The organism is Kitasatospora sp. NPDC089509 (genome assembly GCF_044749365.1).
Taxonomy (GTDB): Bacteria; Actinomycetota; Actinomycetes; order Streptomycetales; family Streptomycetaceae; genus Kitasatospora.
Window position 1 is genome coordinate 1 of sequence record NZ_JBIVHS010000020.1, and the last position, 55,571, is coordinate 55,571.

Genomic DNA, 55,571 nt, shown 5'->3' on the forward strand with positions numbered 1-55,571 from the left:
TCCGGGGGTGGGTGCTCCGGGGGCTGGGTGATTTTCGGACTGCCGACCCTGTCTGCGTATGCCTGGCCGCCGTTGGCAGTCTGAAAATCACCCGTCACGCCCCTCTCCGCACCCACCCCCTCCACCGCCCCCTCCCGCAGCGCGTCCCTCTCGCCGGGGAGGGAGGGGGAAGGTGGGTGGGGAGAGGTGGGTGGGGGTGCTGGGGGTGGGTGGGTGCGGGGTGAGGGGTGGGGTGTTGCGGGCGCGGGGGCTTTCGCCCCCGCGCCTGCTTGGGGGTCAGGCGGTGTGGGCGGCTTGGAGCCAGTTGGTGAACTCGCAGGCGAAGTGCCACTGGTGGCCGGTGGGGAGGAGGTCGGGGGCGGCTTCGGGGAACTGGACGGTGAGGCGGATGTGGAGGCCGTTCGGGGTGTCGGCGAACTCGTGCATGACGCGGAGGACCTCGGTGCCGTCGGCGAGGGTGCCGGTGCCGCCGATGCGGGTCGGGAAGGTGGTGGCGTCGGGGGTGGTGATGGGGACGTCGTCGTGGAAGTGGAGGAAGAAGCGGGTGGGGGTGGTGCCGATGGTCTCGATGATCTCGACCCGGTCGCCGGTGGAGTCGGCGAGGTAGTGCTCGGGGTTGGCGGCGAGGAGGGCGGGGCGGTCGCCGGCCTGGAGGCGGCCCTGCCACCAGGTGAGGAAGCGGGTGGCGTCGATGCCGGTGGCGGTGAGTTCGGTGACGGCGGTGCGCCAGCGGCCGGCGGAGGCGTGGGCCCAGGCGGTGAGGGCGGTGTCGGCGGCGGTGGTGTCGGGGGTGAGGAGTTCGCGCATCCGGTCGTCGCCGAGGCGCTGCTTGAGGAGGTGGAGGGCGGCGCGGGCGCGGTCGAGTTCCCAGGTGAGGACGGCTTCGCGGGACTGGGGGGTGCCGTCGAGGGTGGTGTGGACGGTGAGGGCGGTGGTGGTCACGGTGACGCTCCTCGGAGGTTATGCGGAGAAGTTTTCTCCGGTTCCTTGACGCTAGCATAGGGGGAGAGAGTTTCTCCGGTTAGGGAGTGATGGATGAGGGCCGACGCGGAGCGGAGCCGGCGCAGGATCCTGGATGCCGCGTGCGAGGTGTTCCTGGAGCGGGGGCCGGACGCGCCGCTGGACGCGGTGGTCCGGCGGGCGGGGGTCGGGCCGGCGACGTTGTACCGGCGCTTCCCCGACCGGGAGGCGCTGGTCCGGGCCCTGGTGACCGATCTGCTGGCCCGGCTCACGGAGGCCGCCGAGGAGGCGCGGGCGGCGGAACCGGATCCGTACGAGGCGCTGCGCCGGTTCGTGCACGCCGCCGCCGATCTGCGGATGGGCGCGGCGATCGTGGTGCTGCTGGAACGCCTGGTGGTGGACGAGGAGTTGGCGGCCGTTCGGCGGGGGACGGTCGTCGCGGTGGAAGGGCTGCTGGGGGCGGCCCGGGAGGCCGGGCGGGTGCGGGCGGACGTGGGGATGGGGGACCTGGTGCTGCTGTGCGTGCGGGTCTCGCGGCCGTTGCCGGGGGCGTTGGCGGCGCTGGACGCGGACGGGGGGCTGGTGCACCGGCACCTGGACGTGGTGTTGGCCGGGCTGGCGGGGACGGACGGTCCATTGGGGGTGCCGCTGGGGTTCGACGAGGTGATCGCGGCCGCCGGGCGGCCGGGCGAACCGGGGGTGGGAGAGTGACCGGCATGGACGATCAGGTGGTGCGGGAGTGGCGGGCGGCCGAATCGGCGTCGGACGTGGTGCTGCTGGACGGCTTCCATCCGCTGAAGCACGCGTTGCGGTTCGGGGGTGAGGTGCGGCGGGTGCTGACGGCGGACCGGGCCGCACTGTCGGCGCTGGCGCGGGAGTTGGCGCCGGACGTGGCGGTGGCGTTGGACGCGCTGGCGGTCGAGCTGCCGGAGGCACGGCTGCGCTCCCTGGCGCCCCGGCTGCACCCGACCGGGGTGATCGCGCTGGCGGTGCGGCCGTCGGTGGCGGCCAACCGGGCGGTGCTGGCCGAGCGGCCGCGCCGGGCGCCGGTGGTGGTGCTGGAGAACCCGCGCAACCTGGGGAACGTCGGGGCGGTGATCCGGCTGGCGGCCGGGTTCGGGGCGACCGGGGTGGTGACCACGGGAGAGCTGGACCCCTGGCACCCGACGGTGCTGCGCGGGAGCGCGGGGCTGCACTTCGCGACCGCGGTGGAGCGGGTGGCGCTGCCGGAGCTGCCCGCGGGGCCGCTGTACGTGCTGGATCCGGAGGGGACGGACATCCGGGACCTGCCGTTCCCGGACGACGCGCTGCTGGCCTTCGGCACCGAGCGGCACGGGGTGTCGGCGGAGCTCAAGGAGCGGGCCGACCGGCTGGTCGCGGTGCCGATGCAGCCGGGGGTGTCCAGCTTCAACCTGGCGACCAGCGTGGCGATGGGGCTGTTCCACTGGATGTCGGGGCGGCGCTGAGGCGCGGCACCGGGGTGGTGCCGCGCCTCGGGGCGGGTCAGGAGAAGAGCCGGCGCCAGGTGTCCGGGCCCGGGTAGCCGTCGGCCTCGGCGCCGCGCCAGCCCTGGGCGAGCTGGAAGGCCTGGACGGCCCTGCGGTCGCTCTCCGTCCAGCGCGGGCCGGGGCCGACGCCGTACGAGCCGCCGAAGCCCTTGCGGACCAGCTGTTCGCCGAGTTGGCGGACGTAGTCGTTGTTCTGGCCGGGGGCGAAGTACTGGGTGCCGGGGAAGGCGGTGGTGGGCGGCGGGGGAGGCAGCGGGGTTCCGCCGCCGCCGTCGATGTTGCGGCCCTTGCCGTTGACCAGGAAGTCCCAGGTGTCCTTGCCCGGATAGCCGTCGGCCTCGGCGCCGCGCCAGCCCTGGGCGAGCTGGAAGGCCTGGGTGGCCTTGCGGTCGGCTTCGCCCCAGCGCGGGCCGGGGCCCTCGGTGTAGAAGCGGGCGCCGCCGCGCTGGACCAGCAGCTGGCCGAGCCTGGTGACGTACGCGTTGTTCTGGCCGGGGCCGAAGTACTGGGCGCCGGGGAAGGCGTTCGCGGAGGGCCCGCCGCCGTCGTTGCTGGGGCCGGACAGGCCGGTGTAGCGGTAGGGGACGTAGCCGCCGGAGTTGTTCCAGTACGCGTACGGGGTGGAGCGCTTCTTGGTGCCGGGGGAGGTCTGCTCGTAGGCGACGTACTTGGTGCGGGAGGAGTCCGTCCAGCCGCCGAAGATGGTCACGTGCGAACCGGCCTGGGGGTTGGTCGGGTTGTTGTAGATCAGCACGTCGCCGGGCTGGAGGTCGTCCCGGCCGATCCGGTCGGCGAAGTTGGGCAGGGTCCAGGTGGTCTGGCTGCTGCCCAGGCCCCAGGCCATCGAGACGAAGCCGGAACAGTCCTGGCGGTAGCCGTCCGACCAGTAGCGGCCCATGCTGTACGGCACTCCCTGGTCGACCCAGCCCTGGGCGCGCTGGATGATCTGGGCCCGGGTGACGGGCTGGGCGGCGAGGCGCGGGGCGGCGAAGGAGCGGGCGCCCGGGGCCTGGCCGAAGAGGCCGCTGACCTCGCCCTGCGGGGTCTGCGGGGGCTGGGCGGTGCTGCTGCCGCCCGGGGTGGGGGTGGGCGCGGGCGCGGCGGTGGCGGAGCCGGCGGCGGCCGTGCCGCCGCCTATCGCGGTGCCCACGGCGGCCATCAGCACGGCGGCCCGGCGGCGGACGGAGCGGGCCGCGGCGTGTCCGCCCTCGTGGACCGGGGCGGCGTGCAGCCGGGCGCGGCGGCGGGCGTTGCAGCCCCCGCATATGCAGTCCTCCTCCGGTTCGACCTCGTCGAACTCCATCAGCGGGGACAGGGGGTCGGTAAGGGTCATGCTCCGCCTCTTTCCTGCGGTTTTTCCTGGTCGGCGCCTGACGGCGGGACAGGAGTTGCCTTCCCGGACGCTCCGCGTGTTATCGGGACCAAAGTCCCAAAGCGGGCGGGGTGCGGCGCGGCGGATTGAGCCGGACGGGTGAGGACCCGCTCCCAGGGCCGCCGGACGTGGCGGCGGATCGGCCGAGCGGGTAGGGCGGGTGCGGACGCTGAGGGCCGGTCAGCGTGGATTGGCGGGCGAGTACTCGGGATCGGTCCAGGTCAGCGGGGTGGCGTCGGCGAGCTGACGGACGCCGGTGACGGTCAGTTCGACCATCCGCTCGGCGCCGGGGGCGGACTGCCGGGCCTGCTCGGACCAGTCGGTGCGGGCCTCGCCGGTGACCAGCAGCGCCCCGCCGGTCTCCCAGTCGGGCAGCAGCAGTCCGGCCCTCGGGTCCAGCTCCAGGTTCCCGAGCGTCATGAACATCGCGTTGCCCCGGTACTCGGGCCAGCGCAGCCGGTCCGGCGCGACCGCCTCCAGGAAGCCGGGGAAGCCGCCGCGGTGCGAGGCGTCCACCCGGCCGTCCGGGCCGACGGTGGCGATGAAGAAGGTGTCGGCGGTGGCCGCGGTCAGTTGCTGGGCCAGGGTGAGCACCGGTCCGGCGCCGACGGAGCGGGGCTCGGCGGCGCCCGGGCGGTCCAGCGGGGTGCGGCGCTGGATGTACTTCGGGCAGTTGGACACCACCTCCTCGGCGTGCACCGTCAGCCCGCCCCGGCCGTCCGGGGTCGAGCGGCCGTTGAGCCGCATCCGGCGGCGGCCGGCCGGGTCCAGGGCGATGGTGCCGACCGGGGCGGGGCGGGCCAGGGCCTCGGCCAGCGGGTCCGCCGCGGCGGGGTGGGCGGCGACCGTCATGGTCCGCTCGTCCGCCCGGAGGAAGCCGGCCGGGCCGGACAGCTGGGTGGCCCAGAGCCGCCCGTCCCGGTCGGCGGCGCCGATCACCAGCATCCGCCGCTCGGTCAGGAAGCGGGCGGCGACCGCCGGGACGGTGTCGCGGATCGACCGGCCGGCGTGGTCGGCCCGGTCGGTCGCGCCGGCGTGGGCCTGGGCGGTCCGTTCGCCGGGGTGGTAGGGCGTGCCGGTGCTGGTCATGGGGTGCGTCCTAGAAGAAGCCGCAGGTGGGGGCATCGGCGTGGGGGGCCGTGGCGGTCCCGTCCAGGCCGGTGCGGGTGTAGACCTCCAGCCGGATGCCGTCCGGGTCGCTGAAGAAGACGCCGCCGGAGGCGGAGCCCTCGTGGTGCGGGACGACGCCGTCGTGGGCGAACTCGGCGCCCAGGTCGCGCAGCCGGTGCTCGGTGGCGCGGACCTCGTCGAGGTCCTCCACCTCGAAGGAGAGGTGGTGCAGGCCGGGCGTGGCGGTGGCGAAGGTGCCCCGGCTCTGCTGCCAGAGGGTGACCACCAGACGGCCGTCGCGGCCGAGCAGGGCGTAGCGGCGCTCGGGGTCGGTGCCCTGGTGGGTGACCTGGAGGCCGAACACGGCGCGGTAGAAGTCGATCGAGCGGTCGAGGTCGGTGACGTTCAGACCCACGTGGCCGGTCTGCAGGGTGCGGGGCGGGGTGCTGCTGGACATGGCTGGTCGCTCCCGGGGTCGGGTCGGCCAGGCTGCTGCCTAACCGGTACTGGCGAGATTATTGGTTAGGTGATGGAGCGTCAACCGGTATTGGTCTGTGAAGGGGTCAGGTCGCGGGCGTGCGAGAGCCCCGCCGGCACGGGGGCCGACGGGGCTCGGGTGGGGCTTGAGGGGGGCTCGGGTGGAGGCTAGGCCCACTCCCAGCGGATGCCGATGTGGCCCGGTTGCTGGTCCGGGGCCAGGACGTGGGCGCTCGCCGAGGCGCCGATCCACAGCTGCTCGCGGCGGTGGTCGACGTCGGCGCCCGGCTCGCGGTCGTAGCGCTCGCAGTGCACCGGGACGGCCGCCGGGTCGAAGTGCACCTGGAGCACGTACTCGCGCACCGTGGTGGCGAAGCGGCGGCTGTACTCCATGGTCGGGCCGCCCGGCGGGATCTCCACCTCGTACTCGAAGACCGTGCTGTCGCCGAGCCCGAGCGGGCGGTCCAGCATCAGCTCGCCGACGGTCAGCCCGGCCTCCGGGCGGCGGCGGACCCGGCCCAGCCGGCCGTGCCGCACCGAGGTGATCTCCGGGCAGCCGGTGGCCTCCTCGTCGGCCTTGTGAACGACCAGGCAGCGGCCGACGCCGCCGACCGTGGCGCGCACCACCTGGCGCATCCGGAGCAGGTTGCCGCGCCGCTCGGCGTCCACGTAGTAGGAGTCGTGGATGCTGAGCCGCTCCAGCTCGCCGGCCGGCGGGGCGTCCAGTTCGGCGAAGATCGCGGCGATCTCCTGCTCGCCCGGCCAGACGTCCTCCAGCCCGAGGTGGAGGGTGTTGGCGGCGGCGGCCCAGCGGCCGCGCGGGCGGGGCGGGCCGAGCAGCGAGGAGAGCGCGCTGTGCGGCAGGCCGAGCAGTTCCTCCAGCAGGTGGACGGCGCGCAGTGAGCTGGCCCGCTCGGGCTGGCTGCGGCCGCGGCGCCAGTAACTCAGCGTCGTGACACTGACTCTGACGCCCCGTTGGGCCAGGGCGGCCCGGATCCGGTCCAGGCTGAGGCCGCTGGCCTCGATCGCCAGGTGCAGGGCGTCCGCGAAGCCGCCGGCCGACGCGGGGCGTCCGGCGGACGGCGCGGGGGCCGGCGGGGTGCCCTGGGCGGGCGGGGGTGCCGGGACGGGTGGATCGGGGCGCTCCGTACGCGATCCGACCAGCCGCAGCCGCGCGGCGTCCTGAGGCTGCTGTGCGGCCATGCGGTGACCCTCCCCACCAGGTGAGTTCGGTGGCACCGGGCCGATGCCGGGGTGCGCCGCCAGCGGCTTCACCGAGCTTTGGGGAACCCTATGCACGGTCGAGAGGCTACGTCATCCGTCGCGGGTATGACAGTGGTCACGGCAGGTGGAGCGGATGGTTATCGATCTTGAAACAGTGCGGAAACACGACCGGAACCCGGCCCGGGGGAGGGCGGGGAAACGGGCGGAAACGGACACCGCCGGGGCGGGCCGTCTCGGCGCCGCCCCGGCGGGGGTCGGGTGGTGCTACCGGCCGGTGATCAGCCGACGTTCAGGGCGACGTCGTCGATCACGAAGCTGGTCTGGCCGTTGCCGTCCTCGGTGCCGGTGAAGGTGAGGTTCACGGTCTGGCCGGCGTAGCCGGACAGGTCCACGGTGCGCTGGACGTAGCCGTCGGCGGCGTCCGCGTTGGACCAGGTGCCCACGGTGGTGGAGCCGGCCTGGAGGGTCAGGGTGTCGGTCGGGGTGGGGTCGGTCTTGGCGGTGTCGACGTGCAGCCAGAAGGTCAGCACCGCGGACTTGCAGCCGGCCGGCACGGTGACCGTCTGGGACAGGGTGTCGGTGTGGGCGGAGCCGTAACCGTCCAGCCAGGCCTTCCAGTTGCCCGAGTGGGCCGGCTCGCCGGTGCCGTTGTCCAGCACGCTGCCGGAGGCCGTCCACGGGGCCGGGGTGCCGGTCTCGAAGCCGCCGTTGCCGATCAGCTGGGCGGCGGTGCAGCCGCCGGTGGGCGGCGGGGTGGTGCTGCCGCCGCCGAGCAGGGCGGTGGTCAGGGCGTCGGCGACCGGGCTGCCCCAGCCGGTGACCTGGTCGTAGCCCTGGCCGGCCGAGTAGTCCTGGTTGGCGCCGGTGGTCACGTCGTGGAAAGTGCTGCCGTACTGGCCGCTGTTGGCGACCGCGTACAGCTTGGGGTTGGCCTCGCCCAGGACGGGCTGGCCGGCGGTCTTGGCCTTCTGGTTGAACTGGGCGGCGTAGCCGGCCCACAGCGGGGCGGCCGCGCTGGTGCCGCCGTAGACGTTCCAGCCGCCGCCGGTGTAGATCGCGAAGCCGCTCTTCGGGTCGGCGTTGGAGGAGACGTCCGGGACGGTGCGCATGGTGCCGGCGACGCCGGTGCCGGTCTGCCAGCTCGGCTTGGCGAACACGGTGGAGACGCCGCCACCGGCGGTGCTCCAGGCGCTCTCCGAGGAGTAGCCGTTGGAGCCGGTGACCTGGAGGTTGGTGCCGCCGACGCCGGTCTGGTGCGGGCTGGAGGCCGGGAAGTCGACGGAGGTGACGCTCGCGCCGCTGGCGGAGCGGGTGCAGTCCTTCGAGCCGTCGTCGCCGGAGGCGGAGAAGACCGAGATGCCCTGGGCGGCGGCCTGCTTGAAGGCGTTGTCGACGGCGGTCATCGAGGAGGCGGTGGTGTCCGGCTCGCAGGTGCCCCAGGAGATCGAGATGACCGAGACCTTGTTGTCGGCCACGATCTTGTTGGCCATGTCGATCTCGCCCTGGTCGCTGTTGGGCGCCTCGTAGAGCAGCTGGCTGGCCTTGGGGGCCGCGCCGCGGACGATCTCGCTGTCCAGCTCGACCTCGCCCTCGCCCTGGCCGGGCGCGGAGTCGTAGTTCGCGCCGTCCACGGAGACGGTGGAGACGGCCGGGCCGGTCAGGCCGTACTGGCCGTCGTAGGTGGTCAGGTCCGAGGACTTGTAGCCGTCGAACTCCCAGAGGGCGACCGTGGTGCCGGTGCCGTCGGCGCCGGTCTTGTCCAGGTTGTAGGCGCCGCGGTACTGGGCCGGGGCCATGCCGCTCGGGGTCGAGGTGGCGGCGTTCGGGGTCACCGACTGCGGGGCGATCCGGCCCTTGCGCACCGCGTGGTCGTCCAGGCCGCTCACGCCCTGGACCACGGAGGCCAGTTCGGCCGGGATCGAGGCGGCGGCGTCGTTGGCGAAGAAGGTGCGCTGCTGCCCGGGGTCGAGGTAGGCGCTCTCGTGGGTGCCGAAGGCCTGCGAGATCTGCGCGGCGGTGCCGCGGGCGTTGACCACCTGGCGGTTGACGCTGGTGTCGCTGACGGTCAGGCCCTGGGCGGTCAGGTAGTCCCGGACCTGGTCGACGGCCTGCTGGGTGGGCGCGAACCGGGCGCTGAACTGCTCCGGCGTCAGGTACCGGCCGTACTCCGGTGCGCCGGGCGTGGTGACCGCGCCGAGGAAGTGGTCCAGCTCGTCGGAGTTGCGCAGCTTGAGGCTGACGGCGACCGATATCTGCTGCTCGGCCGGGACGTCGCCCTTCTTCTCGGAGTGGGCGACCGCGGGGTTCACGGTGTTCGGCAGGGCGACTCGCGGGGCGACGTGGGGGGTGGCTGCCTGCGCGGTCGAGACGCCGAGGGAGACGGCGGTGAGCGGCAGGACGGCTATCGCCGCGGCGAGGGCGAGGGAACGGGGACGCAACGGATCCTCCTCCGTCCGGCTGTGGGGAGCCGGCAAGGGGCAAGGCGCTCCGAGGGGTTCGAGAACGCTGGCTAGAACATGTCAGAGCGGATCGGCGCGGTGGATCATGGTCTAGCAATTCGTTGCTAAAAAACAGTCAACTGTGGAGGGCCGGAAAACCGGGGATTCCATACAGTGAATGGACGGAATTGCGCCGCCGGTCCATACCAATCGGCGCCGCCGCGACGGCCGTAGAATCGGAGCGGGCCGAGGGGAGTGCGATGACTGACGTGCAGCCGGATCCGAGGGACCGCCGACCGCTGATCGGCGAACCGCTGGCGATCGACCTGCTCAACACCCGCTGGGCCGGAACGCCCGTCAACGACGCGCTCACCGACGTGGAGCAGTACGGGATCTGGCTCTCCAGCAACGGACTGAGCGGGCGCTGCACGGCCGACGAGGCCGGGCTGACGGCCATCCGGCGGACCCGCGAGACGATCGAGCTGGCGGCCCGGGACGCCCGGGAGCAGGGCGAGTTGGGCCCGGACGCGCGGGCCGGACTGGACGGGCTGCTGGCGCACGGACGGATCCGGCGGACGGCCGGGCCGGGCGGGGCGGAGGACCGGGTCGAGGCGGACCGGCCGGAGTGGCTGGCGCCCTGGCTGGTGGCGGACGGCTTCCTCACGCTGCTCGGGCAGGGCCCGCACCGGGTGAAACAGTGCGCACACGAGGCGTGCATTCTGCATTTCTTCGACGCCTCGCAGAACGGGCGCCGGCGGTGGTGCCGGATGGCGGTCTGCGGGAACCGGGCGAAGGCGGCCCGGCACTACGTGAAGGCGCGGGGCTGAGCGGTGCGGTGCTGAGCGGCCCGGCCGACCGGGGGCCGGCGGGCGCGCGGGCGTCGGCCCGCGCGCCCGTGCGGTCGGTCAGTCCTCGGCGGGGGCGCCAAGCCAGCTGGTGAGGGCCTCGCGGAGCTCGCCCTCGCCGGGGTCGACGGCGGCCCAGGCGACGTAGCCGTCCGGGCGGATCAGCAGGACGGTGTCGGCCAGCTTGCCGTGCGGGTCGGCGGGGGCGGCGGTGACCAGGCGGTCCGCCCAGGGCCCGACGGCGGTCAGCTCGTCATTGCTGACCAGGACGAACGTCCCGGCGCGGAGCGCCTCGTAGAGCCGCTCGGGGCCGGTCGGCGCACCCTCGGCGGGCTTGCTGAGGGCGGTCAGCCGGAGGTCCGGGACGCGCTTGCCGACCTGCGGGTGGGCGCCCTTGGGGGCCGGGTAGGCGATCTCGATGCCGGAGACCGTCCGGGCGCCGCGCTCGGTGAGCAGGTCGAGGTGGCCGCCGATCGCGGTGAGCGCCCCGCGCAGGGCGCGGGTGGGGGCGGACTCGGCGAGGGCGAGCCGGATCAGCGCGCCGGAGGTGCGCAGCACCGCCTTGCCGACCGGGTGCCGCTCGGTCTGGTAGGTGTCCAGCAGCGCGTCGGTGGCCCGGCCGCGCAGGGCGGCGGCGAGCTTCCAGGAGAGGTTGGCCGCGTCCTGGAGGCCGGTGTTCATGCCCTGGCCGCCGGCCGGGGAGTGGCAGTGGGCGGCGTCGCCGGCCAGGAAGACCCGGCCGGAGCGGTAGTTGGGGGCCTGCCGCTCGTCGCTGTGGAAGGTGGAGCTCCACCGCACGTCGTGCAGCCCGAAGTCCTCGCCCTGGGTGGCCTGGACGATCGCGGAGAGCTGCTCGGGGGTGGGGGTGGAGCCGTCCGGGTGCTGCTCGTTGCGGTCCCAGGCGATGACCCGGTACCAGCCGTCGCCGAACGGGGCGATGAAGGAGAAGCCGGTCTTGTTGGCACCCACGGCGATCGCGTCGGCGGGCTCCCGCTCCAGCCGGACGTCGGCCAGGACCACGGAGTCCACCACGGACTCGCCGGGGAAGGGGATGCCGAGCAGCTCGCGGACGGCCGAGCGGACGCCGTCGGTGCCGACCGCGTAGCGGGCCCGGTGGCTGTGCCCGTCGCGGGTCTCCAGGGTGACGCCCTCGCCGTCCTGGCGCAGGCCGGTGACCTCGGCGCCGCGCAGGACGGTGACGCCGGCCCGCTCGGCGCGCTCCTGGAGCACCCGTTCGACGTTGTACTGCGGGGTGATCAGGACGAACGGGAAGCGGCTGGGCAGCGAGCTGAGGTCGATGCCGACCTTGTTCAGCATCCGCAGCCCGCTGAGCGGGCGGCCGGTGGCGATCAGTTCGTCGGCGAGGCCCCGGGCGTCCAGCAGTTCCAGGGTGCGGGCGTGCACGGCGAAGGCCCGGGTGAGGTTGGACTCGGCGGAGCGCTTCTCCAGGACGGTGACGCCGACCCCGGCGGCGGCGAGATCGCCGGCCAGCAGCAGTCCGGTCGGTCCGGCACCGACGATGATGACGTCGGTCTCGGTCGTCGGCTTCACAGCCATGTATCAGCTCCCGTTGTTCGGAGGGCGGTTGGACGCCGTTCCCGGCGCTCTCCCAGCCTCCATCATCGCGGGTGCCTGCGGAGCCGTGAACCGCCGGTCCCCCGGTGGCGGCTGCCGACCGGGGGACGCGGGTTCGTCCGGGGGTGCCGCGGCTCAGCCGTGGCGGCGGATCTCGACCGTGCGGAACCGGTTGGCGACGAAGGCGCCGTCGCAGTAGGCCGCGTTGGCGGCCGGGTTGGCGCCGGTGCCGTGCAGGTCGGAGAAGGCGGCGGTCTGGTTGGGGTAGACGCCGCCGGTGAGGTTGAGCGAGAGCGAGACGCCGGAGTCCAGCGCGGCCTCCACCAGCAGGGCCTCCACCTCGGGCGAGGTGGTGTAGCCGGAGGCCGTCATGGCGCCCTTCTCGCGGACCGTGGTGCGCAGCAACTCCACGGCCGCCGCGGTGGATTCGACGGCGACCGCGAAGGAGACCGGGCCGAAGCACTCGGTGCGGAAGACCGCGCGGTCGTCCGGCTTGTCGGCGTCCAGCTTGACCAGGGCCGGGGTGCGGAGGGTCGCGCCCGGGAAGTCCGGCGAGACCACCGCGCGCGGGGCGAGGGCGAGTTCGCCGTACTCGCCGCCGGCCGCGGCGGCCGAGCGCTGCAGCACGCCCGGGTTGACCACGGCGCCGAGGACGGCGGCGGCGCGGGCGTCGTCGGAGAGCAGGCCCTCGATGGCGGCGGCGAGGTCGGAGACCACCTGGTCGAAGGACTTGTCGCCCTGGTCGGTGCCGATGCCGCCGCGCGGGATCAGGACGTTCTGCGGGGTGGTGCACATCTGGCCGCTGTAGAGGGAGAGCGCGAAGGCCAGGTTGCCCAGCATGCCCTTGTAGTCGTCGGTGGAGTCGATCACGACCGCGTTCACGCCGGCCTTCTCGGTGTACACCTGGGCCTGCTTGGCGTGCTCCTCCAGCCAGTCGCCGAAGGCGGTGGAGCCGGTGTAGTCGATCATCTTGATCTCGGGCCGCACGGCGAGGGTCGCGGCGACCGTGCCGCCCTCGTGCTCGGCGGCCAGACAGACCAGGTTGGGGTCGAAGCCGGCCTCGGCGAGCACCTCGCGGGCGATGGCGACGGTCAGCGCCAGCGGCAGCACGGCCCGCGGGTGCGGCTTGACCAGCACCGGGTTGCCGGTGGCCAGCGAGGCGAACAGGCCGGGGTAGCCGTTCCAGGTGGGGAAGGTGTTGCAGCCGATCAGCAGCGCGAGGCCGCGCGGGACGACGGTGAACTGCTTGGTCATCACCAGCGGGTCGCGCTTGCCCTGCGGCTTGGTCCAGCCGGCCTGCTCGGGCAGCCGGGTCTGCTCGGCGTAGGCGTAGGCGACCGCCTCCAGGCCGCGGTCCTGGGCGTGCGGGCCGCCGGCCTGGAAGGCCATGCCGTAGGCCTGGCCGGTGGTGTGCATGACGGCCTGGGCGAACTCGTGCGAGCGGGCGTTGATCCGGTGCAGGATCTCCAGGCAGACGGCGGCGCGCGTCAGCGGAGAGGCGGCGGCCCACCCGGGCCGGGCGGCGGTCAGCGCGGCGATCAGCGCGTCCGGGCCGGCGTGCGGGTAGCCGATGCCCAGCTCGATGCCGTACGGGGAGGCCTCGCCGCCGACCTGGTCGCCGTCGGTGGGGTGGCCGTCGAGGGCGAAGGGCCGGCCGAGCAGGGCGTCGAAGGCGGCCTTGCCGTCCGCCGGGCCGCTCTCGCCGTAGGCCTTCGGGAACTCGGGGTAGGCGGACCAGTAGTCGCGCTTCGCGGCGGCGGCGAGCGCGGCGTCCAGGGTGGCCTGGTGGCGCTCGACCAGCTCGCCGACGAGGGGGTGGGTGACCGCTGCGGACATCTGTGCGCTCCTCAGGAGGGAGGACGGGACACGTCACAGGGTAACCGAACGATCGGTCGGCTCAAGAGGGTGCAGGGAACGGATTTCCGGCGGGAACGCGCCGGGGGCGCGTCCTGGTCGGACGCGCCCCCGGTGGTTCGTGCGGAGTGCGGTTACGGAACGCCGAGCTCGAAGATCACGTACCCGGCGTACCAGCCCGAGGCGATCGCGCCGCTGCCCAGCACGGTCGCCAGCACCGGCCAGCTGAGCTTGCGCATCCCCACCGCGAGCGCGATGAACAGCGGGAACGCCGGCAGCAGGTAGCGCGAGACGTTGCCGAAGATGCCCAGGCTGCCGAGCACCGAGACGATGGTGGCCAGCGTGTAGGCGGTCAGCACCAGCGGCGGGCGCAGCCGGATCAGCAGCACGATCAGCACCGGCAGGCTGAACACGATCAGGGTGGCCAGCAGGTCCGGCACCGGGAAGGCGAACGGGTAGTCGCTGCGGCCCAGCAGCACGCCGCGGATCGCCTGCCAGGTGCCCTGGCCCCCGTCGAAGTAGTGCAGCCAGGCGTCGTGCTGGATCCGGAAGTAGCCGCCCCACTCGCCGGTCCGCCAGCCCACCCAGGCCACGTAGCCGAGCAGGCCGACCGGGGCCAGCACCATCGCGGTCAGCGGGCGCAGCACCCCGCTCTCCCGCCGGAACAGCTCCACCAGCGCGGCCAGGCCGACGGCGCCTATCAGCGCCGCCGCGGTCGGCCGGTTGAGCCCGGCGACCAGGGTGATCGCCCCGGCCGTGACCCACTGCTTGGTCATCGTGAAGTAGCAGGCCCAGGCGGCCAGCGCGACGAACAGCGAGTCCGAGTAGACCGCCCACTCGGCGCCCGAGCCCGGGGCGATCGCCCAGATCCCGGCCGCGATCACGCCCGCCTTGGCGCTGCCGGACAGCTTCTCCACCACGGCGAAGATCCCGGCGGCGGCGAACAGCGAGGCCACCACCGAGACCAGCATCCCGGCGCCGTAGGTGCCGAGGCCGGTGAGGTCCGAGGTCAGCCGGATCAGGCCGGGGTAGAGCGGGAAGAAGGCGGCCGAGTTCTGCTCGATGGTGAAGCCGGGCTGGCCGCCGGGGATCGGGACCAGCGCCGGGTGGTAGCCGAACTGGGCGACCTGCTGGTACCACCAGCCGTCCCAGCTGGCCAGCACGTCCCAGGGGTTGGCGCCGCCGCCGAACCGGGCCGGCTTCTTGGCGTAGTCGCCGCCGAAGGAGAGCAGCTTCATGAAGACGGTGAAGCCGATCAGCTTGAGCACCGCGTAGCACCACACGGCCGGTCCGTAGCGGAGCACCAGGGCCTGGGCACGGTCCTGCCAGCGGCTGGGGACGTCCTCCGGCTCCTCGCTGTGCTGTTCGGGCACGTCGGAGGAGACTGCCGGTATTGCGTTCATCAGCTGTGGACCCCAGCCTGCTGGACGTGGACGATCGTCCGCCGAGTCTAGGGCCTGGGCTTTGCCACAGGCATGGACCCGACCGGACCCGATCGCGTACGGCGCGGGGCGGCCGGGGATACTCGGAGGATGGCCGATCACACCACGCGCACCGCCTACACCGTCGAGTCACTGCTCGCCGTGACCGTCGACGTGTTCAACGAGCGCGGATACGACGGCACCTCGATGGAGGACCTGTCCCGGGCGGCCGGGATCTCCAAGTCCTCGATCTACCACCACGTCCGCGGCAAGGAGGAGTTGCTGCGGCTGGCCGTCGGGCGGGCGCTGGACGGGCTGTTCGGGATCCTGGCCGAGCCGGCGGCGGTGGCCGGTCCGGCGGTGGAGCGGCTGGAGCACGTGGTGCGGCGGACCGCGGAGGTGCTGCTGGCGGAGCTGCCGTACGTGACGCTGCTGCTGCGGGTGCGCGGCAACACGGCCACCGAGCTGTGGGCGCTGGAGCGGCGGCGGGACTTCGACCACCAGGTGGCGGAGCTGGTGCGGGCGGCCGTCGCGGACGGCGCACTGCGCGGGGACGTGGAACCGCGGCTGGCGACCCGGCTGCTGTTCGGGATGATCAACTCGATCGTGGAGTGGTACCGGCCGGGAGTGAAGGGCGCGGACGGGGTCGCGGACGCGGTGGTGCACCTGGCCTTCGACGGGCTGCGGGCGCGCTGATCGGCTGACCCGGGGGCGCCGTCAGTCCGGGGGGACCTGGTCGGTCTCTTCGAACACCAGCATGGTTCGTGTGCCGAGTACCTGCGGGATGGACTGGATGCGGTTGAGCACGAGCTCCCGCAGGGCGTGGTTGTCGGCGGTGTGCACCAGCAGCAGGACGTCGAAGTCCCCGCCGACCAGGGCGATGTGGGCGACCCCGGGCAGCTCCAGCAGCTGCTCGCGCACGGTCCGCCAGGAGTTCTGCACGATCTTCAGGGTGATGTACGCGGACGCGCCCTGACCTGCCCGTTCGTGGTCCACCCGGGCCGTGAAACCGCGGATGACGCCGTCCTCGACCATCCTGGAGATCCGGGCGTAGGCGTTGGCCCGGGACACGTGCACCCGCTCGGCCACCGAGCGGATCGAGGCGCGACCGTCCTGCTGCAGCAGCCGCAGGATCGACCGGTCGACCCGGTCGAGTCTGGACATCTGTTCAGCCGACATGACCCCCCACCCTCGCCGATTGGACACACTGCCACCAGTCGACCGCCGCTCGGGCCGAATGTCCACCACCTTGTCACGCTTCTGGTCAAGATGAACAGACGACCGAACAATCGGTAGGGAGCCCCCGCCACCCCTGGAGGTGCCCCGAGATGACCGTTCTCGACCACAGACACCACACCGGAGTGCCCGGCTGGATGCCCGGGGCCACCGCCCCGCGCACCGATCCGGCCCCGCTCCTCCCGGACGCCTCCCCCGTCCGGGTGCTCGGCACCCCGGCGCTGGAGAAGTACGATCCGGCGCTGCTGCGCGAGCTCTACCGGCGACTCGTCGTCGGCCGCCGCTACAACCAGCAGGCGACCACCCTGACCAAGCAGGGCCGTCTCGCCGTCTACCCGGCCTCCACCGGGCAGGAGGCCTGCCAGGTCGCCGCCGCGCTGGTGCTCGGCGAGCAGGACTGGCTGTTCCCCAGCTACCGGGACACCCTCGCCGTGGTCTCCCGCGGCGTCGACCCGCTGGAGGCGCTCACCCTGCTGCGCGGCAACGCCCACACCGGGTACGACCCCCGCGCCAGCCGGACCGCCCCGCTCTGCACCCCGCTCGCCACCCAGGCCCCGCACGCCGTCGGACTGGCGCACGCCGCCCGGCTGCGCGGCGAGCCGGTGGTCGCGCTGGCCGTGCTCGGCGACGGCGGCACCAGCGAGGGCGACTTCCACGAGGCGCTGAACTTCGCCGCCGTGCTGCGGGCGCCGGTCGTCTTCCTGGTGCAGAACAACGGCTACGCGATCTCCGTCCCGCTCAGCGCCCAGTCCGCCGCGCCCAGCCTGGCCCACAAGGCGGTCGGCTACGGCATACCGGGCCGGCTGGTGGACGGCAACGACGCGCCCGCCGTGCACTCGGTGCTCGCCGAGGCCGTCGCGCGCGCCCGGGCCGGCGAGGGCCCGACCCTGGTCGAGGCGCTGACCTACCGGATCGAGGCCCACACCAACGCCGACGACGCCACCCGCTACCGCACCGAACCCGAGGTGGAGGCCTGGCGGGAGCACGACCCGATCCTGCTGATGGACCGCGCACTGCGCGGACTCGGCATCCTGGACGACGGGCTGGTGCAGGACGCGGCGGACGAGGCGGAGGCGCTGGCGGCCCGGATGCGGGCCGAGTTCCACGCCGACCCGGAGCTCGACCCGATGGCGCTGTTCGCCCACGTCTACGCCGAGCCGACCCCGCAACTGCGGGAGCAGGCAGCCCAGTTGTCCGCCGAGCTGGCCGCCGAGGCCGAGGTGCAGCACTGATGTCGACCGCTACCCCGGTACGTACTTCGAGCATGGCGCAGGCGCTCAACTCGGCGCTGCGGGACGCCCTGCGGGAGGACCCGACCGTCCACGTGCTCGGTGAGGACGTCGGCGCGCTCGGCGGCGTCTTCCGGATCACCGACGGTCTCACCGCCGAGTTCGGCCCCGACCGCTGCCTGGACACCCCGCTGGCCGAGGCCGGCATCCTCGGCACCGCGATCGGCATGGCGATGTACGGGCTGCGCCCGGTGGTCGAGATGCAGTTCGACGCCTTCGCCTACCCGGCGCTGGAACAGCTCTTCTCGCACGTCGCCAAGATGCGCAACCGCACGGCGGGCCGGCTGCCGCTGCCGATCACCGTGCGCATCCCGTACGGCGGCGGCATCGGCGGGGTCGAGCACCACAGCGACGCCTCCGAGGCGTACTACGCGAGCACCCCCGGCCTGCACGTGGTCACCCCCGGGACGGTCGCCGACGCCTACGGACTGCTGCGCGCCTCGATCGCCTCCGACGACCCGGTGGTCTTCCTGGAGCCCAAGCGGCTCTACTGGGGCAAGGCCGAGTTCGACCCGACCGCGCCGGTCGAGCCGATCGGTCGGGCCGCGCTGCGGCGGACCGGGACCTCCGCCGTCCTGATCACCTACGGGCCCTCGCTGCCGGTCTGCCTGGAGGCGGCCGAGGCGGCGAAGGCCGAGGGATGGGACCTCGCGGTGCTGGACCTGCGCACCCTGGTGCCCTTCGACGACGAGACGGTCACCCGGGTGGTGCGCTCGATCGGGCGGGCCGTGGTGGTGCACGAGGCGACCGGCTTCGGCGGCACCGGCGCGGAGATCGCCGCCCGGGTCACCGAGCGCTGCTTCCACCACCTGGCCGCGCCGGTGCTGCGGGTCACCGGGTTCGACATCCCGTACCCGCCGCCGATGCTGGAGCACCACCACCTGCCCGGGGTGGACCGGATCCTGGACGCGGTCGCCCGGCTGCAGTGGGAGGACTGAGGATGATGCCCGTCGTACGGGAGTTCCGGCTGCCCGACCTCGGTGAGGGACTCACCGGGGCGGAGGTGGTGCGCTGGCTGGTCGAGGTCGGCGAGGTGATCGCGGTCGACCAGCCGGTGGTGGAGGTGGAGACGGCGAAGGCCGTGGTGGAGGTGCCCTGTCCGTACGGCGGGGTGGTCACCGCGCGGTACGGGGCGGAGGGGGAGGAGATCGCGGTCGGCGCGCCGTTGGTGACGGTCGCGGTGGCCTCGGGGGGCGGTGCGGAGGCCGCCGGTGACGCGCCGGCCGGGCTGTCCGGGCTGTCCGCCGAGGTGGAGCGGCCGTTGGTCGGGTACGGGGTCGTCGAGTCCAAGGGCGGGCGGCGGCGCCGGGTCGGGGCGGCGGGCGTGGGGGCCGCACCGGTGGCTCCCGTGGTTGTTGCGGCTCCGGTGACCGCCGTTCCGATGGCTGCTGCCGTTCCGGTCGTGGTGCCGGTGATCTCGCCGCTGGTGCGGCGGCTGGCCCGGGAACAGGGGGTCGACCTGGCCGGGCTGGTCGGCAGCGGGCCGGACGGGCTGATCATGCGGGCGGACGTGGAGCGGGCGGTCGCGGCCAAGGTGGCCGCCCCGGCGGTCGCGGCCGCCGTGGTTGCCGCCGCCGCTCCGGCGGTCGAGGGCGTCCCGCTGCGCGGACTGCGCAAGGCGGTGGCCGAGAAGCTCAGCCGCAGCCACCGGGAGATTCCCGCCGCGACCTGCTGGGTGGACGTGGATGCCACCGAACTGATGCTGCTGCGGCGGCAGTTGAACGCGACTCCCGGTCCGAAGGTGAGTGTGCTGGCACTGCTCGCCCGGATCTGCACGGTCGCGCTGGCGCGCTTCCCCGAGCTCAACTCCAGTGTCACCGAGGACGGTTCGGGCATCGTCCGGCACCCGGCGGTGCACCTGGGCTTCGCCGCCCAGGGCCAACGCGGACTGGTCGTCCCGGTGGTCCGGGATGCGCAGGCCCGCAGCACCGAGCAACTCGGCGAGGAGCTGGGCCGGTTGACCGAGTCCGCGCGCAGCGGCTCGCTCACTCCGGCCGAACTGACCGGCGGCACCTTCACGTTGAACAACTACGGGGTGTTCGGCGTGGACGGCTCCACCCCGATCCTCAACCACCCCGAGGCGGCGATGCTCGGGGTCGGCCGGATCGTGGCCAAACCATGGGTGCGCGGCGGGGAGTTGGCGGTTCGCGAGGTGACGCAGCTGTCGTTCACCTTCGACCACCGGGTCTGCGACGGCGGGACGGCCGGCGGCTTCCTGCGGTTCGTGGCGGACTGCGTCGAGCAGCCGGGGATGCTGCTGCGGCAGCTCTGAGCGGGCCGGAACGCGGCCGCTGTGAGCAGGGCGGGGTCGCCCTGGGTGTGCTGCTCGGCACTCAGGGCGACACCGATCGAGTGAGAGTAGCGCGTTCCCGGGCCGGGCGTCCGGGCTTCGCGTGATTTGTCGGATGAGTATTCCGGGCGTGCCACGCTGCCTAGGCGTCAGCAGAGACAAGCCAGGTGGTGGCGCAGGCCGGCCGGAGGCGAAACGATTCTCTTGGGTACTCGAAACGTAGCGGTGAAGTCCCGCAGAACACTTCTGATCCGCACCGGGCACGGCTCGGCGGGGGCGGCCGCCGTCCCGGGGCTGCCGGAGGTGCCGGTGGCGGAGGCCCCGGTGGCGGGCGTGCCCGTTCTGGAGCCCGCTCCCGTTCTGGAGTCGGCTCCCGTTCTGGAACCGGTGCGGCCGGTGATCCCGGAGCCGCCCGCCCACCCGCCGGCCGTTCCCGCGCCCAGCCATCCGGAGACGCCCTCGACCACCGGCACCGCCCCGGCCTTCCGGCCCCTGTTCACCGACGCCCCCAGCCTCAACTGGTCCGGCCCCGGCGACAGTTGGACCGAAGCTTGGGCCGCCCAGCAGGCCCCGGCCGGTGGGCGGCTCCCGTCCCCTCCGCAGCCGCCGGCCGCACCGCCCGCCGTCGGCTCGGGCGGAGCCGTCGACGAACTCCCGCTCACCGCACGGGACATCGAGCTGATCCGGGTCAGCCTCGCGGTCGTCGAGCCGGTCGCGGACCGGGCCACCGCGCACTTCTACGCCCTGCTCTTCCTCCAGCACCCCGAGGTCCGCTCGCTCTTCCCGGCCGCCATGGACGTCCAGCGCGACCGGCTGTTCCGCGCCCTGCTGTCCGCCGCCCGCGGTGCCGAGGACCCGGCCGCGCTGCGCACCCGGCTGAGCGCGCTCGGCCGCGGCCACCGCCGCTACGGCACCCTGACCGGCCACTACGCCCCGGTGGGGGAGTGCCTGGTGCAGGCGCTGGCCCGCTACGCGGGCGGCCGGTGGGACGCCGACACCGAACTGGCCTGGCGCCGCGCCTACCGGCTGATCTCCACCCTGATGATCGAGGCCGCCGAGGAGGCCGCCCGCACCTCTCCGCCGTGGTGGCAGGGCGAGGTGGTGCGGCACGAGCGCCGTACCCGGGACGTCGCGGTGCTCACCGTCCGCCCGGACCAGGCCTACCCGTTCCGGGCCGGCCAGTACTGCAGCCTGGAGACCCCCTGGTGGCCGCGGGTCTGGCGGCACTACTCCTTCGCCTCCGCGCCCCGCCCGGACGGGCTGCTGACCTTCCACGTCAAGGCCGTCCAGGCGGGCTGGGTGAGCAACGCGCTGGTGCACCGGGCCGCCCCCGGGGACGTGCTGCGGCTGGGGGCGGCGGACGGGGCGATGACCGTCGACCACACCGCCGGTGCCGACCTGCTCTGCCTCGGCGGCGGCACCGGCATCGCGCCGATCCGCGCGCTGGTCGAGGAGGCGGCCGAGTACGGCGCCGTCGGCGGCCGCAGCGTCGAGGTGTTCTACGGGGCCCGCGGCGCGGCCGAGTTGTACGAGCTGGACGCGCTGCGCGACCTGGCCGGACGGCTGCCCTGGCTGACCGTACGGCCGGTGCTGTCCGGCACCGGCCCGGCCGAGGGCGCGCTGACCGGTGAACTCCCCGAGGTGGTGGGCCGGTTCGGGCCGTGGCCGGGGCGGGAGGCGGTGCTCAGCGGTCCGCCCGCGATGGTCCGGCGCGGGGTCGCTGCGCTGCTCGCGGCGGGCCTGCCGGCCGAGCGGATCCGGCACGACCTGGTCGGCGAACTCGCCGCCGGCTGAGGACACTTGATCGGAGCGGGCCGGGGGCAACGGTCCGCGCCGGGGGATCAGCCCAGATCGGGAGCGAGGAGTGCGCGGATGCCCTCGATGTTGGCCGCCAGGTACGCCCGCAGCCGGGGCGGGACGACGTTCACCGAGGTCACGCCCTCGCGGGTGAACGGCAGTCGGACCACCTGGTACTCGCCGTTGGGGTCGGTCACCTCCGGCCCGTGCCGCCGGCTGAGGTCCATCGAGGCCAGCCGGCAGACGAAGAAGTGCTGCACCTTGACCCCGTGCGGGTGCAGCAGGGTGCCGTCGTCGTGGAGGGTGTGGCTGATGGTGTCGACGAAGGCGGGCACCACGTCCACCACCTTGCCGCCCAACTCCTCGTCCACCTCGCGGTGCAGCGCCTCGACCACCGTGCGGTCGTCCCGCTCGACCCCGCCGCCCGGGGTGATCCAGTACGGGTGCGGAGCGCCGGGCCGGACCCGCCGGATCAGCACGATCGAGGCCGGGCCGTACGGGTCGTCCGGATCCAGCTCCAGCAGGATCGCCCGCGCGGTCCGTTTGACCACCGGGCGCAGCGGCGGGGTTCGGTTGTCGGGGCCCATGGCGACCTCCGGGGCTGGAACGTTGTGCGGGAGTCTCCCGCGCCGGGCGGGAGCCGAAACGCCGACCCGGGCGGGTGCATCCGTTCGGGGTCCCGCCGTGCTCCCGTGGTCGGCCGTCGGGCGGATCGGCCCGTCCCCGGCGTCCGGAGGACCACCGTTCGGCTTCTGAATCCGCCCGTTCGTCCCCGCACGCCCCGTGCCGGAAGCGGTCCGGGGACCGGTGTGCTCCTCGTTCACCATTTGAAAAAGCACACCTTGTCCACTACCTCCCCAAACGTGGACGATGGGGATCGAACGTGGACCGCTTGCATAAAACCGTCGAAAACATGTCCGGCCGCCGGCGGAACCCTCAATCCCCACCCCGAGGCCGGGCAGAAAAGAGGTACTGGCGCCATGCAGCACAGCACAGTCCAGGGGCACCTGGTGATGAACCTCGTGGTCTCGCCCGAGTTGTCCTTCAGCATCGTGGCGGACCTGGCGTACGAGCCCGGCGATCCGTACGCGGTCCGCTTCACCTTCCACCTGCCCGGTGACGCCCCGGTCACCTGGGTCTTCGCGCGCGAACTGCTGCTGGACGGCCTGAGCGGCCCGTCCGGCGAGGGCGACGTGCACATCCACCCGGTGGGCGGGGAGCTCTCGGAGGTCTGCATCGCACTCCACTCCCCCAACGGGGACGCGGTGCTGCGCTCCTCGGTGTCGCCGCTGCTCGCCTTCCTGGCGCGCACCGACCGGCTGGTGCCGATGGGGCAGGAGGTCACCGGCCGGGAGCTCGACGCCCACCTCGCGGACATCCTCCGGGGCTGCGACGCGGGGTGAGCGCCCCGGGCGCCGGGGCAGCGGCGACGAAGGGGCCCGTACCCGGTGGACCACCCGGGCACGGGCCCCTTTCGCGGCCGGTCACGACGCCGGTCAGTCGTCGTCCAGGGCCAGGTGCAGACCCCAGGACACCAGGCTGACGATCAGTGAACCGACCAGCGCGGAACCGAAGTTGACCACGTGGAAGTCCAACGACAGCCGGGTGGACGCCCAAGAGGTGAGCAACAGCATCAGGGCGTTGATCACAAAGGTGATCAGGCCCAGGGTGAGGATGAACAGCGGGAACGAGAACAGCTTCACGACCGGCTTGATCAGCCAGTTGATCAGGCCGAAGACGACGGCCACGCCGAGCACCGTCAGGGCCTTGTGCTGCCAGTCGGCCTTGCCCTCGGCGAGTTGGATGCCGCTGACGATCCAGGCGGCGACCCAGATGGCCGCCGCGTTGATCAGTGTTTTGATGACGAAACCCTTCATGCCGCCCAAGCCTGACAGGCGCCACGGCCCGGGGGAAGCTCCCACCGGACGAGTTGGTGTTGAATGCCCCTGGTCCCGGAGGTGGACGGGACGCATCCCGACCGGCGGGGCAGGAGGAGCGCGAGCAGCGCGCGGAGGAGGACGACAGCGGTGAAGATGTTCCGGCTGGACGAACTGGACGCCGAGCGGGCGGCCAACGACGGCGCCTACCTGCGCTTCCTGCGCGAACCGCGGATGTCCGCCGGGCTGTACGCGCTCTCCCCCGGTGACACCGACACCCAGACCGCGCACGACCAGGACGAGATCTACCAGGTGATCAGCGGTCGCGCCGAGCTGACCGTCGGCGCCGAGACCGCGACCGTCGGGCGCGGCAGCGTGGTGTACGTCCCGGCCGGCACCCCGCACCGGTTCCACCACATCACCGAGGAACTGCGGGTGCTGGTGGTGTTCTCCCCGCCGGAGGACTGAACCCCGGAGAGCGGGGCCTCGGAGGGCCGGATGACGGAGGACCGGACGCGGGCGGACTGAACCCGGGCGGGCCGGACGACGGAGGACCGGACGCGGGTGCCGGGGCCGGTCGGGCTAGGGTCGTTCGCATGACCCGTAGCCTCAGCCTCACCGACGAGCTCTGGGCGTCGATCGAGCCGATCTACGCCGAGATCCTCGCCCACCCCTTCATCGGCGGCCTCACCGACGGCACCCTGCCGCGCGAGGCCTTCCGCCACTTCGTCGTCCAGGACTCGCACTACCTGCGCGACTACGCCCGCGCACTCGCCGTCTGCGCCGCCAAGGCGCCCGGCGAGGCGGACGTCCGGGCCTTCGCGGACGACGCGGTCGGCGCGCTCGCCGCCGAACAGGGCATGCACGCCGAGTTCCTGACCGCCTTCGGCGGCACCGCCGCGGAGGCCGCCGCCGAGCCGGTGCTGCCGACCACCCGGGCCTACACCAGCTACCTGCTGGCCACCGTCTACGGCGGGTCCTTCGCCGAGGCGCTCGGCGCGGTGCTGCCCTGCTACTGGATCTACGCCCGGGTCGGCGAGGCCCTGCTCGCCCAGGGCTCCCCCGACCCGCTGTACGCCAAGTGGATCGGCACCTACGGAGACGAGGCCTTCCAGTCCGTGGTCCGCCGGGTGCTGGCGCTCACCGACCGGATCGGCGAGGAGCTCTCGGCGGCCGAACGGCGAAGGGTGGTCGAGCACTTCGGGACCACCTCGCGCTACGAGTGGATGTTCTGGGACGCCGCCTGGCGCGGGGAGCGCTGGCCGGTCTGACCGGTTCACCCGCCGTTTCTCGGGGGTCCCCCCGGGGGTGCGGATAGGGGTGATCTAGGGGTTCTCTCCGGGCCGCAGGCCCTCGTTCCGGCGTCTGCGCCCCCGTACGATCGAAGTGTCGAAGCAAGCGGGATGCGGCCACCGGACGGCAGCCGACCCGAGGGGAGAAGGAGAACCGACATGGCTGAGCTCTGGAAGTCGCTGCCCTCCTGGGTGCGCAACATCGTCATCCCGGTGCTGGTCCTGGTGCTGGCCTGGAACATCATCGCCTTCGTCTTCGGCGTCGTCGGCGCCCTGCTGAGCATCGTGATCAAGCTGCTGGTGGTCGTCGGCATCGCCGCCGCCGTGGTGATCCTGGTGAAGAAGGCCGCCAAGAGCTGACCCCGCTCCGCGCGCCGCACGTCGGACTCCGCGCGGAGCACCTCCGGAGGCCCGGTACCCCGTTCGCGGGGGCCGGGCCTCGGCCTTTTCCCGGTCGCCCCCCCGGCGCCGCCCCGGTCTCCTCCCGCTCTCGTCCCGGCCGGATCCGTTCCGGGGACCGTCTGGACCTGCGGCGATCGGCTCGCTACCGTGTTGGGCGTCATGTGCAGGCAACACCGCCTGCGACGCGGGAGCTCGGAGCACCGGGCTGAGAGGACGCTGACCGGACCGTCGACGGACGGACCGACGGCTGCGTCGACCGCAGGAACCTGGACCGGGTAATGCCGGCGTAGGGAGTATGAGGTCAGATGACCACGTTCGAAGCACAGCCGCAGTCTGCCCAGGGCGCCCCCAGCAGCGAGCGCACCGGCTACCCGACGCCGGCCTGGCGCAAGGCCTACCGCGACGGATCCCGCCCCGACCTGCGGGTCCCGTACCGCGAGGTGCAGCTCACCAACGGCCGGACCGTCCCGCTGTACGACACCTCCGGCCCGTACACCGACCCGGCGTACGAGCCCGACGTCCGGCGCGGCCTGCCCGCCCTGCGCGACGCGTGGATCCGTCAGCGCGGCGACGTCGAGGAGTACGACGGCCGCGAGGCGCGCCCCGAGGACGACGGCATCAAGCACACCTCGCCGCGCGGCGGGAACCTGCGGAACCTGGACGCGGTCTTCCCCGGCCGCCCGCGCCGTCCGCTGCGCGGTCGCGGCGGTGTCGCCGTCACCCAACTCGCCTACGCCAGGCGGGGCGTGGTGACGCCGGAGATGGAGTACGTGGCCCTCCGGGAGGGCCTGGAGCCGGAGTTCGTACGGGACGAGGTGGCCCGCGGCCGGGCCGTCATCCCGGTGAACGTGAACCACCCCGAGGTGGAGCCGGCCATCATCGGCACCAACTTCCTGGTGAAGATCAACGCCAACATCGGCAACTCCGCCGTCACCTCCTCGATCGAGGAGGAGGTGGAGAAGATGACCTGGGCCACCCGCTGGGGTGCCGACACCGTCATGGACCTCTCCACCGGCCGCAACATCCACACCACCCGCGAGTGGATCCTGCGCAACTCCCCCGTGCCGATCGGCACCGTGCCGCTCTACCAGGCCCTGGAGAAGGTGGACGGCAAGGCCGAGGAGCTGAGTTGGGAGGTCTACCGGGACACCATCATCGAGCAGTGCGAGCAGGGCGTCGACTACATGACCGTGCACGCCGGCGTGCTGCTGCGGTACGTCCCGCTCACCGCGCGCCGCAAGACCGGCATCGTCTCGCGCGGCGGCTCGATCATGGCCGCCTGGTGCCTGGCGCACCACCAGGAGAACTTCCTCTACACCAACTTCGAGGAACTCTGCGACATCCTGGCGGCCTACGACGTCACCTTCTCGCTCGGTGACGGCCTGCGCCCCGGCTCCATCGCCGACGCCAACGACGAGGCGCAGTTCGCCGAGCTGCAGACCCTCGGCGAGCTCGGCCGGATCGCCCGCGAGCGCGGCGTCCAGGTGATGATCGAGGGCCCGGGCCACGTCCCGATGCACAAGATCAAGGAGAACATGGATCTCCAGAAGGAGATCTGCGACGAGGCGCCGTTCTACACCCTCGGCCCGCTCACCACCGACGTCGCCCCCGGCTACGACCACATCACCTCGGGCATCGGCGCCGCGATGATCGCCTGGTGGGGCACCGCGATGCTCTGCTACGTCACGCCCAAGGAGCACCTGGGCCTGCCCAACCGGGACGACGTCAAGACCGGCGTGATCACCTACAAGATCGCCGCGCACGCCGCCGACCTCGCCAAGGGCCACCCCGGCGCCCAGGCTTGGGACGACGCCCTCTCCGACGCCCGGTTCGAGTTCCGCTGGGAGGACCAGTTCAACCTGGCCCTCGACCCGGAGACCGCCCGCGACTTCCACGACGAGACCCTCCCCGCCGAACCCGCCAAGACGGCCCACTTCTGCTCGATGTGCGGCCCGAAGTTCTGCTCGATGAAGATCTCCCAGAAGATCCGCGACGAGCACGGCGACGGCTCCACGGCCGTCTCCAGCGACTTCGACGCCGAGGCCCTGGCCGGCATGGCGGAGAAGTCCGCCGAGTTCGCGGCCCAGGGCAACAAGGTCTACCTCCCGCTGGTCGACTGACGCCGGACACCGGATAACGGTCACCTGAGCGCCGTCCCCGGAGCTTCTCCGGGGGCGGCGCTTCGTCGGTTCCGGCCTCAGGCGGTGGCTGCGGTGGCGCCGGGGACGTCCTGGGGGTACCAGCGGAGTTCGACGGTGTTGCCGTCCGGGTCCTGGACGTAGAGGGAGGTGGCGGTGCCGCGGGCGCCGTAGCGGGGGCCGGGGCCGTCGAGGACGGTGAAGACGCCGGAGTCGACGACCTCCTGCCAGTCGAGGGGTTCGACGGTGAGGCAGATGTGGTCGACGTTGGACTCGTGGCGGGGGCGGTGGAAGAGGTCGATGATCGTTCCGGGGGAGACCCGGACGGAGGGGAAGGAGACCTGGCCGGCCCGCCACTCGTCGACCCGGACCGGCTCCAGGCCGAGCAGGCCGGTGTAGAAGGCGAGCGACCGCTCGATGTCGGCGACGTTGAGGACCAGGTGGTCGAGGGCGACGACGCGCATGGTGATCGGCTCCGGTGGTGAGGGTTCGGTGGGGACGGGTTCCACGATCCTCCGGCCGGGAGTGATCTTCAACGGCTGATCGCCGTACGATCGTTGAGTCGGACTAAACGATGCCGGGCGGGGAACGGGGGCGGCATGCTGGAGCGGCTGGAGGTCGAGGTCCTCCTCGCACTGACCGAGGAACTGCACTTCGGCCGGACGGCCGAGCGGCTGGGCCTGACCACCGGCCGGGTCAGCCAGGTGGTGCGGAAGCTCGAACGCCGGATCGGTGCACCGCTGTTCGAGCGCACCAGCCGTTCCGTGCGGCCCACCCCGGTGGGGCGGCAGCTGGCGGCGGACCTCGGGCCGGCGGTGGCCGCGATGGCGGAGGCGCTGCGGCGGGCGGTGGACGCCGGGCGGGGGGTGACCGGGGAGCTGCGGGTGGCGTTCCTCGGGGAGTGGACGGCGCCCGTGCTGCTCAAGGTGGTGGCGCTGTTCGGCGAGCGGCACCCGGACTGCCGGGTGGCCGTGCGGGAGGTGCAGCTGTCCAACTCCCGTGCGAGCCTGGAGGACGGCTCGATCGACGTCCTGGTCGCCTCCTACCCCTTCGACGGCATGGCCGTCGGCCCGGTGCTGCTCACCGAGCGCCGGGTGCTGGCCCTCCCGGCCGGGCACCCGCTGGCGGCCGAGGCCTCGGTGTCGCTCGACGTGCTGGCGGACCACCCGGTGGTGCAGTACCCGGCGGTGACCTCGGTCGGCTTCAAGCGGGACCGCACCCCGGACCGCACCCCCTCGGGGCGGCCCGTCCCCAAGGGGCCGTCCGGCGGGACCTTCTCCGAGATGCTCAGCCTGGTCGCGATGGGCCGGGGCGTCCTCCCGGTCGGCGAGCTCTGCCGGCTCTACTACCCGCGCCCCGACCTCGCCTACGTCCCGATCCACGACGCGCCACCCATCGAGCGCGGCCCGGTCTGGCGCCCGGGCAACACCACCGAGCGGGTCCGCGCCTTCGTCCGCGCCGCCGCCGAGGTGGCGGGCGGGGCGGGTCAGCCGACGTCGTCCGGGCCGGTGAAGTCGGGCGGGGTGTAGCCGGGGCCGGTGAAGTCGGGCGGGGTGAAGGCGGCGGGGCGGGGGGTGCGGCCGTCGGGGTCGGTGAGGCCGTCGGGGCCGGGGCTGGTGAAGGCCGGCGGGGTGTAGCCGGGGCTGGCGAAGTCGGGGCTGGTGAAGCCCGGGGCGGGGCGGCCGGGGACGGCGGGGAGGTGGGAGTGGAGGTAGGGCAGCAGGCCGCGGGTGCGCAGGGCGGTGCGCCATTCGGTGCGGGCGGTGGCGAGTTCGGCGGCCAGTTCCGGGTCGGTGCCGGCCGGGACGGCGGTGGCGCCGTCGCGTATGGCGGTGAGCAGCAGCCCGATCACGCCGATGGCCATCGCGGCGATCCCGGCGGCGAGGGCCACCCAGCCCGCCGTGACCAGCGAGCGGGCGAGCAGCCGGCCCGGGTCGGCGGCGCGCAGCAGGTAGCCGACCAGCAGCAGGACGAGCGCGGCGGCCCAGGCCAGGATCGGGGTGAGCACGGTGAGGACGGGGAACAGTCCGGCGCCGCCGTTGCCCGAGCGGAGCTGGCCGAGCAGGCCGGGGGCGTACGGTTCGACGTCGGCCGGCGGCGGGGGTGTGGCGCGCAGGCTGTCGCGCAGCGCGGTGTAGTGGGCGTACTCGGTGCCGGCCGCGGTGTTGATGCGGTCGGCGTCGCGCAGGGCGAGGATCCGGAGCTGGTCGGCGGTGAGCGCGCCGGGGGCGCGCAGGGCCGTGAGGACGGTGCGGTCGCGCAGGGCTTCGCCGAGGAGGCGCTCGTACTCCGGGCGGTCCTCGGCGAGCAGCGGCGGGGGGTTGGACATGGGGACCCCGTTCATGCGGATCCCGGCCGGCAGCGAGGACGCGGGGCCGCATCGGCGACGCGGGACACCCTCAGGACGCCGGGGCGGGCGCGGAGGCGGGCCGCCGGACGGGCGGCCGGGTGTGGTGTGCCTCATGGTAGGGGCGGGTGCCGCCGGGCTGACAGTCGGTTTCCGGAATTTCGCGCCCCGGGACGCGCGTAGGCCGGGGTGTGCGCGCCGGGAACAACTGTTCCCACTGTCGGAATGATTGACCGGTGGTCAGGCGAACGGATGGACAGGAGGGCCGGACGGTCAGCCGGTCAGATGGGGAGCCGGGCGACCAGCAGTCGGCCCTCCATGGTGACCCCGCCGTCCATCGCCACCGCCAGGTCGTCCGCGTACACGTACGGCCCCGGGATGTGCGGGGGCTGCCCGTCGTCCGCGTGCACCGCGCCGGTGAGGTACGGGATCGGGCTGTGCCCGTGCACGATCCGGGTGCCGCCGTAGGTGTCCAGCAACTCGTGGACGGCCATCGGGCCGGCCTCGCCGCGGAAGGCGAAGCGCTTGGTGAAGCGGCGGAAGCAGTCCCACCACTCGTCCACGCTGCCGTCCGCGAGCAGGGTGTGCACGGCGTCGTTGACGTCCGGGATGGACTCGCCGTACTCCAGGTACGCGGTGGTGTCGGAGTGCAGCAGCAGGTGGCCGTCCTCCAGCCCGATGGCGGGCAGGCGGGAGAGCCAGCTGATGTGGTGGGCCTCCAGCCGGTCCAGGTCGTTCTGCTGGCCGCCGTTGAGCCGCCAGGCGGCGAGGAAGGAGGCGGTGCCGGCGGTGGACTGGACGGGCTCGTCTCCGTACCGGGAGGCGCCCAGGAAGAGCAGTTCGTGATTGCCCATCAGGGCGCGGCAGTAGCCGCCCGCCGCGGCCGCCTCGGCGGCGAGCTGCATGACCAGGTCGATGACGCCGATGCCGTCCGGGCCGCGGTCGGTGAAGTCGCCGAGGAACCAGATCCGGGCCCGGCCGGCCGACCAGTGGCCGTCGGCGTCGATCAGGCCCTGGTGGTGGAGTTCGGCGCGCAGCTCCTCCAGGTAGCCGTGCACGTCGCCGACCACGTAGACCGGGCCGGGGGGCTCGCCGGGGCCGGGGGCCGGGTACGGGTAGCTGGGCGCGGACGGGTCGGGCAGCGGCGGGCCGAGCTCGATGGTCGGCGGGTCGTCGCGGTCGGTGAACCGGTCGGGATGCTGCTCGGGGCGCTGGTCGGAGCCCTGGTCGGGGAACTGGTCCGGGAGCTGGAGGGCCGGGGAGGGCTGGTCGGGCAGGGTGGCCTGGTAGCCGGGGTGGTCCGGGGAGTCGTAGCCGCCCCCTTCGTAGCCACCCCCCTGGTACTCGCCCTCGTAGCCGCCCTGGCCCTGGTGCGAGAACACCGCGGACTGCCCCGCCGCCCCTTGGTCGCCGCCGAGCCCCTGGGCGTGCACGGTGTGTCCCTGGCCGTCGGCGGGCCAGTGCTGTTCGAGGTAGCGGGCGCCGCCGTAGCCGCTGTAGGTCTCCGCTTCGTACGGCGTGCCCTGGTAGCCCTGGGCGGGCTCGGGTTCGTAGTAGGTGCCGTACGGCAGCACGTCGAGGTCCGGCTGGTGGCGGGGGCCTGAGTGGGGGTGCTCAGGTCCGGGGAAGCGGTCCTCGGGTGTCATTCGCCCATCATAGGAAGACCACTCTCCCGCCGTCGTCACCTGGTGGGTATCCAATCCTCCGGAGCGTCAGCCGGGCGGTTCCGCAAGGTCCGTTTTGTCCCGGCTCGGTAGGGTCTCGTGGGTGTCTGAGGGGGTTTCGAGGGGCTGCCGGTGCGGTGGACCGGGTCCGGACCCCGTCCACCGCACCGCCGACCCCTACACCTCGCCCGGGGGCCGGGGCGGGCTGACGGTGGTGCGCGGACTCCGGCGCTGGGAGGAGGCGCGGACGATCAGCTCGGTCGGCATCAGGGTGCCCGGCGGCGGGCCGTTGCCGGCGGTGCGGTAGCGCGGCGGGAAGAGCCGGGCGATGTCCACGCCGGTGCCGGAGTCGACGCCCTCGATGGCGTCGATCAGCAGGTTGACCACGGTGGTGCCGATCCTGCGCGGCTTGAGCGAGAGCGTGGTGATCGGCGGCTCGGTGGTCGCGTAGACGTCGCTCTCGCTGCAGCAGACCAGCAGCAGGTCGTCCGGCACCCGCAGGCCGTACCGGCGGGCGGCGGCCAGCAGGTCGGTGCCGTTGGGGTCGAACAGGCCGTACACGGCGTCCGGGCGGTCCGGGCGGGCGAGCAGCCGGTCGGCGGCGACGGCCCCGGCAGCGGGGTCGTGGGCCGGGTAGGTCTCGTACACCGGCTCCTGGCCGACCTTGGCGCACCAGGCGAGGTAGGCCTCGGTGGAGAGCCGGGTGTAGGTGTCGGTGCTGGTGCCGGTGAGCAGGCCGATCCGGCGGGCGCCGGCCTCGGAGAGGTGGTCGAGGATGCCGAGCACGGCGGCCTCGTGGTCGTTGTCGACCCAGGCGGTGACCGGGCAGTTGCCGGGCTTGCCGTCGCTGACCACCGGGACGCCGGACCGGTACAGCTCGCTGACCAGCGGGTCCTGGTCCGGCGGGTCGATCACCACGGTGCCGTCCAGGGCGATGTTGCCCCAGACGTCGTGGCGGGAGGAGGCGGGCAGCACCACCAGCGCGTAGCCGCGGCCCAGGGCGGCGCTGGTGGCGGCCCGGGCCATCTCGGCGAAGTAGGCGAACTCGGTGAAGGTGAACGGTTCTTCGCCGTACGTCGTGACGGTCAGCCCGATCAGGCCGGACCGTCCGGTGCGCAGGGTGCGGGCTGCCGCCGAGGGGCGGTAGCCGAGGCGCTCGGCGACCTCGCGCACCCGGCTGCGGGTCTCGTCGGGCAGGCGGCCCTTGCCGTTCAGCGCGTCGGAGACGGTGGTGATCGACACTCCGGCGGCTGCTGCCACATCCCGGATGCCGGCCCGTTCCAGACGCCTTGAGGTGGTGGGACGCCGACCGCTCTGGTTGGCTGCTGCTGTCATGGCGGACCGATCGTATGGCTCCTGACAAGGGTCTGTGACCGGCGCATCGGGAGCCTTCGGAGATACGTTTCTCCACGAGTGAGCCGGGGTGCGCCCCTTCGATCCCCCTCCGAAACCAGGCCTCTTACCTCTGACATGTGCCAAAGGAACCGGGCAGAATGGCTGATCTGCGCCTGTAACCCGTCCGGGCATCTCACTCCTACGGGTGAGGGCGGTCGGTATCGTGCAAGGCACCCGACCGGGGTGGTCCGGGCGAGTCCCGCGGAATCCGGGGGCGGAGCCAGGTCCCGGGGCACGGCGGCGATCCCGACCGTGCGAGGGCGGGCGGACCGGCAGAGAACACGAAGGAGTACGACCGTGAGCAGTGGTACCTCGGCGCGTGGCCCGCGCCTGCGCCCGAGCCTGGACGGCATTCCCACCTACAAGCCCGGCAAGCCGGCCGGCGCCGACGCCTACAAGCTGTCCTCGAACGAGAACCCGAACGACCCGCTGCCCGGCGTCCTGGAGGCGGCGGTCGCGGCGGCCGGCTCGTTCAACCGCTACCCGGACATGGGCGTCAGCGAGCTGACCGCCGTCCTGGCCGAGCGCTTCGGCGTGCCCACCGAGCACATCGCCCTCGGCACCGGCTCGGTCGGCGTCGCCCAGTCGCTGGTGCTCGCCACGGCCGGCCCGGGCGAGGAAGTGATCTTCGCCTGGCGTTCCTTCGAGGCCTACCCGATCATCACCCAGATCGCCGGTGCCACGCCCGTCCCGGTCCCGCTCAAGGACAACGGCGACCACGACCTGGACGCGATGCTCGCCGCGGTCACCCCGGACACCCGGCTGATCTTCGTCTGCAACCCCAACAACCCCACCGGCAACGTGATCCACCGCGCCGAGCTGGAGCGCTTCCTGGACGCCGTCCCCGGCGACGTCCTGGTGGTCGTGGACGAGGCGTACATCGAGTTCATCCGCGACCCCGAGGTCCCCAACGGCGTCGACCTCTACCGCGACCGCCCCAACGTCTGCGTGCTGCGCACCTTCTCCAAGGCCTACGGCCTGGCCGGGCTGCGGGTCGGCTTCGCGATCGCCCACGAGCCGGTGGCGGCCGCGCTGCGCAAGACCGCCGTGCCGTTCGGCGTCAGCCAGCTCGCCCAGGACGCCGCCGTCGCCTCGCTGCGCGCCGAGGAGGCGCTGCTGGAGCGGGTCGAGGCGCTGGTCGGGGAGCGCGACCGGGTCGTCGCCGGGCTGCGCGCCCAGGGCTGGGAGGTCCCGGACTCGCAGGCCAACTTCGTCTGGCTGGGGCTCGGCGGGCGCTCGGCGGACTTCGCCGCGGCCTGTGCCGCGGCCGGGGTGATCGTCCGGCCGTTCCCGGAGGGCGTGCGGATCTCGATCGGCGAGGCCGAGGGCAACTCGATCTTCCTGGCGGTGGCGGAGGGCTTCCGCAAGGAGATCGACGGCTGAAGAGCCTGACGGCTGAGGAGCTCGACGGCTGAGGTCGGCCGGCTCCCCCTGCTCGTAGGGGCGCACTCCGTCGGGGGTGCGCCCCTGCGGCGTTCCCGGCCGGTGCGCTCGATCGCGCTGCTCGATCGGGCGCTGTGGGATCGGGTGCTGTGGGATCGGGTGCTGCTCGATCGGGCGCCGTGGTTCGCTCCCGGATGGCTGGGGATCGCTGGGAGGGCGCTGGGAGTTCGCCCAACGCTCGCCCACAACCCGGCCAAGGTGCCCGCGCGAGCCGGGCGATTCGGGCGGAATGCCCGGATCCGGCCGGTCAGTCTTCTCCCAGCCGGTGCCCAGGGCAGCGCAAGAGCGCCCGGCGAAGCTGTCCGCCATGAAGGTGCTCCCACGACGGCGCGGCGCCGTCCTCGTCAACTCCGCGCTCGGCGTGGCCCTGCTGGGCGGTGCCGCCCTGGTGTACGCCACGGTCGACGGCAGCGGCGGCACGGCGGCGGCCAAGCCGGTCACCCGTACCGCGACCGTCACCAAGGGGACGGTCCTGGCCACCGTGTCCGGAACCGGCACGCTGGCCTCCCCCACCGACGCCGCCCAGGACTTCGCCACCGGCGGGCGGCTCACCGCCGTCAAGGTCGCGGTCGGGGACGCCGTCAAGAAGGGCCAGGTGCTGGCGACGGTCGACACCACGGCGGCCCAACAGCAGGTGGACGCCGCCCAGTCGGCCCTCACCACGGCGAACGCGAACCTCACCAAGGCCCAGGCCGGGGTCACCACGACGACCACCGAGCCGTTGCCCGGTGCCGCGGCGCCACAGGCTCCTTCGCCGAACAGCGGCGGCGGAGGAGGAGGTCGCGGGGCGGGCGGGAGCAGTACGCCCGCCCCGCAGACCACCACCATCACCACCACCAAGGTCGACGACGCGGCGGTGGCCCAGGCCCAGCAGCAGGTCGCCAGCGCGCAGACCACCCTCACCAATGCCCAGGCGGCGCTGGCCGGCACCACCCTCACCGCCTCGGTGGACGGGACGGTCGCCTCGGTCTCGGCGAAGGTCGGGGACACCGTGGGGGCGAGCGCCTCCGGGGCCTCCTCCACCACCAAGTCCACGACCACGAGCGCCGGTTCGGGAAGCCCGAGCGGCTTCATCGTGCTCACCAACCCGACCGGGATGCAGGTCACCGCCAACTTCTCCGAGCTGGACTCGCTCAAGCTGAAGAAGGGCGAGGCGGCCAGCGTCACCCTGAACGCCCAGTCCGACACCAAGCTCAACGCCACCGTCCTGTCGGTCAGTTCGCTGCCGTCGGGCGGCTCCTCCGGCGGCGCGGCCGGCTCCGCCGCGGTCCAGTACGCGGCCACCCTGCAGCTCGGCGGGGACACCAGCACCCTGCGCACCGGCCTCAGCGCCACCGTCCAGGTGATCACCGGTGAGGCGGACAGCGCGCTCTCGCTGCCGACCTCGGCGCTGTCCGGCACCGGGTCCTCCCGGACCGCGACCGTGGTGCACCAGGACGGCAGCACCGCGCGGGTCGACGTCGGCGTCGGCGTGGAGGGCGACAGCACCGTGCAGGTGCTCTCCGGGCTGAACGAGGGCGACAAGGTCGAACTCCCCACCACCAGCGGCACCAACGGCTTCCCGAACGGTTCCTTCCCGGGCCTCGGCGGCGGTGGCGGCGGAGGCGGCCGGGGTGGCGGCGGTGCGGTCGGGATCCCCGGCGGCGGCGCCGGCGGCGGCCGGGGCGGTAAGGGCTGAGCATGCAGCACGTCATCGACAACCGCGTCCCCGCGCACCCCGTACCGGTGATCCGGATCCGCCGGCTCACCAAGTCGTACGGGCACGGCGACGCCACCGTGCACGCCCTGCGCGGCCCGTCCCGGCCCGGGACGGACGAGCCGGCGGGCGTCGACCTGGACATCGAACAGGGCGACTACGTCGCCGTGATGGGCAGTTCGGGCTCCGGCAAGTCCACCCTGATGAACATCCTCGGCTGCCTCGACGTCCCCACCTCCGGCCGCTACCTGCTGGACGGCACCGACGTCGGCCACCTGGACGAGCAGCAGCTCGCGCTCGTCCGCAACCGCAAGATCGGCTTCGTCTTCCAGTCCTTCAACCTGGTCCCCCGCACCACCGCCCTCGCCCAGGTCGAGCTGCCGCTCGCCTACGCGGGCGTCCGGGCGGCGGAGCGCCGACGGCGGGCGATGGCCGCGCTGTCGCTGGTCGGACTGGGCGGACGGGCCGGGCACAAGCCCAACCAGCTGTCCGGCGGTCAGCAGCAACGCGTCGCGGTGGCAAGGGCGTTGGTCACGGCACCGGCCATGCTGCTGGCCGACGAGCCGACCGGCAACCTGGACAGCCGCTCGACCGAGGAGGTGCTCGGCCTGATCGACGGGCTCAACGCCACCGGCCGCACCGTCGTACTGATCACCCACGAGGACGAGGTCGCCCGGCACGCCAAGCGGGTGCTGCGGCTGGTCGACGGACAGATCGTCGACGACGTCCGGCAGGCGGCCGCGGACGGGCCGCCGCCCGCGCTGCTCGGCGACGCGACGGGGGTGCCCGCATGATCCTCTGGCAGACGCTCCGCTTCGCGGTCGGCGGCCTGGCCGCCAACAAGGTGCGCTCGGCGCTCACCATGCTGGGGGTGCTGATCGGCGTCGCCTCGGTGATCCTGCTGCTCGCGGTGGGCAACGGCTCGTCGGTGGCGGTGAAGGACTCGATCACCTCGCTCGGCACCAACTCGCTGACGGTCAGCTCCGGTTCGGCCTTCGGCGGATCGCGGGCGACCTCCTCGGTGAAGAAGCTGACGGTCGCCGACGCGAAGGCGCTGGCGAGCGACGCGGACGCGTCGGGTTCCGCGGACATCAAGTCGGTGTCGCCGGTGGTGACGACGAGCACGACGGCGCTGTACGGGAACGTCTCGTACAGCCCGGGGTCGGTCGTCGGCACGTACCCCGGGTACTTCGAGACCGCCAACCAGAAGGTGGCGCACGGGGAGTACTTCACCGCCGACGACGTGCTGGGCTCGCGCAAGGTCGCGGTGCTGGGTGCGACGACGGCCAAGCAGCTGTTCGACACCGAGGACCCGGTCGGGAAGCGGATCGTGCTCGGCGGGACGCCGTTCACGGTGGTGGGCGTGCTCGCGGCCAAGGGCGGCGGCGGGTTCACCGACCCGGACGACGTGGTGATCGCCCCGCTGCCGACCGTGCAGAACGCGTTCACCGGCTTCGGCCCGGTCAACCAGATCCTGGTCCAGGCCGCCTCCGCCGACACCACCACGGCGGCGCAGGCGGAGATCACCCGGGTGCTGCTCGGGACCCACGCCATCGCGGACCCGACCAAGGCCGACTTCCGGATCACCGACCAGGCCTCGCTGCTGACGGCCCGGGAGAGCACGACCAAGACCTTCACCGTGCTGCTCGGCGCGGTGGCGGCGATCTCGCTGCTGGTCGGCGGGATCGGGATCACCAACATCATGCTGGTGACGGTCACCGAGCGGACCCGCGAGATCGGCATCCGCAAGGCGCTCGGCGCCCCCCGGGCGGTGATCCTCGGGCAGTTCCTCACCGAGTCCACGCTGCTGTCGGTGATCGGCGCCGGCCTGGGCGTGGCGGCCGGGATCATCGGCTCGCACTTCAGCATCGTCGGCATCAGACCGGTGGTGATCCCGGAGTCGGTGCTCGGCGCGTTCGGCATCGCCGTCGCCATCGGACTGTTCTTCGGCAGCTACCCCGCCAACCGGGCCGCCTCGCTGCGGCCGATCGACGCCCTCCGGCATGAGTAGGAGCACTTCTCCGATGGAGCACGACGAGCAGGTCGCCCTGCTGGCCACCCCGCCAGACGCGCGCGACGTGAGCGCGGAACTGGCCGCACCGCCACGGCGGAAGCTGCCCTGGCTGTCGCTGGTCCTGGCGGGCGGGGTGATCGCGACCGGGGCGTTCGCGGGCGGGGTCTGGTACCAGCAGAACGACGGGACCTCCTCCGGGGCGAAGTCCCCGGCCCGGGCGGCCGCGGCTCCGGCCGGGGGGTACGGGCAGAACGGCGGCGGGCGCCGCGGCGGCCAGGGCGGTGGCCAGGGTCAGGGCGGTGGACAGGGCGCCGGGCAGGCCGGGTTCACGCGCGGGACGGTCAAGGCCGTCGACGGCAACACCGTCTACCTGACCGACGCCAACGGCAACACCGTCAAGGTCACCACGGCGGACTCCACCAAGGTCCAGCTCAACAAGGAGGGCAAGGTCGCCGACCTCCAGCCCGGGCAGAGCGTGACCGTCGTCGGCACGCCGGACGCGAACGGTGGCTACGCCGCCAGCCAGCTGGTCGAGGGCGCGGCGGGCGGCTTCGGTGGCGGTGGTGGCGGCGGAGGCGGTGGCGGGGGCTTCGGCGGTGGCGGAGGCGGCGGGGGCGCCCCGAGGAACCCGTCCGGCGGCTGACCGGGGGTGGGTCTGGCCCCACCCCAGGTGTGGGGCCAGACCGGTGTCGACCCGACCGCCGTCTCCGTAGATTCGTTCTCACCACGACACGGAGGACGGAACAATGGCGACCACGACGACCGCGACCCTCGGCAACTCCCGTACCGACGAGGCCTTCTCCACGGCGAGGAAGTGCATCGTCCTGTTCGGCGCCATCGGTCTGATCACCCTCGCGACAGTCGCGGTCATGGCCGCCGCCGGCCACCCGACCACCCCGTTCATGTGGATCCGCGGCTTCATCTTCCCCGCCCTCGCCCCGGTGTTCCTCCGGATCGCCGCCCGTGCCGCCGGCGGCGAGTACAAGGCCTTCGACCGGATCCGGACCGTCTGCACCGTGATGCCGATCGCCGTCCTCGCCGTCGACCTGATCCCCGGCATCTGCCCGGCCTGGTACGCCGTCCTCCAGGGACTCTCCGCCCTCGCGCTCCTCCCGGTCGCCGTCCTCACCCGCACCAAGGCCGTGGCCGCCGCCTTCCCCAAGCCGTGACGCCCGGTGCCCCCCCGGCGCGGGCCCGGAGCGGGGCTGGACCCACCCCGCCGTACGGCCGGGCCCGTACCGGCCAAGTGGGCTTCCCCGTAGGGTAGTTGGTACCAGAAGAACGACGGGGAGGAACATCATGGCCGACACCGTGACCCAGGAAGCCTTCGCCACGGTGAAGAAGTGCGTCGGGCTCTGCGGCGCGGGCAACGCCGTCGCCCTCGCGACCGTCGCCGTGCTGGCGGCGGCCGGCCACGGGACGCCCTCCTTCGTGTGGATCCGTGCCGCGATCCTGGTCGCGCTCACGCCCCTGCTCGTCCGGCTGACCACCCGCGCCGCCGACGGCGACCGGCAGGCCTTCCAGCGGGTCCGCAGGTTCGCCACCGTGATGCCGGTCGCGGTCATCGGCGTCGACCTGCTGCCGGGCTCGTCGCCGGTCTGGTTCGCGGCCGTCGAGGGCCTGGCCGCACTCCCGCTGGTCGCCGTCGCCGTCCTCACCCGTCGGGCGCCGCTGGCCACGGCCTTCCCCGGGTGGGCCTGACGGGTGCCCCGCAGGCGGGAGTCCGGGGACAGGCCCTACGGGAGGTCGAGCCCGGCGGCGCGGAGCTTCTGCTGGATCAGGGCGGACAGCCGGGTCCAGCCGGGGCGTTCGTCCTCGCCGTGGTGGGTGAGGAGTCGGTGGCGGGTGTCGCCGTCCGCGCGGGTGCGGAGGGCGTCGAGAGTGGGCAGCAGGGAGGGGTCGGCGATGAAGTGGGCGGCGACCTGCTCGGCGAGCTGCTCGATCCTGGGGTCGTCCGCGGCCCACTTCCCGGCGCTCCAGGTCAGCTTGGTCATGGCGACGTGTCCGGGGTCGGCCAGGCCGTGCTCGATCTGGCCGAGGTATTCGTCGAAGCCTTCCGGCATCAGGGCCCGGACCAGGACCAGGGCCTCGTGCGCGGTCCTGACGTCGTCGGCGTCGAAGCCGAGGCCGGGCATCCGGTCGAGCAGGGCGCAGGCCCGCGGGGGGAGCAGGACCCGGTCCCCGGTGGCGAGTCGGCGCAGGGTGTCGCGGCGGGCGACCAGGTCGTCGATCCGGTCGGTGAGGCTCTGCTCGACGTCGGCCAGGGTGGCGGTGAAGGTCTCGGGGTCGGCGTCCAGGACGGGGCCGATCTCGGCGAGCGGTACGCCCGCCGCGGCCAGGGTCCGGACCTGGACCAGCCGGAGCAGTTCGCCGCTGCCGTAGCGGCGGTAGCCGGAGCGGTCCCGCTCGGGCTCCTCGACCAGGCCGTTCTTGTGGTAGTGCCGGATGGTCTTCACCGTGATGCCGACGAAGGCCGCGGCCTGGCCGATCGTCACTCCCGCTGTCATGGCATCAGTTGACCAGCGGTCAGCCGAGCTCGGCAATCTCCCGGACGGCGTCGGCGACGGCGCGGGCGTCCTTGCGGAGGATGCTGGTGTGCTTGCTGGGGACGGTGGCGCTGACCTTGACGTTGGGGTTGCGGGCCAGCACCGGGTCGAGGGTGGCGCGCATCGCGGCGAGGCCCTCGGCGGTGCCGCCGAGGCTGGCGCCGGTGGCGACGAGGTAGCGCATCGGGAAGGTGACGAGGTCGAAGACGGGGGCGCTGTCGGCGACGATCTCGTTGAGCTCGATGTTGATCTCGGCGTGGTCGGCGGCCGACATCCGGGCGGCCAGGCCGAACGGGCGGACCAGCGGCATGACCGGGGCGAACCGCCGGAACAGCTTGCGGATCTGCTCCTTGCCGGCCTCGCGGCCGCCCTCGACGGTGGCCAGGTAGTCCCAGGGGTAGCCGCCGTCGACCATGACGGCGCCGGCGGGCCGGTCGGGGTTGCGGGTGGACCAGTGGAGGGCGAGGGCCGCGCCGTAGGACCAGCCGACGATGATCGGGCGCTGGACGCCGGTGGCGTCGAGGACGGCGTCGATGTCGCGCAGGCAGGCCTCGAAGCTGTAGTCGGCGGACTTCGCCGACCTGCCGCGGGCCCGCTCGTCGAAGGTGATGTGCCGGTAGCCGTCGCCGAGTTCGGCGATGACGCCGCGCCAGTCCCGCTGGGTGCAGTAGGAGCCGTTGAGGTAGAGCACCGGCCGGCCGTCGCCGCCGGTGTCGGTGACCGCCAGGGCGGTGTCCTCCACCGGTAGCAGGCCGGTCCAGGCGGGGGTGGTCGGGTGCTGCCGCGCGTTCGCGTTCGTCTTCATGCCCTTCAGCGTGAGCCTTGACCTCGGGTCAACGTCAAGGCCGGTCGTCGAGCCGTTTCGGCCGAGCCGATTCAGCTGTTTCAGCTGTTTCGGCCGGCCTGCGGGGCGGTGGCGGCGGCGAGTTCGCGGACGGTGGCCGCGACGGCCGCGTGCTCCCGGCGGAGGATCTTGGAGTGGTTGGCGGGGACCTTGGCGGCGATCCGGATCTGCGGGTGGTGGGCGGCGAGTTCGGTGACGACGGCGCGCAGGCCCTCCATGGTCTTCTCGTCGGCGCCGAGGTTGCCGCCGGTGGCCAGCACGTAGCGGGTGGGGACGGCGATCCGGTCCAGCACGGGCAGCAGGGTGTCGGGGGCGGAGAGGTCGATCAGTTCGAGGTTGATCTCGGCGTGCTGCGGGGCGCTCATCCGGGCGGCCATGCCGAGGCGCCGGCACACCGGGAAGAGCGGGCTGAGGCGGCGGAAGAGGCCGCGGACCTTCGCCTTGGCCTCCTCGTCGAGCGGTTCGACGGGCATCGCGCCGTCCACCGGGACCACGCCGAGCACGCGCTCGGGGCGGCGGGCGGCGTAGTGCACGGCGATCATCGCGCCGTACGACCAGCCGACCAGGACCGCCCGCTGGACGCCGCGGGCGTCCAGAACGGCGTCGAGGTCGCGGACGGTCGCCTCGAAGGAGTAGTCGGAGGCGGTGGCGGACTTGCCGCGGGCGCGCTCGTCGTAGCTGATGTGGCGGTAGCCGTCGCCGAGGTCGGCGATCACCCGCCGCCAGTGCGACCGGTCGGCGTAGCTGCCGTTGAGGTAGACCACCACGGTGCCGGTGCCGCCGGTGTCGGTGACGGCCAGGGCGGTGTCGTCGACCCGCACCATGCCGCTCCAGGCGGGGACGGCGGCGGTGCGGGCGGTGGTGGAGGTGACGGTGGTGGCGGTGAGCTGCTGCATCGGTTCTGCTCCTTCTCCGGCGGCGGTCCGCGGTTCGGCCGCTGCTTTCTTGTGAGGGAAAAGCTACGTTGCGTTCAGCATGTTGGCAACGACGTCGTTGCGCAGAAATCGCATCACTGCAGGTGGAATGAGGGAATTCATTGCAACGACCCTGAAGGTAATGCAACGACCCGGCGGCCATTCGTTGCAATGGACTGTGGGTGAACGCTATTCTGCGGGCAGCGACCACGGATCCCGAAGGAGACCGCGATGCCGGGCGGCAGACTCACCCAGCAGGAACGCCAGCAGATCGCGCTGGGACTGGCCGACGACCTCGCCTACGCGGAGATCGCCCGGCGCCTGGACCGGCCGACCTCGACCGTGACGCGCGAGGTGATGCGCAACGGCGGCCCCACCGCCTACCGGGCCGACCTCGCCCACCGCGCCACCGGCCGGCGGGCCCAGCGCCGCGGCCAGCCCGCGGCCGGGACGCCGAACGCCGTCCCGCAGCCGCACGGCCGCGACGCCGAGGCGGTGAGCGCGTACGAGGAGGTGTTCACCATCGGCCTGATGCAGTCCGGCATGGGCCGGATGGCGTCCCGGGTGCTGGCCTGCCTCTACCTCACCGACGAGGGCAGCCTCACCGCCGCCGAACTCGTCGCGCGCCTCCAGGTCAGCCCGGCCACCGTCTCCAAGGCGATCTCCTTCCTGGAGAGCCAGGGCATGGTGACCCGGGAGCGGGACGAACGCCGTCGCGAGCGCTACTTCGTGGACGACGACATCTGGTACCGCTCGATGGTGGTCAGCGCCCAGGCCACCGCCCGGCTGGTGGACACCACCCGCCAGGGCGTCGGCGTCCTCGGCGCCGACACCCCGGCCGGCAACCGGCTGGAGAACATCGCGCGCTTCCTCGACTTCATCTCCGAGGCGATCGCCCGGGCCGCCGAGCACGGGCGCGAGGTCCTGCACGCCAAGCCGCTCGGCGGCGACCCCGAGAAGATGGAGAAGACGGCGGAGACGGACGACGCGGCGGGGTGATCCGGGCCACATCGGCGCCCGGATGTCACAACCCGCCCGGCTGTCCGGTCTCAAGGGGCAGCAGCGCACAACCGATCCGAGGAGCATCCGATGGAAGCCCGACTGAACGCCTTCGCCAGCCCGGTCCTGGGCAAGATCTACCAGCACCTGATCGCCGCCCACCAGCCGATCGCGGACTCGACCCTCCCGTACGCGACCCAGGAGTTGGTCCAACTGCGGGCCAGCCAGATCAACGGCTGCGGGTTCTGCGTCGACATGCACTTCAAGGACGCCGTGCACGCGGGGGAGGAGGCGACCCGGCTGAACCTGGTCGCGGCCTGGCGCGAGGCCACCGTCTTCACCGACGCCGAGCGGGCCGCCCTGGAGCTCGCGGAGCAGGGCAGCCGGCTGGCCGACGGCGGTGGGGTGACGGACGAGGCGTGGGCGGAGGCGGCGAAGCACTACGACGAGGAGCAACTGGCGGCGCTGGTCGGCACCATCGCGTTGATCAACGCGTTCAACCGGGCCAACGTCATGATCCGCCAGCCCGCCGGCTCCTACCGGCCGGGCCAGTTCGCCCGGCACTGACCGAGAATCCGCCCGGCACGGTCCGGGAGGAACCGCCGCGGAGGGCCGGGTGGATCCCGCCGCCCGGCCGGCCGCGGTCGTCACCGTCGGACGCCCCGTACGAAGCCCCCGTACGAAGCCCCCGTACGCACACCACCGAGCCCCACCCCCAAGGGTTTGTGGCGCAAAAACCGACCGTTAAGGTGTTAATCCAACATTCATCGATGCCGCGTAGCCTCCGGGGGCTAGCCTCATGCTGAACGCCAACGTCCGACCGGGAGGCGAAACCCCCGTGCAAGGCACTGTCACCACACCGGGCGGCCCCACTGTGGCCGGGGGCCAGGGCGAGGCGTTCCTCCTCGTCGTGGACGACGAGCCGAACATCCGCGAACTGCTCGCCGCCTCGCTGCGGTTCTCCGGTTTCCGGGTCGCCTCCGCCGCGAGCGGGACGGAGGCGCTGGAGCTGATCGCCGCCGAGCGGCCGGACCTGGTGGTCCTCGACGTGATGCTGCCCGACCTCGACGGCTTCACCGTCGTCGAGAAGCTGCGCGAGCGCACCAGCCGGGGCCAGATCGCCGGGCCCGCGCACGGGCACCCGGGCGACCACCTGCCGGTGCTGTTCCTCACCGCCAAGGACGGCGTCGGCGACAAGGTGCAGGGCCTGGCCGCGGGCGCGGACGACTACGTCACCAAGCCGTTCAGCCTGGAGGAGCTGATCGCCCGGATCCGGGCGATCCTGCGCCGGGCCGGCGGCCCCGCCGAGGACGGCCGACTGGTCGTGGCCGACCTCACCCTCGACCCGGTCGCCCACGAGGTGACCCGGGCCGGCACCCCGGTCGCGCTCTCCCCGACCGAGTTCAAGCTGCTGCACTACCTGCTGGCCAACGTCGGCCGGGTGGTGTCCAAGGCGCAGATCCTGGACCACGTCTGGGCCTACGACTTCGGCGGCGACCTCTCCATCGTCGAGTCCTACATCTCCTACCTGCGCCGCAAGCTGGACTCCGGCCCGGCGCACGGCCCCAAGCTGATCCACACCGTGCGCGGCATCGGCTACGCGCTGCGCCGCCCGCCGCAGGGCTGACCGGTCCGGCCCGTGTTCACCCGCTTCACCTCCCAACTGTCGCTGCGCGCCCGGCTGCTGATCCTCGCGCTGGTCCTGGTGACCACCGGGCTGGTGGTCAGCGACACCTTCGTGCTGGGGGCGGTCCGGACCCAGCTGGTGGACCAGCTGGACGAGCAACTCCAGCGCTACGGCGTGCCGTTGTCGCGCAAGGCGCCGACCCAGCTGTCCGTGCCGGGGAGCGGGAAGCCGGTCCTCTCCGGACGCCGGATCAGCCTGCCCAGCCAGTACCTGGTGCAGTGGCTGTCCTCGGACGGCAAGGTCCAGGGGTCCCTGCGCCAGCCCGTCTCGGACAGCGACCCGGCGCCCCAACTGGCCGGGCTGGACCCGACCCAGACCGCCCCCGACACCCCCTTCGACCTGCCCGACCAGCGCGGCCACCACAGCTGGCGGGTGCTGGTGCTGCCGATCCAGGCGCCCCGCACGGCGACCCCCGGCACCACCGCGTACGCCGCGCCCGCCACCACCCCGACCTATGTGATGGTGGCCGTCTCCCGCGAGGACATCGACGCCACCACCCGCCGGCTGAGCAACTCCTTCCTGGCGATCGGCGGCGGCGTGCTGCTGCTGATCACCGCGCTCGGCTTCTTCGCCGTCCGGGCCGGACTGCGGCCGCTGCGGCGGATCGAGGCCGGCGCCGCCCGGATCGCCGCCGGCGAACTGTCGCACCGGATGCCGGAACTCTCCCCGGGCACCGAGGTCGGCCGGCTGTCCATCGCGCTCAACGGCATGCTCACCCAGATCGAGGCCGCGTTCGCCGCCCGCGCCGAGTCCGAGGCCCGGATGCGGCGCTTCGTCGCGGACGCCTCGCACGAGCTGCGCACCCCGCTGGCCGGCATCCGCGGCTTCGCCGAGCTGTACCGGATGGGCGCGCTGCCCACCGAGTCGGACGTCACCCGGACCATGGCCCGGATCGAGAGCGAGGCGGTCCGGATGGGCACGCTGGTCGAGGACCTGCTGGTGCTCGCCCGGCTGGACGAGGAACGCCCGCTCGACCTCGCCCCGATGGACCTGCGCACCCTCGCCGCGGACGCCCTGCACGACCTCACCGCCCTGGACCCGAGCCGCCCGGTCGCCCTCACCGGCCCGGCCGGCACCGGCGCGCCCGGTGCGGCGCCGGTCCTCGGCGACGAGGCCCGGCTGCGGCAGGTGGTCACCAACCTGGTCGGCAACGCCGTCAAGCACACCCCGGCCGGCACCCCGGTGCGGATCGGGGTCGGCGCCGGGGACGACGGGGTCTGCCTGCTGGAGGTCGCCGACACCGGGCCGGGCCTCACCGAGGAGCAGGCCCAGCGCGTCTTCGACCGCTTCTACCGGGTCGACGCCTCCCGCAGCCGCGACAACGGCGGCGGAGGCGGCCTCGGCCTCGCCATCGCCACCGCCCTCACCCGCGCCCACGGCGGCACCCTCACCCTGGACACCGCCCCCGGCGTCGGCGCCACCTTCCGGGTCGAACTCCCGCGCCAGCGCTGACCTTTTCCCGTCTGAAACACCTCGATCGGGTGAACCGGACCTCGTTCACCCGATCGGCCCTCCGGTCGTGTGCGACCGTACGGCCATTGCTTGTGCGACCTCGCACGGGCTGATCACACTGGACGGGAAAGAGGTGTCTCGTGAGCGTGCTCGTCGTCGAGGAGACCGTCGTGAACCTGGACCAGCAACTGTGGCAGGCATGGAAGTCCATGGATGTGCCCGAGGGCTTCCGTGCGGAGATCATCGAGGGGCCGATCACGTTGTCACCCACCGGAAACATCCGCCATGCCCGCATCAATAGGCGGTTGCTCGTGGCCCTGGTCGGCCACCTGGAAGGTTCCGGGTGGGCGCCGGGAGCCGATTGCAATGTCATCGACGGGCTCAAGGTGTTCATCCCGGACGTGTATGTGACACCCGAGGACGACGAGGAGATCGAGCACCCCGACGCTCTGGGTCTGCTCGCCTCCGGGATCCCCCTGGTCGTCGAGACCGTCTCGCCCGGTGCCGAAGCCCGTGAGCGCGACCATGTCCGCAAGCACCGCGCCTACGCCGCCGCCGGTATCCCGGTGTACGTGATCATCGACGACTACGACGACGGCGGCGCCGTCACTGTCCTCACCGGCCCGGACCGGGCGCGCGGCGCCTACGCCTCGTCGACCCGGACCCCGTACGGCAAGGAGGCCGTGATCCCGGAGGGCCCCGCCAAGGGTTTCGTGATCGGCCCCGACATCACCGGGGAGCCCCGCGGCTGAACGCCGCCCCGCACGCCCGCCGGTCGGGCCGTCTAGCACGCCCCGCTCGCCGTCGCGAGCGGGGCGCGGTGCTGTCAAGCGCCGGTTCGGCCAGGATCCGGGGCCCGCCCGCCCCGGTCCGATCGTTGTCGGCCGCGGTCGTGGCCCGCAGACTGTGCGCACCGTCACGCCCCGCCACGCCGCGTCAACCCCACCCCACCTGCGGTTCCCCCGTAAGGATGGTGGATACTGTGCTTGTGAACGTGTTCACGTTCACAAGCGGACAAGCTTGCGCGGTTGTGCAACGGTCTACGGCTATAGATGAAGTTTGTCCCGAAAACGCCCTGAGGAAGGGCTGGTTGGAGAGAGGGCGACGTGGAACTGGCAATCGCTCACGAGACCATCGCGCGATGGCAATTCGGAGTCACCACCGTCTACCACTTCCTCTTCGTACCGCTCACCATCAGCCTGGCCGCGATCGTGGCCGGGCTGGAGACCGCCTGGGTGCGTACGAACAAGGAGAAGTACTTCCACGCGACCAAGTTCTGGGGAAAGCTCTTCCTCATCAACATCGCGATGGGCGTCGTCACCGGCATCGTGCAGGAGTTCCAGTTCGGCATGAACTGGTCCGACTACTCCCGCTTCGTCGGCGACGTGTTCGGTGCCCCGCTCGCGATGGAGGCGCTGATCGCCTTCTTCTTCGAGTCCACCTTCATCGGCCTGTGGATCTTCGGCTGGGACAAGCTGCCGAAGAAGATCCACTGCGCCTGCATGTGGATGGTCTCGCTGGGCACCGTGCTCTCCGCCTACTTCATCCTGGCCGCCAACTCCTGGATGCAGCACCCGGTCGGCTACGCGATCGACCCCGCCACCGGCAAGGCGCAGCTCACCGACATCACCAAGGTGCTGTTCCAGAACACCACCCTCACCGTCGTCTTCCACACCCTGACCGCCGCCTTCCTCACCGGCGCCGCCTTCATGGTCGGCATCGCCTCCTTCCACCTCTGGAAGGCCAAGCGCAAGCCTGAGACCGCCGACCCCAAGAAGACCGCCGTGATGCGCACCTCGCTGCGCCTCGGCCTGGTGCTCGCCGTGGTCTTCGGCGCCGGCACCGCGCTCAGCGGCGACACCCTCGGCAAGGTCATGTTCGAGCAGCAGCCGATGAAGATGGCCGCCGCCGAAGCGCTGTGGGACACCCAGTCACCCGCACCGTTCTCGATCTTCGCGGTCGGCGACGTCAGCAAGGGCCACAACTCGGTCGAGTTGGAGATCCCCGGGATACTCTCCTTCCTCGCCCACAGCGACTTCAGCTCCTCCGTCCCCGGCATCAACGACACCGCGGCCGCCGAGGCCGCCGCGCACGGCGGCGACCCCAAGGACTACATCCCGAGCGTCTTCGTGACCTACTGGGGCTTCCGCTTCATGATCGGCTTCGGGATGACCTCCTTCGTCGCCGCCCTGATCGGCCTCTGGACCACCCGCCGGAAGTTCCTGCTGCACCCGGACTTCCGCACCGGCGAGACCGAGGTGCCCCGGCTGATGCTCACCCCGAAGCGGGAGATGGGGCCGCTGCTCACCAAGTGGAGCTGGCGGATCGGCATCCTGACCATGGGCTTCCCGCTGATCGCCAACAGCTTCGGCTGGATCTTCACCGAGATGGGCCGTCAACCCTGGGCCGTCTTCGGCCTGATGACCACCGCCAGCGCCGTCTCCCCGAACGTCGGCATCGGCACCCAGATCGGCGCCCTGGCCACCTTCACCACGCTGTACGCGATCCTCGCCGTGGTCGAGGTCCGACTGCTGGTCAAGTACGCCAAGGCCGGCCCGGTGGTGACCGAGCAACCCCCGGCCAAGGACCCGACGCTGCGCGGCCCGTCCTCGGACGAGGACGCCGACAAGCCGCTCGCCTTCGCGTACTGACGTACCGACCCACGGAAAGGAGACCAAGGGTCATGCAACTCCACGACGTCTGGTTCGTACTGATCGCGGTCCTGTGGATCGGCTACTTCTTCCTGGAGGGCTTCGACTTCGGGATCGGCATCCTCACCAAGCCGCTCGCCCGCAACACCGCCGAACGCCGGGTGCTGATCAACACCATCGGCCCGGTCTGGGACGGCAACGAGGTCTGGCTGCTCACCGCCGGCGGCGCCACCTTCGCGGCCTTCCCGGACTGGTACGCGACCCTGTTCAGCGGCTTCTACATCCCGCTGCTGGTCATCCTGGTCTGCCTGATCGTCCGCGGCGTGGCCTTCGAGTACCGGGCCAAGCGCGACGGCGCCCGCTGGCAGCGGAACTGGGAGGAGGCCATCTTCTGGACCTCCCTGCTCCCGGCCTTCCTGTGGGGCGTGGCCTTCGCCAACATCGTCCGCGGCGTGGACATCGACGCGCAGAAGAACTACGTCGGCGGCCTCGCCGACCTGCTCAACCCGTACGCGCTGCTCGGCGGCCTGGTGACGCTCGCCCTGTTCACCTTCCACGGCGCGGTGTTCGCGGCGCTCAAGACGGTCGGCGAGATCCGCGAACGGGCCCGCCGGGCCGCCCTGCTGGCCGGCCTGGCCACCGCGGTGCTCGCCCTGGCCTTCCTGATCTGGACCCAGGCCGACAGCGGCAACGGCCGCAGCCTGGTCGCCATGGTGATCGCCGTACTGGCCCTGCTCGGGGCCCTGGCGGCGAACCAACTGGGCCGCGAGGGATGGGCGTTCGTGCTCTCCGGGGCGACCATCGTGGCCGCGGTCGCGATGCTCTTCCTGGCGCTCTTCCCGAACGTCATGCCCTCCACGCTCAACCCGGACTGGAGCCTGACCGTCGGCAACGCGGCCTCCTCGCCGTACACCCTCAAGCTGATGACCATCGTGGCCGCCGTGTTCACCCCGCTGGTGCTGCTCTACCAGGGCTGGACCTACTGGGTGTTCCGCAAGCGGATCGGGGTGCAGCACATCCCGGGCGCCCACCAGCCGGCCGCCCCCGCCAGCCCGTCCGCCCCGTCCGCTCCGTCCGAACAGGCCTGACGCCGTGAAGCCGGTCGACCCCCGACTCCTCGGGTACGCCCGAACCACCCGTGCCTTCCTCGCCGGATCCGTGCTCCTCGGCGGGGCGGGCGCGGCCCTGGTGGTCGCCCAGGCGAGCCTGCTCGCCGAGATCGTGGTCCGCGCCTTCCAGCGCGGGGCCGGCCTCGGCGAACTCACCACCCCGCTGGTGCTGCTCGCCCTGACCGCGGTCGGCCGAGGGCTGGTCGGCTGGCTCACCGAACTCACCGCGCACCGGTCCGTCGCCCGGGTGAAGTCCACCCTGCGGCGCCGGCTGCTCGACCACGCCACCGCGCTCGGCCCGTCCTACCTGGCGGGCCGGCGCACCGGCGAACTGACCACCCTCGCCACCCGGGGCGTCGACGCCCTCGACGACTACTTCGCCCGCTACCTGCCCCAGTTGGCGCTCGCCGTGGTCGTCCCGGTGATCGTGCTGCTGCGGATCGTCGGCGCCGACTTCACCTCCGCCGCGATCATCGCCGGGACGCTGCCGCTGATCCCGCTGTTCATGGCGCTGATCGGGATGGCCACCCAGTCCCGGATGGACCGTCAGTGGAGCACCCTGGCCCGGCTCTCCCACCACTTCCTCGACGTGGTCGCCGGCCTGCCCACCCTCAAGGTGTTCAACCGGGCCCGCGCCCAGGCCGCCACCATCGCCCGGATCACCGCCGACTACCGCCGGGCCACCCTGCGCACCCTGCGGATCGCCTTCATCTCCTCCTTCGCGCTGGAACTGCTCTCCACCCTCTCCGTGGCCCTGGTCGCGGTCACCATCGGCTTCCGGCTGGTGGACGGCAGCCTCGACCTGGAGACGGGTCTGCTGATCCTGATCCTCGCCCCCGAGGTGTACTTCCCGATCCGCCAGGTCGGCGCGCTCTACCACTCCAGCGTCGAGGGCCTCACCGCCGCCGACGAGATCTTCCAGGTGTTGGAGACCCCGCTGCCCGCCGCCGGCACCGTGCCCGCGCCGGCGCTCGCCGGGGCCGTGATCACCGTCGAGGCGCTGACCGTACGGCACCCCGGGCGCGCCCTGCCCGCCCTGGACGGCGCCGCACTGACCCTGCCGCCCGGCTCCAGCACCGCCCTCACCGGCCCGAGCGGGGCCGGCAAGTCCACCCTGCTGGCCGTCCTGCTCGGCCTCACCGCCCCCGCGGCCGGCACCGTCCGGATCACCGCCGCCGACGGCCGCGGGTACGACCTCGCCGACCTGGAGCCCGGGAGCTGGCGCCGGCAGATCGCCTGGGTGCCCCAGCACCCGCACCTGTTCGCCGGGACGGTCGCCGACAACCTGCGGCTCTACCGGCCGGAGGCCTCCGAGCAGCAGCTCTGGACGGCGCTGACGTCCGCCCACGCGCTCGACTTCGTCACCGACCTGGACGCCCCGCTCGGCGAGGACGGCGCCGGGCTCTCGGCCGGGCAGCGCCAGCGCCTCGCGCTCGCCCGGGTGCTGCTCGCCGACGACCGGCCCCTGGTGCTGCTGGACGAACCCACCGCCAACCTGGACGGCGCCTCCGAGGCGGCCGTCGTGGACGCCGTCCGCACCCTCGCCGAGGACCCGGCGCGCACCGTGCTGGTGGTCGCCCACCGGCCCGCCCTGCTCGCGGTCGCCGAGCAGCGGGTCCGGCTGGCGGGGCCCGCCGCCGTCGACGCCCCGGAGACGGTCGCCCCGCTCGCCCACAGCGGGCGGCCGACGCCGGAGCCGTCGGCGGGGCCGGGTTCGGGCTCGGCGTCGGGAGCGGCGTCGGGAGCGGGGGAGCCGGAGGAGCCCGGGAGCGAGTCCGGGAGCGAGCCCGTCGCGCCGCGGCTGGCGCTGTCCGTCCTGCTCGGGGCGCTCGCCCTCGGCAGTGCCGTCGCCCTGATGGCCACCTCCGGCTACCTGATCTCCCGGGCCTCCCAGATGCCCCCGGTGCTCTACTTGATGATGGCCGTCACCGCCGTCCGGGCCTTCGGCATCGGCCGCAGCGTCTTCCGCTACGCCGAACGGCTGGTCTCCCACGACGCGGTGCTGCGCACCCTCGGCACCCTGCGGGCCGCCGTGTACCGCCGGCTGACCGCGCTCGCCCCGGCCGGACTGCCCGCCTTCCGGCGCGGCGACCTGCTCTCCCGGCTGGTCGCCGACGTCGACGCGATCCAGGACCACTACCTGCGCTGGCGGCTGCCCGCCGCCGTCGCGGCCGTGGTCGGGCTGGCCTCGACCGTCGCGATGGGCGCCTTCCTGCCCTCCGCCGGGCTGGTGCTCGGCCTCGGACTGCTGCTCGCCGGGGTGCTGGTGCCCGCGCTCACCGCCCGCTGGTCGGCCGGCGCCGAGCGGCGCCAGGCCCCCGCCCGCGGGCGCCTGGCCACCACGGTGGTGGACGCCTTCACCGGCACCGCCGAGCTCACCGTGGCCGGCGCGCTGCCCGGCCGACTGGCCGCTGTCCGGCGCGCCGACGCCGCGCTGACCGGGCTCGCCGCCCGTTCCGCCGCCACCACCGCGCTCGGCACCGGGCTGATCACGCTGCTCACCGGGCTGACGGTGGTCGGCGCGGCCGCCGTCGGTGTCCAGGGGGTGCGCGGCGGCGCGCTCGCGCCGGTCTGCCTGGCCGTCGTGGTGCTGACCCCGCTGGCCGCCTTCGAGGCCGTCACCGGGCTGCCGCTCGCCGTCCAGGCCCGCCAGCGCAGCCGCGCCGCCCGGGCCCGGCTGGACGAGGTGCTGACCGCGCCGGTGCCCGTCGAGGAGCCCGCGCAGCCGGTCGCGCTGCCTGAGCAGCCGCTGCCGGTCGCGGTGCGCGGGCTGACCGTCCGGCACCCCGGGCAGGCCGTGGACGCGCTGGTCGGGGTCGACCTGGACCTCGTCCCCGGTCGCCGGATCGCCGTGGTCGGCCCCTCCGGCTCCGGCAAGACCACCCTCGCCCAGGCGCTGCTGCGCTTCCTGGAGCCCGGCGCCGGCTCCGTCACCCTGGCCGCCGGAAGCCCCGAGGCGGTGGACAGCCGGGCGCTCGCGGGCGAGTCGGTCCGCCGGGTGATCGGCCTCTGCGCCCAGGACGCCCACGTCTTCGACAGCTCGCTGCGGGAGAACCTGCGGCTGGCCCGGCCGGGCGCCGACGAGGAGGAGCTGCGCGCCGCGCTCGCCGCCGCCCGCCTGCTGGACTGGACGGACACCCTGCCCGAGGGCCTGGACACCATGGTCGGCGAGCACGGCGCCCGGCTCTCCGGCGGCCAGCGCCAGCGCCTCGCGCTCGCCCGGGCGCTGCTCGCCGACTTCCCGGTGCTGGTCCTGGACGAGCCCGCGGAGCACCTCGACCTGCCCACCGCCGACGCGCTCACCGCCGACCTGCTGGCCGCCACCGCGGGCCGCAGCACGGTGCTGATCACCCACCGGCTGGCCGGGCTGGACGACGACACGGTGGACGAGGTGCTGGTGCTGGAGGGCGGCCGGGTGGTCGAGCGCGGCCGTTGGTCCGTGCTGCTGGCCGACCCGGACGGGCGGCTGCACACGATGTGGCGGCGGGAGCGGGAGGCGGACGGGCTGGCGGACGGGCTGCTGGAGGCGGAGGCGCGCTGACCGTGGCCGACTGCCGCGTCCGGTTGCCGCAGCCGACTGCCGCGGTCGGTTGCCGGAGCCGGTTGCCGCAGTCGGCCGCCGGAGCCGCTCCGACGGCGGCGTCTTTCCGTCGGCTGAAAACCGTACAAACGTAGGCTTTCTCCATGGACCCCACGCCAGACCTCCCCGAGGCCGCCCCCGAGCCGACACCCCACCGGGTGCCCGAGATCGCCTCGCTCGGGCTGGACACCCTGGTCACCGAGGTCGCGGAACGCCTGCAGTCCGCCGCCGCGGTCACCGACCGGATGCAGCGGCTGCTGGAGGCGGTGGTCTCCATCGGGGCCGGGCTCGACCTGCACGCCACCCTGCACCGGATCGCCACCGGCGCCGCCGAACTCGTCGACGCCCGGTACGCCGCCCTCGGTGTGATCGCCCCCGGCGGGCACGGCCTGGCCGACTTCATCCACGTCGGCATCGACGACGGGAACGCCGCCGAGATCGGCGAACTGCCCGCCGGCCGCGGCATCCTGGGCGCCCTCATCGACCGCCCCGAACCGCTGCGGCTGACCGACCTGCGCGCAGACCCGCGCTCCAGCGGCTTCCCGCCGCACCACCCGTGCATGAAGACCTTCCTCGGCGTCCCGATCCGGGTCCGGGAGGAGGTCTTCGGCAACCTCTACCTCACCGAGAAGAAGGGCGGCGGCGCCTTCACCCCCGAGGACGAGCAGGTGGTGCACGCGCTCGCCGCGGCCGCCGGCGTCGCGATCGAGAACTCCCGGCTGTACGAGGAGGGCCGCCGCCGGGAACGCTGGATCGCCGGCGCCGCCGCCGTCACCACCGCCCTGCTCTCCACCGAGCAGGCCGAGGGAGCGCTGACCGTCGCCGCCGAGCAGGTCCGGGAGCTGGCGGGCGCGGCGCTCGGGATGATCCTGCTGCCCACCGGCCCGGTGGGGGACGGGGACTGCCAGATGCGGGTCGCGCACGCCTCCGGCGAGGCCGCCGAGTTCGTCCGCGGCGAGCTGCTGCCCAAGGAGAGCTTCGCCGCCGAGCTGCTGCAGGGGGACAGCGTCCACCTGGACGACATGTCCGGCGACCCCACCGTGGTGCTGCGGCTCGCCCGCAGCTTCGGCCCCTCCATGGCCGTCCCGATGGTCGCGGCCGGCCGGGTGCTGGGCGGGCTCTGCGTCTGGCGCTCGCGCGGCGCACTGCCGTTCACCGACTCCGAGAAGCAGCTCGCCGAGACCTTCGCCTCCCAGGCCGCCCTCGCCCTGCGGCTCGCCGAGGGCCAGCGCGACCAGCAGCGGCTGGCCGTCTTCCAGGACCGCGACCGGATCGCCCGCGACCTCCACGACCTGGTGATCCAACGGCTGTTCGCCACCGGGATGATGCTGGAGAGCGCGGCCCGCCGGTCCGTCGTCCCCGAGGTGAAGGTCGGCATCGGCAACGCGGTGGACGAACTGGACGCCACCATCCAGGAGGTCCGCACCACCATCTACGCCCTCCAGCACGACAACCACGGCGACGCCCCCGACACCCTGCGCACCCGGGTGCTGCGCGAGGCCAGCCAGGCCGCCGCCGCGCTCGGCTTCAAGCCGTCGGTGAGCTTCGTCGGACCGGTGGAGAGCCTGGTCGGCGAGAACACCGGCCGCCAACTCCTCGCCGCGCTGCGGGAGATGCTCTCCAACACGGCCCGGCACGCCCGGGCCTCCCGGGTCGGCGTGGAGATCGACGCCACCGTCCACCTCGGCGACGACGGCCGCCCGGTCGGCGGCGACCCGGAGTCCCTGGACCGCGCCGGACGGCCCGGGGTGCTGCTCACCGTCACCGACGACGGCGTCGGCATCCCGCAGGGCGGCCGGCGCAGCGGACTGCTCAACCTCACCCGGCGGGCGGAGGCGCTCGGCGGGGCCGCCTGGCACGAGCGCGGTCCGTACCGGAAGGGCGCCATGGTGCGCTGGACGGCCCGGCTCTGAGGGCCCGCCGCACCACTCCCACTACACCGATAGGTGAAAGCTGAACAAGGGAGAACTTCCCGCCCAACGGCGAAAGTTGTGAACGTTCTGGGCTTTCGGCGGTTCCGTGTACACACATAGCTTGGCTCCCGTCTCGGAGGGGGACGACGCTGTTCTGCACCACTGGACGGAGGGGGCAGTGGACGCTTCCGGCCGCGGTCACACCGCAGCAG

The 55,571-nt window shown here is 73.1% G+C and carries 50 protein-coding genes and 1 riboswitch (1 of these 51 running past the window's edge); of the genes, 31 read left to right on the top strand and 19 right to left on the bottom strand.

What is annotated here, in order from left to right:
• Window positions 1–276: 276 nt before the first annotated feature.
• On the bottom strand, window positions 277–942 hold the full coding sequence (locus tag ACIP4P_RS31950) for a hypothetical protein (RefSeq protein ID WP_400924449.1): 666 nt from the start codon (window positions 940–942) through the stop codon (window positions 277–279).
• Window positions 943–1,035: 93 nt separating this feature from the next.
• Here ACIP4P_RS31950 and ACIP4P_RS31955 point away from each other — a divergent pair, with 93 nt between their 5' ends.
• The gene (locus tag ACIP4P_RS31955) at window positions 1,036–1,671 is read left to right on the top strand and encodes a TetR/AcrR family transcriptional regulator (RefSeq protein ID WP_400924451.1); all 636 of its coding nucleotides are present in this window, start codon (window positions 1,036–1,038) and stop codon (window positions 1,669–1,671) included.
• A gap of 5 nt (window positions 1,672–1,676) precedes the next feature.
• The gene (locus ACIP4P_RS31960; protein WP_400924453.1) at window positions 1,677–2,426 is read left to right on the top strand and encodes a TrmH family RNA methyltransferase; all 750 of its coding nucleotides are present in this window, start codon (window positions 1,677–1,679) and stop codon (window positions 2,424–2,426) included.
• A 37-nt stretch (window positions 2,427–2,463) separates the two neighbouring features.
• Here ACIP4P_RS31960 and ACIP4P_RS31965 read toward each other — a convergent pair whose 3' ends face one another.
• From ACIP4P_RS31965 to ACIP4P_RS31985, 5 genes are all read right to left on the bottom strand, one after another.
• A complete protein-coding gene (locus ACIP4P_RS31965) occupies window positions 2,464–3,801 on the bottom strand; it encodes a peptidoglycan-binding protein (protein WP_400924455.1) in 1,338 nt (445 codons plus the stop codon).
• Between the two features lie 219 nt (window positions 3,802–4,020).
• Window positions 4,021–4,929 carry a pyridoxamine 5'-phosphate oxidase family protein gene (locus tag ACIP4P_RS31970; protein ID WP_350518044.1) on the bottom strand — a complete coding sequence of 303 codons (909 nt, stop codon included), beginning with the start codon at window positions 4,927–4,929 and terminating at the stop codon, window positions 4,021–4,023.
• Between the two features lie 10 nt (window positions 4,930–4,939).
• A complete protein-coding gene (locus ACIP4P_RS31975; protein WP_350518045.1) occupies window positions 4,940–5,407 on the bottom strand; it encodes a VOC family protein in 468 nt (155 codons plus the stop codon).
• 188 nt (window positions 5,408–5,595) lie between these two features.
• Entirely contained in the window at window positions 5,596–6,630 is a 1,035-nt protein-coding gene (locus tag ACIP4P_RS31980) for an XRE family transcriptional regulator (RefSeq protein WP_400924458.1), read from the bottom strand.
• A gap of 299 nt (window positions 6,631–6,929) precedes the next feature.
• On the bottom strand, window positions 6,930–9,089 hold the full coding sequence (locus tag ACIP4P_RS31985) for a protease pro-enzyme activation domain-containing protein (protein WP_400924460.1): 2,160 nt from the start codon (window positions 9,087–9,089) through the stop codon (window positions 6,930–6,932).
• Between the two features lie 260 nt (window positions 9,090–9,349).
• Here ACIP4P_RS31985 and ACIP4P_RS31990 point away from each other — a divergent pair, with 260 nt between their 5' ends.
• The gene (locus ACIP4P_RS31990) at window positions 9,350–9,916 is read left to right on the top strand and encodes a CGNR zinc finger domain-containing protein (protein WP_400924462.1); all 567 of its coding nucleotides are present in this window, start codon (window positions 9,350–9,352) and stop codon (window positions 9,914–9,916) included.
• 78 nt (window positions 9,917–9,994) lie between these two features.
• On the opposite strand, the gene ACIP4P_RS31995 is transcribed toward ACIP4P_RS31990, so the two are convergent.
• The 3 genes from ACIP4P_RS31995 to ACIP4P_RS32005 form a co-directional block, all read right to left on the bottom strand.
• Entirely contained in the window at window positions 9,995–11,491 is a 1,497-nt protein-coding gene (locus ACIP4P_RS31995) for an FAD-dependent monooxygenase (RefSeq protein ID WP_400924464.1), read from the bottom strand.
• A 153-nt stretch (window positions 11,492–11,644) separates the two neighbouring features.
• Window positions 11,645–13,345 carry a phenylacetic acid degradation protein PaaN gene (gene paaN / locus ACIP4P_RS32000; RefSeq protein ID WP_350518050.1) on the bottom strand — a complete coding sequence of 567 codons (1,701 nt, stop codon included), beginning with the start codon at window positions 13,343–13,345 and terminating at the stop codon, window positions 11,645–11,647.
• Window positions 13,346–13,497: 152 nt separating this feature from the next.
• On the bottom strand, window positions 13,498–14,766 hold the full coding sequence (locus ACIP4P_RS32005) for a hypothetical protein (protein WP_350518051.1): 1,269 nt from the start codon (window positions 14,764–14,766) through the stop codon (window positions 13,498–13,500).
• A 129-nt stretch (window positions 14,767–14,895) separates the two neighbouring features.
• On the opposite strand from ACIP4P_RS32005, the gene ACIP4P_RS32010 reads away from it, so the two are divergent.
• Entirely contained in the window at window positions 14,896–15,480 is a 585-nt protein-coding gene (locus ACIP4P_RS32010; protein ID WP_400924467.1) for a TetR/AcrR family transcriptional regulator, read from the top strand.
• Between the two features lie 21 nt (window positions 15,481–15,501).
• Here ACIP4P_RS32010 and ACIP4P_RS32015 read toward each other — a convergent pair whose 3' ends face one another.
• Complete coding sequence (locus ACIP4P_RS32015; protein ID WP_078859968.1) at window positions 15,502–15,948, bottom strand: Lrp/AsnC family transcriptional regulator; 447 nt, start codon at window positions 15,946–15,948, stop codon at window positions 15,502–15,504.
• Window positions 15,949–16,112: 164 nt separating this feature from the next.
• Between ACIP4P_RS32015 and pdhA the strand changes: the two genes are divergently transcribed.
• From pdhA to ACIP4P_RS32035, 4 genes are all read left to right on the top strand, one after another.
• Window positions 16,113–17,252, top strand: a complete 1,140-nt coding sequence (pdhA, locus tag ACIP4P_RS32020; protein WP_400924469.1) for a pyruvate dehydrogenase (acetyl-transferring) E1 component subunit alpha — start codon at window positions 16,113–16,115, stop codon at window positions 17,250–17,252.
• Window positions 17,252–18,247, top strand: coding sequence for an alpha-ketoacid dehydrogenase subunit beta (locus ACIP4P_RS32025; protein WP_350518053.1), 996 nt, complete (start codon window positions 17,252–17,254; stop codon window positions 18,245–18,247). Before pdhA ends, ACIP4P_RS32025 begins: the two co-directional genes overlap by 1 nt.
• A gap of 5 nt (window positions 18,248–18,252) precedes the next feature.
• Window positions 18,253–19,581, top strand: coding sequence for a dihydrolipoamide acetyltransferase family protein (locus ACIP4P_RS32030; protein WP_400924698.1), 1,329 nt, complete (start codon window positions 18,253–18,255; stop codon window positions 19,579–19,581).
• 243 nt (window positions 19,582–19,824) lie between these two features.
• Window positions 19,825–21,393, top strand: a complete 1,569-nt coding sequence (locus tag ACIP4P_RS32035) for a globin domain-containing protein (RefSeq protein ID WP_400924472.1) — start codon at window positions 19,825–19,827, stop codon at window positions 21,391–21,393.
• A gap of 47 nt (window positions 21,394–21,440) precedes the next feature.
• Here the strand turns inward: ACIP4P_RS32035 and ACIP4P_RS32040 are convergent, their stop codons facing one another.
• A complete protein-coding gene (locus ACIP4P_RS32040; RefSeq protein WP_350518055.1) occupies window positions 21,441–21,983 on the bottom strand; it encodes an NUDIX domain-containing protein in 543 nt (180 codons plus the stop codon).
• Between the two features lie 393 nt (window positions 21,984–22,376).
• On the opposite strand from ACIP4P_RS32040, the gene ACIP4P_RS32045 reads away from it, so the two are divergent.
• Window positions 22,377–22,799 carry an SsgA family sporulation/cell division regulator gene (locus ACIP4P_RS32045; protein ID WP_350518056.1) on the top strand — a complete coding sequence of 141 codons (423 nt, stop codon included), beginning with the start codon at window positions 22,377–22,379 and terminating at the stop codon, window positions 22,797–22,799.
• Window positions 22,800–22,892: 93 nt separating this feature from the next.
• On the opposite strand, the gene ACIP4P_RS32050 is transcribed toward ACIP4P_RS32045, so the two are convergent.
• Window positions 22,893–23,273 carry a phage holin family protein gene (locus ACIP4P_RS32050; RefSeq protein ID WP_350518057.1) on the bottom strand — a complete coding sequence of 127 codons (381 nt, stop codon included), beginning with the start codon at window positions 23,271–23,273 and terminating at the stop codon, window positions 22,893–22,895.
• Window positions 23,274–23,423: 150 nt separating this feature from the next.
• Between ACIP4P_RS32050 and ACIP4P_RS32055 the strand changes: the two genes are divergently transcribed.
• The 4 genes from ACIP4P_RS32055 to thiC all read left to right on the top strand — a co-directional run bounded on the left by ACIP4P_RS32055 (window position 23,424) and on the right by thiC (window position 27,087).
• Window positions 23,424–23,741 (top strand): cupin domain-containing protein, encoded by a 318-nt coding sequence (locus ACIP4P_RS32055; protein ID WP_030278199.1) that lies wholly within the window; start codon window positions 23,424–23,426, stop codon window positions 23,739–23,741.
• A 128-nt stretch (window positions 23,742–23,869) separates the two neighbouring features.
• Window positions 23,870–24,544: a thiaminase II gene (tenA, locus tag ACIP4P_RS32060; RefSeq protein ID WP_400924475.1), complete on the top strand. Its 675-nt coding sequence runs from the start codon at window positions 23,870–23,872 to the stop codon at window positions 24,542–24,544.
• Between the two features lie 180 nt (window positions 24,545–24,724).
• Window positions 24,725–24,925, top strand: coding sequence for a DUF5326 family protein (locus ACIP4P_RS32065; protein WP_188305823.1), 201 nt, complete (start codon window positions 24,725–24,727; stop codon window positions 24,923–24,925).
• A gap of 216 nt (window positions 24,926–25,141) precedes the next feature.
• Window positions 25,142–25,277: riboswitch (TPP riboswitch) on the top strand.
• Window positions 25,273–27,087 carry a phosphomethylpyrimidine synthase ThiC gene (gene thiC, locus ACIP4P_RS32070; RefSeq protein WP_400924478.1) on the top strand — a complete coding sequence of 605 codons (1,815 nt, stop codon included), beginning with the start codon at window positions 25,273–25,275 and terminating at the stop codon, window positions 27,085–27,087. Its footprint overlaps the riboswitch before it by 5 nt.
• Window positions 27,088–27,164: 77 nt before the next feature.
• On the opposite strand, the gene ACIP4P_RS32075 is transcribed toward thiC, so the two are convergent.
• On the bottom strand, window positions 27,165–27,569 hold the full coding sequence (locus ACIP4P_RS32075; protein ID WP_400924700.1) for a VOC family protein: 405 nt from the start codon (window positions 27,567–27,569) through the stop codon (window positions 27,165–27,167).
• 135 nt (window positions 27,570–27,704) lie between these two features.
• On the opposite strand from ACIP4P_RS32075, the gene ACIP4P_RS32080 reads away from it, so the two are divergent.
• The gene (locus ACIP4P_RS32080; RefSeq protein WP_400924480.1) at window positions 27,705–28,634 is read left to right on the top strand and encodes a LysR family transcriptional regulator; all 930 of its coding nucleotides are present in this window, start codon (window positions 27,705–27,707) and stop codon (window positions 28,632–28,634) included.
• On the opposite strand, the gene ACIP4P_RS32085 is transcribed toward ACIP4P_RS32080, so the two are convergent.
• The 3 genes from ACIP4P_RS32085 to ACIP4P_RS32095 all read right to left on the bottom strand — a co-directional run bounded on the left by ACIP4P_RS32085 (window position 28,592) and on the right by ACIP4P_RS32095 (window position 32,451).
• Window positions 28,592–29,434 carry a hypothetical protein gene (locus ACIP4P_RS32085; protein ID WP_400924482.1) on the bottom strand — a complete coding sequence of 281 codons (843 nt, stop codon included), beginning with the start codon at window positions 29,432–29,434 and terminating at the stop codon, window positions 28,592–28,594. The two genes, ACIP4P_RS32080 and ACIP4P_RS32085, sit on opposite strands and share 43 nt — an antisense overlap.
• Before the next feature lie 299 nt (window positions 29,435–29,733).
• Window positions 29,734–31,098 carry a metallophosphoesterase gene (locus ACIP4P_RS32090; protein ID WP_400924484.1) on the bottom strand — a complete coding sequence of 455 codons (1,365 nt, stop codon included), beginning with the start codon at window positions 31,096–31,098 and terminating at the stop codon, window positions 29,734–29,736.
• Window positions 31,099–31,293: 195 nt separating this feature from the next.
• Window positions 31,294–32,451: a LacI family DNA-binding transcriptional regulator gene (locus tag ACIP4P_RS32095; protein WP_350517775.1), complete on the bottom strand. Its 1,158-nt coding sequence runs from the start codon at window positions 32,449–32,451 to the stop codon at window positions 31,294–31,296.
• A gap of 357 nt (window positions 32,452–32,808) precedes the next feature.
• Here ACIP4P_RS32095 and hisC point away from each other — a divergent pair, with 357 nt between their 5' ends.
• The 7 genes from hisC to ACIP4P_RS32130 all read left to right on the top strand — a co-directional run bounded on the left by hisC (window position 32,809) and on the right by ACIP4P_RS32130 (window position 39,365).
• Window positions 32,809–33,894: a histidinol-phosphate transaminase gene (gene hisC, locus ACIP4P_RS32100; protein WP_350517774.1), complete on the top strand. Its 1,086-nt coding sequence runs from the start codon at window positions 32,809–32,811 to the stop codon at window positions 33,892–33,894.
• A 367-nt stretch (window positions 33,895–34,261) separates the two neighbouring features.
• Window positions 34,262–35,632, top strand: coding sequence for an efflux RND transporter periplasmic adaptor subunit (locus ACIP4P_RS32105; RefSeq protein ID WP_400924487.1), 1,371 nt, complete (start codon window positions 34,262–34,264; stop codon window positions 35,630–35,632).
• Between the two features lie 2 nt (window positions 35,633–35,634).
• Window positions 35,635–36,444, top strand: a complete 810-nt coding sequence (locus ACIP4P_RS32110) for an ABC transporter ATP-binding protein (protein ID WP_350517772.1) — start codon at window positions 35,635–35,637, stop codon at window positions 36,442–36,444.
• Window positions 36,441–37,661, top strand: a complete 1,221-nt coding sequence (locus tag ACIP4P_RS32115) for an ABC transporter permease (RefSeq protein ID WP_400924489.1) — start codon at window positions 36,441–36,443, stop codon at window positions 37,659–37,661. The genes ACIP4P_RS32110 and ACIP4P_RS32115 overlap by 4 nt, the downstream gene beginning before the upstream one ends.
• 13 nt (window positions 37,662–37,674) lie before the next feature.
• On the top strand, window positions 37,675–38,307 hold the full coding sequence (locus ACIP4P_RS32120; protein WP_400924491.1) for a DUF5666 domain-containing protein: 633 nt from the start codon (window positions 37,675–37,677) through the stop codon (window positions 38,305–38,307).
• A 103-nt stretch (window positions 38,308–38,410) separates the two neighbouring features.
• Window positions 38,411–38,833, top strand: coding sequence for a hypothetical protein (locus tag ACIP4P_RS32125; RefSeq protein WP_400924493.1), 423 nt, complete (start codon window positions 38,411–38,413; stop codon window positions 38,831–38,833).
• A gap of 130 nt (window positions 38,834–38,963) precedes the next feature.
• Window positions 38,964–39,365 (top strand): hypothetical protein, encoded by a 402-nt coding sequence (locus tag ACIP4P_RS32130; RefSeq protein WP_400924495.1) that lies wholly within the window; start codon window positions 38,964–38,966, stop codon window positions 39,363–39,365.
• 35 nt (window positions 39,366–39,400) lie between these two features.
• Here ACIP4P_RS32130 and ACIP4P_RS32135 read toward each other — a convergent pair whose 3' ends face one another.
• The 3 genes from ACIP4P_RS32135 to ACIP4P_RS32145 all read right to left on the bottom strand — a co-directional run bounded on the left by ACIP4P_RS32135 (window position 39,401) and on the right by ACIP4P_RS32145 (window position 41,950).
• On the bottom strand, window positions 39,401–40,171 hold the full coding sequence (locus tag ACIP4P_RS32135; protein WP_400924497.1) for a MerR family transcriptional regulator: 771 nt from the start codon (window positions 40,169–40,171) through the stop codon (window positions 39,401–39,403).
• A gap of 19 nt (window positions 40,172–40,190) precedes the next feature.
• On the bottom strand, window positions 40,191–41,015 hold the full coding sequence (locus ACIP4P_RS32140) for an alpha/beta fold hydrolase (protein ID WP_400924499.1): 825 nt from the start codon (window positions 41,013–41,015) through the stop codon (window positions 40,191–40,193).
• 80 nt (window positions 41,016–41,095) lie between these two features.
• On the bottom strand, window positions 41,096–41,950 hold the full coding sequence (locus ACIP4P_RS32145; RefSeq protein ID WP_400924501.1) for an alpha/beta fold hydrolase: 855 nt from the start codon (window positions 41,948–41,950) through the stop codon (window positions 41,096–41,098).
• Window positions 41,951–42,199: 249 nt separating this feature from the next.
• Between ACIP4P_RS32145 and ACIP4P_RS32150 the strand changes: the two genes are divergently transcribed.
• The 10 genes from ACIP4P_RS32150 to ACIP4P_RS32195 all read left to right on the top strand — a co-directional run.
• A complete protein-coding gene (locus tag ACIP4P_RS32150; RefSeq protein ID WP_400924503.1) occupies window positions 42,200–42,967 on the top strand; it encodes a helix-turn-helix domain-containing protein in 768 nt (255 codons plus the stop codon).
• Window positions 42,968–43,057: 90 nt separating this feature from the next.
• Window positions 43,058–43,534: a carboxymuconolactone decarboxylase family protein gene (locus ACIP4P_RS32155; RefSeq protein ID WP_400924505.1), complete on the top strand. Its 477-nt coding sequence runs from the start codon at window positions 43,058–43,060 to the stop codon at window positions 43,532–43,534.
• Window positions 43,535–43,805: 271 nt separating this feature from the next.
• Complete coding sequence (locus ACIP4P_RS32160; RefSeq protein ID WP_400924507.1) at window positions 43,806–44,594, top strand: response regulator transcription factor; 789 nt, start codon at window positions 43,806–43,808, stop codon at window positions 44,592–44,594.
• A gap of 12 nt (window positions 44,595–44,606) precedes the next feature.
• A complete protein-coding gene (locus ACIP4P_RS32165; protein WP_400924509.1) occupies window positions 44,607–46,106 on the top strand; it encodes a sensor histidine kinase in 1,500 nt (499 codons plus the stop codon).
• A gap of 140 nt (window positions 46,107–46,246) precedes the next feature.
• Complete coding sequence (locus ACIP4P_RS32170) at window positions 46,247–46,858, top strand: Uma2 family endonuclease (protein WP_400924511.1); 612 nt, start codon at window positions 46,247–46,249, stop codon at window positions 46,856–46,858.
• 354 nt (window positions 46,859–47,212) lie between these two features.
• Window positions 47,213–48,757 (top strand): cytochrome ubiquinol oxidase subunit I, encoded by a 1,545-nt coding sequence (locus ACIP4P_RS32175; protein WP_350517759.1) that lies wholly within the window; start codon window positions 47,213–47,215, stop codon window positions 48,755–48,757.
• A gap of 32 nt (window positions 48,758–48,789) precedes the next feature.
• Window positions 48,790–49,845, top strand: coding sequence for a cytochrome d ubiquinol oxidase subunit II (gene cydB, locus ACIP4P_RS32180; protein ID WP_400924513.1), 1,056 nt, complete (start codon window positions 48,790–48,792; stop codon window positions 49,843–49,845).
• 4 nt (window positions 49,846–49,849) lie between these two features.
• Window positions 49,850–53,407 carry a thiol reductant ABC exporter subunit CydD gene (gene cydD / locus ACIP4P_RS32185; RefSeq protein ID WP_400924515.1) on the top strand — a complete coding sequence of 1,186 codons (3,558 nt, stop codon included), beginning with the start codon at window positions 49,850–49,852 and terminating at the stop codon, window positions 53,405–53,407.
• 143 nt (window positions 53,408–53,550) lie between these two features.
• Complete coding sequence (locus tag ACIP4P_RS32190) at window positions 53,551–55,359, top strand: GAF domain-containing sensor histidine kinase (protein ID WP_400924517.1); 1,809 nt, start codon at window positions 53,551–53,553, stop codon at window positions 55,357–55,359.
• 178 nt (window positions 55,360–55,537) lie between these two features.
• A protein-coding gene (locus tag ACIP4P_RS32195; RefSeq protein ID WP_400924519.1) for a DUF1508 domain-containing protein crosses the window boundary here: on the top strand, window positions 55,538–55,571 show its start. The gene runs 497 nt beyond the window's last position; 34 of the gene's 531 nt are visible here — the first part of the coding sequence; it begins with the start codon at window positions 55,538–55,540; the stop codon falls past the right edge of the window.

Bases quoted from the DNA above. Each gene is read 5' to 3' on its own strand.
- ACIP4P_RS31955 (WP_400924451.1), top strand. From the start codon at position 1,036: ATGAGGGCCGACGCGGAGCGGAGCCGGCGCAGGATCCTGGATGCCGCG.
- ACIP4P_RS31960 (WP_400924453.1), top strand. From the start codon at position 1,677: ATGGACGATCAGGTGGTGCGGGAGTGGCGGGCGGCCGAATCGGCGTCG.
- ACIP4P_RS31965 (WP_400924455.1), bottom strand. From the start codon at position 3,801: ATGACCCTTACCGACCCCCTGTCCCCGCTGATGGAGTTCGACGAGGTC.
- ACIP4P_RS31970 (WP_350518044.1), bottom strand. From the start codon at position 4,929: ATGACCAGCACCGGCACGCCCTACCACCCCGGCGAACGGACCGCCCAG.
- ACIP4P_RS31975 (WP_350518045.1), bottom strand. From the start codon at position 5,407: ATGTCCAGCAGCACCCCGCCCCGCACCCTGCAGACCGGCCACGTGGGT.
- ACIP4P_RS31980 (WP_400924458.1), bottom strand. From the start codon at position 6,630: ATGGCCGCACAGCAGCCTCAGGACGCCGCGCGGCTGCGGCTGGTCGGA.
- ACIP4P_RS31990 (WP_400924462.1), top strand. From the start codon at position 9,350: ATGACTGACGTGCAGCCGGATCCGAGGGACCGCCGACCGCTGATCGGC.
- ACIP4P_RS31995 (WP_400924464.1), bottom strand. From the start codon at position 11,491: ATGGCTGTGAAGCCGACGACCGAGACCGACGTCATCATCGTCGGTGCC.
- paaN (WP_350518050.1), bottom strand. From the start codon at position 13,345: ATGTCCGCAGCGGTCACCCACCCCCTCGTCGGCGAGCTGGTCGAGCGC.
- ACIP4P_RS32005 (WP_350518051.1), bottom strand. From the start codon at position 14,766: ATGAACGCAATACCGGCAGTCTCCTCCGACGTGCCCGAACAGCACAGC.
- ACIP4P_RS32010 (WP_400924467.1), top strand. From the start codon at position 14,896: ATGGCCGATCACACCACGCGCACCGCCTACACCGTCGAGTCACTGCTC.
- ACIP4P_RS32015 (WP_078859968.1), bottom strand. From the start codon at position 15,948: ATGTCCAGACTCGACCGGGTCGACCGGTCGATCCTGCGGCTGCTGCAG.
- pdhA (WP_400924469.1), top strand. From the start codon at position 16,113: ATGACCGTTCTCGACCACAGACACCACACCGGAGTGCCCGGCTGGATG.
- ACIP4P_RS32025 (WP_350518053.1), top strand. From the start codon at position 17,252: ATGTCGACCGCTACCCCGGTACGTACTTCGAGCATGGCGCAGGCGCTC.
- ACIP4P_RS32030 (WP_400924698.1), top strand. From the start codon at position 18,253: ATGCCCGTCGTACGGGAGTTCCGGCTGCCCGACCTCGGTGAGGGACTC.
- ACIP4P_RS32040 (WP_350518055.1), bottom strand. From the start codon at position 21,983: ATGGGCCCCGACAACCGAACCCCGCCGCTGCGCCCGGTGGTCAAACGG.
- ACIP4P_RS32045 (WP_350518056.1), top strand. From the start codon at position 22,377: ATGCAGCACAGCACAGTCCAGGGGCACCTGGTGATGAACCTCGTGGTC.
- ACIP4P_RS32050 (WP_350518057.1), bottom strand. From the start codon at position 23,273: ATGAAGGGTTTCGTCATCAAAACACTGATCAACGCGGCGGCCATCTGG.
- tenA (WP_400924475.1), top strand. From the start codon at position 23,870: ATGACCCGTAGCCTCAGCCTCACCGACGAGCTCTGGGCGTCGATCGAG.
- ACIP4P_RS32065 (WP_188305823.1), top strand. From the start codon at position 24,725: ATGGCTGAGCTCTGGAAGTCGCTGCCCTCCTGGGTGCGCAACATCGTC.
- thiC (WP_400924478.1), top strand. From the start codon at position 25,273: ATGACCACGTTCGAAGCACAGCCGCAGTCTGCCCAGGGCGCCCCCAGC.
- ACIP4P_RS32075 (WP_400924700.1), bottom strand. From the start codon at position 27,569: ATGCGCGTCGTCGCCCTCGACCACCTGGTCCTCAACGTCGCCGACATC.
- ACIP4P_RS32080 (WP_400924480.1), top strand. From the start codon at position 27,705: ATGCTGGAGCGGCTGGAGGTCGAGGTCCTCCTCGCACTGACCGAGGAA.
- ACIP4P_RS32085 (WP_400924482.1), bottom strand. From the start codon at position 29,434: ATGTCCAACCCCCCGCCGCTGCTCGCCGAGGACCGCCCGGAGTACGAG.
- ACIP4P_RS32090 (WP_400924484.1), bottom strand. From the start codon at position 31,098: ATGACACCCGAGGACCGCTTCCCCGGACCTGAGCACCCCCACTCAGGC.
- ACIP4P_RS32095 (WP_350517775.1), bottom strand. From the start codon at position 32,451: ATGACAGCAGCAGCCAACCAGAGCGGTCGGCGTCCCACCACCTCAAGG.
- ACIP4P_RS32105 (WP_400924487.1), top strand. From the start codon at position 34,262: ATGAAGGTGCTCCCACGACGGCGCGGCGCCGTCCTCGTCAACTCCGCG.
- ACIP4P_RS32110 (WP_350517772.1), top strand. From the start codon at position 35,635: ATGCAGCACGTCATCGACAACCGCGTCCCCGCGCACCCCGTACCGGTG.
- ACIP4P_RS32115 (WP_400924489.1), top strand. From the start codon at position 36,441: ATGATCCTCTGGCAGACGCTCCGCTTCGCGGTCGGCGGCCTGGCCGCC.
- ACIP4P_RS32120 (WP_400924491.1), top strand. From the start codon at position 37,675: ATGGAGCACGACGAGCAGGTCGCCCTGCTGGCCACCCCGCCAGACGCG.
- ACIP4P_RS32125 (WP_400924493.1), top strand. From the start codon at position 38,411: ATGGCGACCACGACGACCGCGACCCTCGGCAACTCCCGTACCGACGAG.
- ACIP4P_RS32130 (WP_400924495.1), top strand. From the start codon at position 38,964: ATGGCCGACACCGTGACCCAGGAAGCCTTCGCCACGGTGAAGAAGTGC.
- ACIP4P_RS32135 (WP_400924497.1), bottom strand. From the start codon at position 40,171: ATGACAGCGGGAGTGACGATCGGCCAGGCCGCGGCCTTCGTCGGCATC.
- ACIP4P_RS32140 (WP_400924499.1), bottom strand. From the start codon at position 41,015: ATGAAGACGAACGCGAACGCGCGGCAGCACCCGACCACCCCCGCCTGG.
- ACIP4P_RS32145 (WP_400924501.1), bottom strand. From the start codon at position 41,950: ATGCAGCAGCTCACCGCCACCACCGTCACCTCCACCACCGCCCGCACC.
- ACIP4P_RS32150 (WP_400924503.1), top strand. From the start codon at position 42,200: ATGCCGGGCGGCAGACTCACCCAGCAGGAACGCCAGCAGATCGCGCTG.
- ACIP4P_RS32155 (WP_400924505.1), top strand. From the start codon at position 43,058: ATGGAAGCCCGACTGAACGCCTTCGCCAGCCCGGTCCTGGGCAAGATC.
- cydB (WP_400924513.1), top strand. From the start codon at position 48,790: ATGCAACTCCACGACGTCTGGTTCGTACTGATCGCGGTCCTGTGGATC.
- ACIP4P_RS32190 (WP_400924517.1), top strand. From the start codon at position 53,551: ATGGACCCCACGCCAGACCTCCCCGAGGCCGCCCCCGAGCCGACACCC.